Annotated in this window: 57 protein-coding genes, 1 tRNA gene and 1 pseudogene (2 of these 59 only partly in view); 29 read left to right on the forward strand and 30 right to left on the reverse strand. The window is 63.0% G+C overall.

From position 1 onward, the window contains the following. Positions 1-57 carry the start of a histidinol-phosphate transaminase gene (hisC, locus tag EKH55_RS12725; protein WP_069459250.1) on the reverse strand. The gene continues 1050 nt to the left of window position 1, outside the view, so only the first 57 of its 1107 coding nucleotides appear in the window; its start codon is at positions 55-57; its stop codon lies beyond the left edge, outside the window. A 78-nt stretch (positions 58-135) separates the two neighbouring features. Beyond that, the gene (locus EKH55_RS12730; protein ID WP_069459249.1) at positions 136-891 is read right to left on the reverse strand and encodes a class I SAM-dependent methyltransferase; all 756 of its coding nucleotides are present in this window, start codon (positions 889-891) and stop codon (positions 136-138) included. A gap of 133 nt (positions 892-1024) precedes the next feature. Here EKH55_RS12730 and gloB point away from each other — a divergent pair, with 133 nt between their 5' ends. Together gloB and EKH55_RS12740 are read left to right on the forward strand one after the other, a co-directional pair. After that, a complete protein-coding gene (gene gloB / locus EKH55_RS12735) occupies positions 1025-1795 on the forward strand; it encodes a hydroxyacylglutathione hydrolase (RefSeq protein ID WP_069459248.1) in 771 nt (256 codons plus the stop codon). Then, the gene (locus EKH55_RS12740) at positions 1795-2229 is read left to right on the forward strand and encodes a cupin domain-containing protein (protein WP_069459247.1); all 435 of its coding nucleotides are present in this window, start codon (positions 1795-1797) and stop codon (positions 2227-2229) included. The genes gloB and EKH55_RS12740 overlap by 1 nt, the downstream gene beginning before the upstream one ends. A gap of 88 nt (positions 2230-2317) precedes the next feature. On the opposite strand, the gene yddG is transcribed toward EKH55_RS12740, so the two are convergent. Together yddG and EKH55_RS12750 are read right to left on the reverse strand one after the other, a co-directional pair. After that, positions 2318-3208 carry an aromatic amino acid exporter YddG gene (gene yddG / locus EKH55_RS12745; protein ID WP_069459246.1) on the reverse strand — a complete coding sequence of 297 codons (891 nt, stop codon included), beginning with the start codon at positions 3206-3208 and terminating at the stop codon, positions 2318-2320. A gap of 175 nt (positions 3209-3383) precedes the next feature. Then, complete coding sequence (locus EKH55_RS12750; RefSeq protein WP_069459245.1) at positions 3384-4160, reverse strand: DUF3108 domain-containing protein; 777 nt, start codon at positions 4158-4160, stop codon at positions 3384-3386. Between the two features lie 366 nt (positions 4161-4526). On the opposite strand from EKH55_RS12750, the gene rpmB reads away from it, so the two are divergent. Together rpmB and EKH55_RS12760 are read left to right on the forward strand one after the other, a co-directional pair. Beyond that, positions 4527-4817, forward strand: a complete 291-nt coding sequence (gene rpmB / locus EKH55_RS12755; RefSeq protein WP_026616330.1) for a 50S ribosomal protein L28 — start codon at positions 4527-4529, stop codon at positions 4815-4817. 148 nt (positions 4818-4965) lie between these two features. Beyond that, positions 4966-5610, forward strand: coding sequence for a VUT family protein (locus tag EKH55_RS12760; RefSeq protein ID WP_069459244.1), 645 nt, complete (start codon positions 4966-4968; stop codon positions 5608-5610). 17 nt (positions 5611-5627) lie between these two features. Here the strand turns inward: EKH55_RS12760 and EKH55_RS12765 are convergent, their stop codons facing one another. From EKH55_RS12765 to EKH55_RS12780, 4 genes are all read right to left on the reverse strand, one after another. Next, positions 5628-6626 carry an esterase-like activity of phytase family protein gene (locus tag EKH55_RS12765; protein WP_069459243.1) on the reverse strand — a complete coding sequence of 333 codons (999 nt, stop codon included), beginning with the start codon at positions 6624-6626 and terminating at the stop codon, positions 5628-5630. Positions 6627-6763: 137 nt separating this feature from the next. Next, positions 6764-8653, reverse strand: a complete 1890-nt coding sequence (gene cobT, locus EKH55_RS12770) for a cobaltochelatase subunit CobT (protein WP_069459242.1) — start codon at positions 8651-8653, stop codon at positions 6764-6766. A gap of 68 nt (positions 8654-8721) precedes the next feature. Then, a complete protein-coding gene (cobS, locus tag EKH55_RS12775; protein WP_069459320.1) occupies positions 8722-9717 on the reverse strand; it encodes a cobaltochelatase subunit CobS in 996 nt (331 codons plus the stop codon). Between the two features lie 76 nt (positions 9718-9793). Next, positions 9794-10429 carry a J domain-containing protein gene (locus tag EKH55_RS12780; protein WP_069459241.1) on the reverse strand — a complete coding sequence of 212 codons (636 nt, stop codon included), beginning with the start codon at positions 10427-10429 and terminating at the stop codon, positions 9794-9796. Between the two features lie 129 nt (positions 10430-10558). Between EKH55_RS12780 and EKH55_RS12785 the strand changes: the two genes are divergently transcribed. After that, positions 10559-10840 (forward strand): BolA family protein, encoded by a 282-nt coding sequence (locus EKH55_RS12785; protein WP_069459240.1) that lies wholly within the window; start codon positions 10559-10561, stop codon positions 10838-10840. Positions 10841-10879: 39 nt separating this feature from the next. On the opposite strand, the gene EKH55_RS12790 is transcribed toward EKH55_RS12785, so the two are convergent. From EKH55_RS12790 to EKH55_RS12800, 3 genes are read right to left on the reverse strand one after another with little or no spacing between them, the layout of a single operon-like run. Beyond that, the gene (locus EKH55_RS12790; RefSeq protein WP_069459239.1) at positions 10880-12184 is read right to left on the reverse strand and encodes an HlyC/CorC family transporter; all 1305 of its coding nucleotides are present in this window, start codon (positions 12182-12184) and stop codon (positions 10880-10882) included. Beyond that, positions 12181-13311: a 3-dehydroquinate synthase gene (aroB, locus tag EKH55_RS12795; protein ID WP_083265350.1), complete on the reverse strand. Its 1131-nt coding sequence runs from the start codon at positions 13309-13311 to the stop codon at positions 12181-12183. Before aroB ends, EKH55_RS12790 begins: the two co-directional genes overlap by 4 nt. Next, positions 13308-13895, reverse strand: a complete 588-nt coding sequence (locus EKH55_RS12800) for a shikimate kinase (protein ID WP_069459237.1) — start codon at positions 13893-13895, stop codon at positions 13308-13310. The genes aroB and EKH55_RS12800 overlap by 4 nt, the downstream gene beginning before the upstream one ends. A 314-nt stretch (positions 13896-14209) precedes the next feature. On the opposite strand from EKH55_RS12800, the gene EKH55_RS12805 reads away from it, so the two are divergent. The 5 genes from EKH55_RS12805 to EKH55_RS12825 all read left to right on the forward strand — a co-directional run bounded on the left by EKH55_RS12805 (position 14210) and on the right by EKH55_RS12825 (position 18205). Then, on the forward strand, positions 14210-14359 hold the full coding sequence (locus EKH55_RS12805; RefSeq protein WP_106407866.1) for a hypothetical protein: 150 nt from the start codon (positions 14210-14212) through the stop codon (positions 14357-14359). Beyond that, complete coding sequence (gene xerD, locus EKH55_RS12810) at positions 14356-15297, forward strand: site-specific tyrosine recombinase XerD (RefSeq protein WP_069459236.1); 942 nt, start codon at positions 14356-14358, stop codon at positions 15295-15297. The genes EKH55_RS12805 and xerD overlap by 4 nt, the downstream gene beginning before the upstream one ends. Positions 15298-15359: 62 nt before the next feature. After that, complete coding sequence (locus EKH55_RS12815) at positions 15360-16313, forward strand: acetyl-CoA carboxylase carboxyltransferase subunit alpha (protein ID WP_069459235.1); 954 nt, start codon at positions 15360-15362, stop codon at positions 16311-16313. 258 nt (positions 16314-16571) lie between these two features. Continuing rightward, positions 16572-17969, forward strand: coding sequence for a L,D-transpeptidase family protein (locus EKH55_RS12820; RefSeq protein WP_069459319.1), 1398 nt, complete (start codon positions 16572-16574; stop codon positions 17967-17969). Beyond that, positions 17969-18205: a sulfurtransferase TusA family protein gene (locus EKH55_RS12825; RefSeq protein ID WP_069459234.1), complete on the forward strand. Its 237-nt coding sequence runs from the start codon at positions 17969-17971 to the stop codon at positions 18203-18205. The genes EKH55_RS12820 and EKH55_RS12825 overlap by 1 nt, the downstream gene beginning before the upstream one ends. Before the next feature lie 38 nt (positions 18206-18243). On the opposite strand, the gene EKH55_RS12830 is transcribed toward EKH55_RS12825, so the two are convergent. Then, positions 18244-19401 (reverse strand): CobW family GTP-binding protein, encoded by a 1158-nt coding sequence (locus EKH55_RS12830; RefSeq protein WP_069459233.1) that lies wholly within the window; start codon positions 19399-19401, stop codon positions 18244-18246. A 23-nt stretch (positions 19402-19424) separates the two neighbouring features. Next, positions 19425-20534 (reverse strand): D-alanyl-D-alanine carboxypeptidase family protein, encoded by a 1110-nt coding sequence (locus EKH55_RS12835; RefSeq protein WP_069459318.1) that lies wholly within the window; start codon positions 20532-20534, stop codon positions 19425-19427. 152 nt (positions 20535-20686) lie between these two features. On the opposite strand from EKH55_RS12835, the gene EKH55_RS12840 reads away from it, so the two are divergent. After that, on the forward strand, positions 20687-21850 hold the full coding sequence (locus EKH55_RS12840) for a M20 aminoacylase family protein (RefSeq protein ID WP_069459232.1): 1164 nt from the start codon (positions 20687-20689) through the stop codon (positions 21848-21850). A gap of 21 nt (positions 21851-21871) precedes the next feature. Further along, on the forward strand, positions 21872-22336 hold the full coding sequence (locus EKH55_RS12845; protein WP_069459231.1) for an Lrp/AsnC ligand binding domain-containing protein: 465 nt from the start codon (positions 21872-21874) through the stop codon (positions 22334-22336). A 25-nt stretch (positions 22337-22361) separates the two neighbouring features. Here the strand turns inward: EKH55_RS12845 and EKH55_RS12850 are convergent. Beyond that, positions 22362-23404, reverse strand: a pseudogene (locus tag EKH55_RS12850) (NAD(P)-dependent alcohol dehydrogenase). Positions 23405-23658: 254 nt separating this feature from the next. Here EKH55_RS12850 and EKH55_RS12855 point away from each other — a divergent pair. Then, the gene (locus tag EKH55_RS12855; protein WP_069459229.1) at positions 23659-24597 is read left to right on the forward strand and encodes an AraC family transcriptional regulator; all 939 of its coding nucleotides are present in this window, start codon (positions 23659-23661) and stop codon (positions 24595-24597) included. A 10-nt stretch (positions 24598-24607) separates the two neighbouring features. Here EKH55_RS12855 and EKH55_RS12860 read toward each other — a convergent pair whose 3' ends face one another. Beyond that, on the reverse strand, positions 24608-25045 hold the full coding sequence (locus tag EKH55_RS12860; protein ID WP_151611580.1) for an Lrp/AsnC family transcriptional regulator: 438 nt from the start codon (positions 25043-25045) through the stop codon (positions 24608-24610). 148 nt (positions 25046-25193) lie between these two features. Between EKH55_RS12860 and EKH55_RS12865 the strand changes: the two genes are divergently transcribed. Beyond that, entirely contained in the window at positions 25194-28247 is a 3054-nt protein-coding gene (locus EKH55_RS12865) for an aminotransferase class III-fold pyridoxal phosphate-dependent enzyme (RefSeq protein WP_069459227.1), read from the forward strand. A gap of 24 nt (positions 28248-28271) precedes the next feature. Here EKH55_RS12865 and EKH55_RS12870 read toward each other — a convergent pair whose 3' ends face one another. Next, positions 28272-31193, reverse strand: a complete 2922-nt coding sequence (locus EKH55_RS12870) for an aminotransferase (RefSeq protein ID WP_069459226.1) — start codon at positions 31191-31193, stop codon at positions 28272-28274. A gap of 26 nt (positions 31194-31219) precedes the next feature. Then, positions 31220-31963 (reverse strand): histidine utilization transcriptional repressor HutC, encoded by a 744-nt coding sequence (hutC, locus tag EKH55_RS12875; protein ID WP_069459317.1) that lies wholly within the window; start codon positions 31961-31963, stop codon positions 31220-31222. 135 nt (positions 31964-32098) lie between these two features. Between hutC and hutF the strand changes: the two genes are divergently transcribed. The 7 genes from hutF to EKH55_RS12910 all read left to right on the forward strand — a co-directional run bounded on the left by hutF (position 32099) and on the right by EKH55_RS12910 (position 39848). Further along, positions 32099-33475, forward strand: a complete 1377-nt coding sequence (hutF, locus tag EKH55_RS12880; protein WP_069459225.1) for a formimidoylglutamate deiminase — start codon at positions 32099-32101, stop codon at positions 33473-33475. Positions 33476-33509: 34 nt separating this feature from the next. Continuing rightward, the gene (locus EKH55_RS12885) at positions 33510-34544 is read left to right on the forward strand and encodes an ABC transporter substrate-binding protein (RefSeq protein ID WP_069459224.1); all 1035 of its coding nucleotides are present in this window, start codon (positions 33510-33512) and stop codon (positions 34542-34544) included. A gap of 192 nt (positions 34545-34736) precedes the next feature. Beyond that, complete coding sequence (locus EKH55_RS12890; RefSeq protein WP_069459223.1) at positions 34737-35594, forward strand: ABC transporter permease; 858 nt, start codon at positions 34737-34739, stop codon at positions 35592-35594. Then, a complete protein-coding gene (locus tag EKH55_RS12895) occupies positions 35587-36414 on the forward strand; it encodes a quaternary amine ABC transporter ATP-binding protein (protein ID WP_069459222.1) in 828 nt (275 codons plus the stop codon). Before EKH55_RS12890 ends, EKH55_RS12895 begins: the two co-directional genes overlap by 8 nt. After that, the gene (locus tag EKH55_RS12900) at positions 36407-37906 is read left to right on the forward strand and encodes an HAL/PAL/TAL family ammonia-lyase (RefSeq protein ID WP_151611581.1); all 1500 of its coding nucleotides are present in this window, start codon (positions 36407-36409) and stop codon (positions 37904-37906) included. Before EKH55_RS12895 ends, EKH55_RS12900 begins: the two co-directional genes overlap by 8 nt. Positions 37907-37942: 36 nt before the next feature. Beyond that, on the forward strand, positions 37943-39268 hold the full coding sequence (locus EKH55_RS12905; protein ID WP_069459220.1) for a YjiH family protein: 1326 nt from the start codon (positions 37943-37945) through the stop codon (positions 39266-39268). 4 nt (positions 39269-39272) lie between these two features. Then, positions 39273-39848, forward strand: a complete 576-nt coding sequence (locus tag EKH55_RS12910; protein ID WP_069459316.1) for a HutD/Ves family protein — start codon at positions 39273-39275, stop codon at positions 39846-39848. Here the strand turns inward: EKH55_RS12910 and EKH55_RS12915 are convergent. Then, complete coding sequence (locus tag EKH55_RS12915) at positions 39840-40091, reverse strand: hypothetical protein (protein WP_083265349.1); 252 nt, start codon at positions 40089-40091, stop codon at positions 39840-39842. The two genes, EKH55_RS12910 and EKH55_RS12915, sit on opposite strands and share 9 nt — an antisense overlap. Before the next feature lie 49 nt (positions 40092-40140). Beyond that, positions 40141-40329 carry a hypothetical protein gene (locus EKH55_RS12920; RefSeq protein ID WP_069459219.1) on the reverse strand — a complete coding sequence of 63 codons (189 nt, stop codon included), beginning with the start codon at positions 40327-40329 and terminating at the stop codon, positions 40141-40143. 268 nt (positions 40330-40597) lie between these two features. Between EKH55_RS12920 and EKH55_RS12925 the strand changes: the two genes are divergently transcribed. After that, on the forward strand, positions 40598-41002 hold the full coding sequence (locus tag EKH55_RS12925; RefSeq protein WP_069459218.1) for a hypothetical protein: 405 nt from the start codon (positions 40598-40600) through the stop codon (positions 41000-41002). A gap of 21 nt (positions 41003-41023) precedes the next feature. On the opposite strand, the gene EKH55_RS12930 is transcribed toward EKH55_RS12925, so the two are convergent. After that, positions 41024-41605: a hypothetical protein gene (locus tag EKH55_RS12930; RefSeq protein WP_069459217.1), complete on the reverse strand. Its 582-nt coding sequence runs from the start codon at positions 41603-41605 to the stop codon at positions 41024-41026. A gap of 416 nt (positions 41606-42021) precedes the next feature. Continuing rightward, positions 42022-42288 (reverse strand): hypothetical protein, encoded by a 267-nt coding sequence (locus EKH55_RS12935; protein WP_069459216.1) that lies wholly within the window; start codon positions 42286-42288, stop codon positions 42022-42024. A gap of 274 nt (positions 42289-42562) precedes the next feature. Here EKH55_RS12935 and EKH55_RS12940 point away from each other — a divergent pair, with 274 nt between their 5' ends. After that, complete coding sequence (locus tag EKH55_RS12940; RefSeq protein ID WP_069459215.1) at positions 42563-42748, forward strand: hypothetical protein; 186 nt, start codon at positions 42563-42565, stop codon at positions 42746-42748. Between the two features lie 280 nt (positions 42749-43028). Here EKH55_RS12940 and EKH55_RS12945 read toward each other — a convergent pair. From EKH55_RS12945 to EKH55_RS12955, 3 genes are all read right to left on the reverse strand, one after another. Continuing rightward, positions 43029-43105: transfer RNA gene (locus EKH55_RS12945), tRNA-Met, on the reverse strand. 133 nt (positions 43106-43238) lie between these two features. Further along, positions 43239-44435: a tRNA 2-thiouridine(34) synthase MnmA gene (gene mnmA / locus EKH55_RS12950; protein WP_069459314.1), complete on the reverse strand. Its 1197-nt coding sequence runs from the start codon at positions 44433-44435 to the stop codon at positions 43239-43241. 144 nt (positions 44436-44579) lie between these two features. After that, a complete protein-coding gene (locus tag EKH55_RS12955) occupies positions 44580-45326 on the reverse strand; it encodes a helix-turn-helix transcriptional regulator (protein WP_069459214.1) in 747 nt (248 codons plus the stop codon). 493 nt (positions 45327-45819) lie between these two features. Here EKH55_RS12955 and sciP point away from each other — a divergent pair, with 493 nt between their 5' ends. Next, on the forward strand, positions 45820-46095 hold the full coding sequence (gene sciP, locus EKH55_RS12960; RefSeq protein WP_003527546.1) for a CtrA inhibitor SciP: 276 nt from the start codon (positions 45820-45822) through the stop codon (positions 46093-46095). Between the two features lie 189 nt (positions 46096-46284). Here sciP and EKH55_RS12965 read toward each other — a convergent pair whose 3' ends face one another. Beyond that, complete coding sequence (locus EKH55_RS12965) at positions 46285-46635, reverse strand: flagellar export protein FliJ (RefSeq protein ID WP_069459213.1); 351 nt, start codon at positions 46633-46635, stop codon at positions 46285-46287. 532 nt (positions 46636-47167) lie between these two features. Here EKH55_RS12965 and ctrA point away from each other — a divergent pair. Then, entirely contained in the window at positions 47168-47869 is a 702-nt protein-coding gene (gene ctrA, locus EKH55_RS12970) for a response regulator transcription factor CtrA (RefSeq protein ID WP_026616417.1), read from the forward strand. 213 nt (positions 47870-48082) lie between these two features. Here ctrA and EKH55_RS12975 read toward each other — a convergent pair whose 3' ends face one another. Then, positions 48083-48445, reverse strand: coding sequence for a response regulator (locus EKH55_RS12975; RefSeq protein WP_069459212.1), 363 nt, complete (start codon positions 48443-48445; stop codon positions 48083-48085). 263 nt (positions 48446-48708) lie between these two features. Further along, positions 48709-49353, reverse strand: a complete 645-nt coding sequence (gene chpT, locus EKH55_RS12980) for a histidine phosphotransferase ChpT (RefSeq protein ID WP_069459211.1) — start codon at positions 49351-49353, stop codon at positions 48709-48711. Positions 49354-49719: 366 nt separating this feature from the next. On the opposite strand from chpT, the gene EKH55_RS12985 reads away from it, so the two are divergent. Both EKH55_RS12985 and EKH55_RS12990 read left to right on the forward strand, forming a co-directional pair. Continuing rightward, entirely contained in the window at positions 49720-50325 is a 606-nt protein-coding gene (locus tag EKH55_RS12985) for a DUF1134 domain-containing protein (protein ID WP_083265358.1), read from the forward strand. Between the two features lie 160 nt (positions 50326-50485). Beyond that, the gene (locus EKH55_RS12990; protein WP_069459210.1) at positions 50486-51643 is read left to right on the forward strand and encodes a coiled-coil domain-containing protein; all 1158 of its coding nucleotides are present in this window, start codon (positions 50486-50488) and stop codon (positions 51641-51643) included. A 41-nt stretch (positions 51644-51684) separates the two neighbouring features. Here the strand turns inward: EKH55_RS12990 and EKH55_RS12995 are convergent, their stop codons facing one another. Both EKH55_RS12995 and EKH55_RS13000 read right to left on the reverse strand, forming a co-directional pair. Beyond that, complete coding sequence (locus EKH55_RS12995) at positions 51685-52515, reverse strand: TrmH family RNA methyltransferase (RefSeq protein ID WP_069459209.1); 831 nt, start codon at positions 52513-52515, stop codon at positions 51685-51687. 4 nt (positions 52516-52519) lie between these two features. Continuing rightward, the gene (locus EKH55_RS13000; RefSeq protein ID WP_151611582.1) at positions 52520-52906 is read right to left on the reverse strand and encodes a hypothetical protein; all 387 of its coding nucleotides are present in this window, start codon (positions 52904-52906) and stop codon (positions 52520-52522) included. A 28-nt stretch (positions 52907-52934) separates the two neighbouring features. Between EKH55_RS13000 and EKH55_RS13005 the strand changes: the two genes are divergently transcribed. Together EKH55_RS13005 and rpoH are read left to right on the forward strand one after the other, a co-directional pair. Beyond that, positions 52935-53963 carry an RluA family pseudouridine synthase gene (locus EKH55_RS13005; protein WP_069459312.1) on the forward strand — a complete coding sequence of 343 codons (1029 nt, stop codon included), beginning with the start codon at positions 52935-52937 and terminating at the stop codon, positions 53961-53963. Positions 53964-54167: 204 nt separating this feature from the next. Continuing rightward, positions 54168-55073, forward strand: coding sequence for an RNA polymerase sigma factor RpoH (rpoH, locus tag EKH55_RS13010; protein WP_069459207.1), 906 nt, complete (start codon positions 54168-54170; stop codon positions 55071-55073). Positions 55074-55267: 194 nt separating this feature from the next. Here the strand turns inward: rpoH and EKH55_RS13015 are convergent, their stop codons facing one another. Continuing rightward, on the reverse strand, positions 55268-55431 hold the 3' portion of the coding sequence (locus EKH55_RS13015; protein ID WP_069459206.1) for a hypothetical protein. 2143 nt of this gene lie beyond the right edge of the window; only the last 164 of its 2307 coding nucleotides appear in the window; its start codon lies beyond the right edge, outside the window — the gene reads right to left on this strand; the stop codon is at positions 55268-55270.

Consider the following 55431-nt stretch of genomic DNA (forward strand, 5'->3'; position numbering starts at 1 on the left):
GGCGGCTATGTCCAGGATACCGGGGCGCGGCCCGGGGTTCTTCAAAGCAAGGTTCATCGGCTCGGCCTTCACGGGAAAGATGAGGTCCAGCCAATAGCCGGAGCGCAGAAATTTGTCGAGTGCGACGTGATTTACCTACAGCGCTCGGTTCCGCGTGCTCGGAACCCCATGCGGCGCCAGAACTGGAACGAAGACGCGGCGCGAGGCGCGGGCAGCGACCGGCAGGCCCTGGTAGAGTCGCTTCTGGGCCTCGACGATAATCACCCCGGAAAACACCGGCCATAACGACCGGCCGAAGCGCTCGAGTCCGTGGCGCAGGCGGAGAACCAGCTTGCGTTTGGACGGCGGGAAGAACAGCGCCTCGGAGCTGGCGCCGGGCGTGAAATTCGTTTCCCGCAAAAGCGCAGTCAGTTGCCCACGGGAATAGGGCCGGCCGGAGCCAAAGGGTGTATGCTCCATCCGGGCCCAGACGCCGCGGCGATTGGGCACGACGATGACAAGTCGCCCGCCGGGTGCGAGAATCCGCCAGATCTCTTTCATGGTCTCGCGCGGGCTTTCGGCGAATTCCAAGGCGTGGACCATCAGCACGCGGTCGATCGAGGCGTCGGGCAACGGCAATTCCTCATCGAACACCAGTGCCGTCGAGGACAATTCGGCCGCCGGCCAGTTCACCGCCCCCTGGCCCGCCGGCATGAAGGCAAAGGTCCGTTCGGTGTCTGGACGGAACCGTTCGAGATAGGGGACCGCATAACCGAGACCGACGAGACGCTCCTCCGGCAGCCGAGCCCAAATGGACGAGAGCGCCATGGTGACGGCCTGTTCCGCCATCCGGCCGAGTTCGGAATGGTAGAATTGGCGGAGATCGACGATATCGGTGTGCATGGACGACATGTTAGCCTTGGGGCGGTAGACTTCAAGGCGAGCCTCGCTACATTCGGTGCATGAAACGACGGGCGGGAAGAAGGATCATCTGCCGTCCCCACCCGCCATCAGCATCGATCACATCCGATCGGAGGAACACGCCATGGCCGCCCTTGAAATCGATCTCTTCCTCTGCCGCTCCGACAATTTCGGCGTGCTTGTCCATGATCCGGCAAGCGGTGCGACCGCATCGATAGACGCCCCCGAAGAGCTGCCGATCCTGGAGGCTGTCGACCGGCGCGGCTGGAACCTGACGCATATCCTCACCACGCACCATCATGGTGACCACGTCGCCGCGAATGTCAGCCTCAAGGAACGCTTCGGCGTGACGATCATCGGCCCCAAGGGCGAGGCACAGAAGATTCCCGGCTTGGACAAGGCGGTTGGCGACGGCGAGCGCTTCGACTTCGCTGGCCACCCCATCGAGGTGATCGAAACACCCGGCCATACCGCCGGCCACATCTGCTATTACTTTCCCAAGGATAAGTTGCTATTTGCGGCCGACACGCTCTTTGCGCTTGGCTGCGGCCGCCTGTTCGAAGGCACGGCGGAAACCATGTGGCAATCACTCGGTCGGTTGATGGCGCTGCCCGACGATACCGCTGTCTACTTCGGGCACGAGTACACGCTCTCCAATGCCCACTTCGCCGTCACCGTCGACCCCGACAACACCGCACTCAGGGAACGCGCCGCCGAGATTGAGGAAACCCGCTCGGACGGCGGCTTCACCGCACCGACCACGATCGGGCTGGAGAAGCGGACCAATCCCTTTCTGCGCGCCGCCGATCTGAAAATCCGCGCCAATCTCGGAATGGAGAAGGCAAGTGACGCCGCCGTCTTTGCCGAGATCCGCAAGCGCAAGGACCAGTTCTGATGGCCGACGGAGACCTGAGCGCGGCGGCAATCATCGAGAGGCTCGGCCTTGCGCGCCATCCCGAGGGCGGCTGGTATCGAGAGACCTTCCGCGATCATGAGGGCGGCCTCCGCGGCCATTCGACCGCGATCTACTACTTGCTCGAGGAGGGCGATCGCTCGCATTGGCACCGCGTCCGCGACGCCGCTGAGGTATGGCACCATTACGCCGGCGCGCCGCTCGACCTCAGGGTCGCCGAGCCCGGCGGGCCGGCGGCGCGAGTTCGCCTGGGTCCCGACCTCATCGCTGGCGAAAGACCGCAGCATGTCGTCCCCGCCGATTGGTGGCAATCGGCGACTTCGCTCGGCGACTGGACCCTCGTCGGCTGCACTGTCGCGCCAGGCTTCGATTTTTCCGCCTTCGAGATGGCGCCGCCCGATTGGCAGCCGGATTAGCGCATCGGTCCGAAAATCGTACCCGATTTTCGGTTAAAGGAGTTACAGCGATCTTTGCGCGTCTGGAAAGACGCACGACCCCGAGGGCCTACTCCGCAGGCTGTGCCGCGGTTGTCGCTCTGCGCCAGATCATGTCATGCGCCGCAAGCACGGCTCCGCCGGTGACCAACAGGCAGGCCGCCGCGATCCGCCAGGACGGCTCGGCGAAGCCGAACAGGATCAGAATCAATGTCGAAAGTACCGGTGCCGCATAGCTCGCGACACCGAGCAACTGGATGTCGCCGTTCTTCACGCCGAAATCCCAGGCATAGAAGGCCGCCCCGACCGGCAGGAATCCGAGTCCTACGACCGCGAGCCACTCGAATGCGGTCTCAGGCCAGACCGTGGTCTCGAGGCCGAGATGGCAGAGCAAGGACAGGAGCGAAGTCGCCAGGCAGAAGCCGGTGACGACATCGGTCGACACCCTGCCGAAACGGCGTGTGATCAGCGAATAGCCCGACCATGCGAAGGCACAGAGAAAGGCTGCACCGTAGCCAAGCGTGTAGGCGTCATCGAAGGCGACGCCGTTGCGCCCAACGATGAGCATGGTGCCGGCAAGCCCGGCAAGCGCGCCAGCGATATGGTACCAACGCAGTGTCTCGCCCGGAAGCAGCGCCGAGCCGACGACGATCAGCAATGGCCAGAGATAGGCGATCAGCCCCGCCTCGACGGCCGGCGCGTTGCGCAGTGCGGTGAAGTAGAGAAAGTGGTAGCCGAACAGGCCGGCAATGCCAGTCAACCAGACTCGGAAGGGCTGTTTCAGCAGCACAAGGCGTTGTGGCTTCAGTGCGAGCAGAACGACACCCGGCAGGCTGCCGATCAGGAAGCAGATCGCCGAAAGCTGAAACGGCGGCATTTTGCCGGACGCGGCCGTAAACAGCGCCAGCAACGACCACATGAGGATCGCGGAAAAACCGATCAGGGTTGCCTTGAGCTTCATTGTCGACCCCTCGCGCAGCGCTGGCTCCAGCGGACCCGCATGCCTATACCTACTGCCTGCCTTCTTAGATCGAGCTCGATGTAAGGGCCAGTCTGCTACGGCGACCTTTGCGCGCCTGGTTGGACACGCGGCGCGGTAGACACGCAGCTGATCGCTCTCTCCTTGGATGAGAGCGTCAGCCGCCGAAGCGTGTCGCGGAAACGGTCACCGGACCGAGCTTGGTCGGGATGCGCACATAGACCGGGGCATAGACCTCGACGGCATCTGCCTTTGCGAACCAGATTTCCATCGTGTTCAGGCGGCGCAGATATTCGACGTCCTCCCGCCCCTTCCTGTAGCCCGCCCTGGGCACGAAGCGGACGCCGCAGACGATGGCCTCGCCTTCAAAACCCCGGGTCCTGAAGGGTCTTGTCCCTTTCGGAGACAGCTGAATATCGAGCCGCGATTCGCCGTCGAAGATCGGCAGGGTATTGGGACAGACACGGGCCTTGGCCGGAATGATCAAGCCCGACAGCGGGTCGAGCACGTTACGCAAGTCGCGATGCGTCACCGGCACCCAGTTCTTCGGCAGCGGCGTGCGCTTTGGTTCCATTCTGGCGCGCACGACATTGCCGTTGCGGAAGGTGACGCTGATCGCGCGGGCCTTGCTGCCGCTGCGGTAGGACATGGAATAGGAAGTGGCGCGAAGTTGATCGCGGCCGACGACCCCGGAAACGCGCGTCTGTCCCGAGGTGCGTTTGATGATGTCGACGAGCCCCGCCGAATGCAGCGTTCCCGAAATCGTGTAGCGATTCTTCTCAAGTTCCGTGTGGAAGGAGGCCCGCGCCACGGGCAGGCCCGCAAGGGCAATACTATAATCCGTCTGATGCTCGATTTCCGCAGCGAAGGATGCTGTGGAAAACATCGTCGCGGCCAAAATGGCCGGCGCACGAAAGCAAGTACGCCACGTCATGGCCTCGAGTTCCCCTTCCTATGCCGTTGCATCCCTTGGAATGCAGGCGGTTTGCGGCTTTTCTGCGCCAATCGGTCAAAATCATTAGGAAGCGGCCCCGCTTGCATGCTTCCGGAATGCATGCGACAGAAATAGTGCAAGCTCGGCAGTCTTGGAATCGGAAAAGCCTGGCGTTCCGAGGCACGGATCGATGCCCGCCTGTGTCGAACAGCGCCGGTTTTGCAGCAATGCGCAGGTTTGGCTTGACGGGCCGCCCGTCACTGACTATAGAACCGCGACTTTCCAATAATGGCCAGTAGGAACGCGGCCTGGGCTCTGGGCCCGCTATCCGCATTGTCCGGCGGCGATAGAGAAAATAGGTGTACCATGTCCCGTAGTTGCGAATTGACCGGCAAGGGCGTCCAGTCGGGCCACAATGTGAGCCACGCCAACAACAAGACCAAGCGCAAGTTCCTGCCGAACCTGTGCAATGTCACGCTGATCTCCGACGCTCTCGGCCAGCGTTTCCGCCTGCGCGTTTCCGCGGCCGCCCTGCGTTCGGTCGAACATCGCGGTGGTCTCGACGCCTTCCTGCTGAAGGCGGACGAGAACGAACTGAGCATGCGCGCCCGCCTGCTGCGCCGCCAGATCGTCAAGAAAGTTGCCGAAGCCGCCTGATCGGCACCGGCACTGCTGCTACAGTAATATTCGCGCGCCCGTTAAGACGTGCGGCTCTGTAGAAATGAGGGCTTGCGGACTCGTCCGGCAAGCCTTTTTCTCGTGCCTTGCACCCTTTCCCTCACTGGTGGCATCACCCAGGATAAAAATGCTTATTGGCCGTAGGTTCCCTATCTATGTTGCGCTGATGACCCTGGTGGTCGTCGCCTCGAATTTCCTCGTCCAGTATCCGCTGCCGGGCTCCATCGCCGGGATGCAGCTTGGTGACCTGCTGACCTGGGGTGCCTTCAGCTATCCCTTCGCCTTCCTCGTAACGGATCTGACGAACAGGCAACTCGGACCGCATATCGCGCGCCGCGTGGTGGTTGCCGGCTTTGCCGTCGCCGTTGCGCTCTCCTTCGTTGCCGCAACACCGCGCATCGCGATTGCCTCCGGCACAGCCTTTTTGCTCGGCCAGCTTCTCGACATTGCCGTGTTCAACAGGCTGCGGCGCCAGACTTGGTGGCGCGCCCCGCTCGCCGGCTCGCTGGTCGGGTCGAGCCTCGACACGGCGATGTTCTTCTCTTTCGCCTTTGCACCGCTCTTCGTCTTTCTCGGACCGAATGACGCATTCGCGCTCGAGGCGGCTCCCCTGCTCGGCCTGGCTTCAGCCGGCACGCCGCGCTGGATTTCCTGGGCGTTCGGCGATCTTCTGGTGAAGTTCCTCTGTGGAATCGCGCTCCTGCTTCCCTATGGCGCGCTGATGAGCGTCATCAAACCCATGCCGACGACGGCGGCCAAAGCGGCTTCCTGACGATCTCGGCCGATGGGCTAGTTGGAATAACTGCCGAGGCGGAACTCGAGCATGAGGTTGCGCTCGAGGATAGAGTGATTGTCGTCGGAAACGAGAATCAGCCGGGTCTCGCCGTCGGGAGTCGTAACGACGTCGAGCGCTTCCATATTGTCGATCTGGTAACCCATGTCGGCTTCGATCAGCACCTCGCCGTCGACAACCGCGCCCGGCCGGATGTCGCCGCCGGCAATTCGGCGAATGCGCATGCCGAGCCCCGAGGCGAAGTTGAACCGACGCTCGAGCAGCAGCAGGTCCCCATTTGGCAGGAAGGCACCGTCGGTCACGGCATAGGGATTGTGGCGGACCACCGTGAAGGCGCCCCGCATCGGCCCCTCCAGAATACCCGCCAGCAGATTGTCGGACGTGTCGACGCTGCGCTCGGAGACGACGACCGCGGAGCCGACAAGCGGCCCATGCTTCGGTGCAATCGCAACCGTTTCAAGGCCGCCATTGTTGCGCAATTCCTCGACCGGAAAGGGCAGGCTCAACTGCCTGACCGGGCGCGACGAGGAAAAACCGGGGTTGGGATAGACGTCGACCCGATGAGACTGCTCGAAGCTTACAACCGCTTCGCCGTCTCTGAGCGCCAGCCCTTCGGCATCCACCCTCCATTTTTCGCGTTGAGCCGCGCCGCTGCCATCGGTCATCGAAGTGATCCTAAGATCGGTCAGCCCCGAAAGACGCCCGGCATCGTCCCGTATAACGGCGCCCTCGACCCAGTGGCCGGTGTCGAGAACGGCGACGAAGGACCGGCCGTCCGGCCGGAACCGGATTGACGAAAGCGCACCGAAGAGCGAATTGGGCGAGGTCATCTCGATGCCGCCGATGAACTCGAGCGCACCGAACACGGCCGTGCCCGACCCGACCTTGAACTCGGTGATCTGCCGGCTTCGCACCAAGGCGATTCCGCCAGGCGCTTCGGCCTGTACGCCGGTCGATGCGAGCATGAGCAGGACTGCAAGGGACCGGCGGAACATCTACAATAAACCCTCCTGGAGAGGTGAAATCCGCCGCGCCGCCGCAAATCGCGCCGGTAACGCAATGGGCGCTACTTTGAATTGCCGTCCGTCCGGGCAAAGGCAAGCGGGGCGCGGGCGAAATTGGGGCACGCGGCTCACCCGGCGCGACGCAGGCGTCCGGTACGACCGCTCTCCTCTTCGAAAAGGGCCGCCAACTGTTCCGTCATCGCCCCTGCCAGTTCGTCGGCGTCGACGATCGTCACTGCACGGCGATAATAGCGCGTCACGTCGTGGCCGATGCCGATCGCCAGCAGCTCGACCGGCGAGCGGTTCTCGATCTGCTCGATAACCGCTCGCAGGTGGCGCTCGAGATAGTTGCCCGGATTCACCGACAGCGTCGAATCATCGACCGGCGCGCCATCCGATATCATCATCAGGATGCGCCGCTGCTCGGGTCGGCCGATCAGCCTGTCATGCGCCCACATCAGCGCTTCGCCGTCGATATTCTCCTTGAGCAGGCCTTCGCGCATCATCAGGCCGAGATTGCGGCGGGCCCGGCGCCAGGGTGCGTCGGCCGATTTGTAGATGATGTGGCGCAGGTCGTTGAGGCGGCCGGGCGACTGCGGCTTGCCGCCCATCAGCCATTTCTCGCGCGATTGCCCACCCTTCCACGCCTTCGTGGTGAAGCCGAGGATCTCGGCCTTGACGCCGCAGCGCTCGAGCGTGCGGGCGAGAATGTCCGCGCAGATCGCCGCCACGGTGATCGGCCGTCCACGCATCGAGCCCGAATTGTCGATCAGCAGCGTCACGACCGTATCGCGAAAATTCGTATCCTTCTCCCGCTTGAAAGACAGGGGCTGCATCGGATCGATGATCACGCGCTGCAGCCGGGCCGTGTCGAGATAGCCCTCCTCCAGATCGAATTCCCAGGACCGGTTCTGCTGTGCCATCAGTCGGCGCTGCAGGCGATTGGCGAGGCGGCCGACGGCCCCTTGGAGATGGGCAAGCTGTTTGTCGAGGAAGGCGCGCAAGCGGTCGAGCTCGGCCTCGTCGCAGAGTTCCTCGGCGGTGATCGTCTCGTCGAATTCCCGCGTGAAGACGGTGTAATCGACCTTCTCATTAAAATCCGCAAAAGGATGATTCGGCCGCTTGACCTCGCCGGGTGTCTCGCTCTCCTCGTCGCCTTCGTCCTGAAAGTCCTCGTCGGATATCTCGGCGCCGTCCATCTCACCTTCTTCCATCTGCTCCTCGGCAGACTGGTTCTCCTCGGCGGGCGCGGCGTCGGTCCCCTCTTCCTCCTCGCTGGCGTTTTCGTCCTGCTGCTCGCTGCGCGGCTGGTCCTCGTCGGTCTCGCTTTCCTGCTCGTCCGGCTCCAGATCGTCTTCGCCGTATTTTTCGGCTACATCCATGGAGGCAAGCATGTCGCGCACCACGCGGGCAAAAGCCTGCTGGTCGTTGACCGCCGCCGGCAGGTTCCGCACGTCGGGGGCGGCCTTCTGTTCGATGAAGTCGCGCCAGAGGTCGAGCACCTTTCCGGCGGAGCCCGGCGGTTTCTCGCCCGTCAGCTTCTCGCGCACCAGCAATGCCATCGCCTCTTCGAGCGGCGCATCCGACTGGTTCTCGATCGCACCGAAATTCGCCTTGGCGTATTTCTCCTCGAGCATCGAGGAGAGATTCGCGGCTACTCCGGGCATCCTGAGTGCACCGATCGCCTCGACGCGTGCCTGCTCGACGGCATCAAAAATCGCGCGCGCGTCGGCCCCCTGCGGTGACATCGTCGCATGGATGCGGTCGTCATGGCAGGCCTTGCGCAACGCCATCGAGTCGCCGAGGCCACGCGCGACCGCGAGCTCATGGCGGGTGGGACGTTTGGAAAGCTCCGGAAGGCGAATACGCTCGCCGGACATGCCCGGACGCTCATTGGCGAAGGCAATCTCGAGCTCCGCATCGCCGGCGATCGAGCGGACGCAGCCGGAAAGCGCCCGCTTGAAAGGTTCGGCAGCGTTTTCCCTCGCTTGCTGGTTCGCCTTGGAATTCGAGCTCACAACAGTTCCTTCTCCAGCCCGGCCCGGGCCGATCTCCGAGCGATCACCGCACCCGCCGCCTTAAGCAATCAGGCGGAGGCTTCCAGCACGATGTTGGCGGCGCTTTCCTTCAGCTCGACCCCAAAGGCGCGCTGGTAGTGCTCGGCAACCAGCGGCCGCTCCAGCTCGTCGCATTTGTTGAGGAAGGTTACGCGGAAGGCGAAGGCCACGTCGCCAAAGATGTATGCGTTTTCCGCCCAGGTGATCACCGTGCGCGGGCTCATCACCGTCGAGAGATCGCCGTTGATGAAAGCGGCGCGTGTCAGATCCGCGACGCGCACCATCTTCGATACGGTCTCGCGACCCTTGTCGGCCGCGAATCCCTTGACCTTGGCGGCGACGATGTCGACTTCCTTGTCGTGCGGCAAGTAATTGAGCGTGGTTACGATCGACCAGCGGTCCATCTGCGCCTGATTGATCTGCTGCGTGCCGTGGTAGAGACCGGTGGTGTCGCCGAGGCCGATCGTGTTGGCGGTCGCGAACAGGCGGAAGGCCGGGTGCGGGCGAATGACCCGGCTCTGGTCCAGAAGCGTCAGCCGGCCGGAGGATTCGAGTACACGCTGGATGACGAACATGACGTCCGGGCGACCGGCATCATACTCGTCGAAGACGAGCGCGACATTGTGCTGGTAGGCCCAAGGAAGAATGCCGTCCTTGAATTCCGTCACCTGCAGGCCGTCCTTGACGACGATCGCATCCTTGCCGACGAGATCGATACGGCTGACATGGCTGTCGAGATTGATACGCACGCAGGGCCAGTTCAGCCTTGCGGCCACCTGTTCGATATGGGTCGACTTGCCGGTGCCGTGATAGCCCGCAACCATGACTCGGCGATTGTGGGCGAAGCCTGCAAGAATGGCGAGTGTCGTTTCCCGGTCGAAAAGATAATCCGGATCGAGATCGGGCACATAGGCATCGCCCTTGGAATAGGCGGGAACGCGCAAATCCGTGTCGATGCCAAAAACCTCCCGGACTGAAATCGTCGTGTCGGGGAGGTTTGAAATGTCGAGGTCAATCTTGCTCATCATGTCTCCAGAGCGGCCGCCGAACGGCACCCGCGCATTCGCCTGCGAAATGTGCTTTCTGTAATAATCCGCGTTGTTAGCAGAAACCAGCCTGTTTTAACAATTGGTAGGCCTGAATGACGGCTCGGAAACGGTCTTCCGAGCCTCTGTCTCCGCCGTTCGCGTCGGGGTGATGCTTCTTGACGAGTTCCTTATAGGCCGCCTTGATATCGGCCGTTGTTGCCGAGGCTGCAAGTCCGAGCGTTTCGAAGGCCTTTGCCTCGAGCGTCTTCAGCTTGCGCAGCCGCGGTTCGTGCCGGCTCGAGCGGGCGCGCGCTTCGTTGAAGAAGCCGAACGGGTCGCGCATGCGCGCCTGCGAACCCGCACTGCCGGAGCGCGTCTGCGATTGCGTGGGACCTTTCCCGGCATTCTTGTTGACACCGACTGTCCAGGTGGGTCGATGCCCGGTCACGGCCTCCTTCTGGTAGCGCGCGATCTCGGAATCGGAGAGGCCCGAGAAATAATTGTAACCCTTGTTGTATTCCTTCACATGCTCGAAACAGAAGAGGAAATACTCGCCTTCGGCATTGCGACCGACGGGCGCCCGATGCACTCCATTCTTGTCGCAACCGTCCCACTGGCACACGTGCACGGTCGACTCGACGCGCGCTTCGCGCTTTGGGCGCGTGCGGATGCGGTCGAAGTATTTTGAATCGAGTTTCATGGCGCACATTATGGGGTTTGCGACAGGTCACAACAAGAATTGACAAAGCGGAATGTTGCTGGCTTTGTGCGGGTATTTTGCACCATCAAGGCATCGCACGGCTGGTTGGCGCAGCAAACAGGGAAATGGGACGGAAGCATGTCGCTGCAAAGCCGGATCGAGCAGAAGCTTGTGGAAGCGTTTCATCCCGAACGGCTCGCGGTCATCAATGAGAGCCATCTTCATGCCGGCCATCAGCCGGGCTTTGACGGCGGCGGCGAGACCCATATGCGCGTCCGCATCGTCGCAAGCTCGTTTTCAGGCATGAGCCGCGTAGCGCGCCACCGCGCCATCAATGATCTTTTGAAGCCGGAACTCGATGCCGGCCTGCACGCGCTCGCGGTCGAGCCCGCCGCCCCCGGTGAACCGACGCGCTGGTGATCCACTTCGCCGGTAATGTTGGGAAAAGCAACGCGCCGGTTAAGCCGTCGGCGCGTCGTCGGCGGCACGGATGCGCAGCTTGGTGATCCGATTCTTGACTCGCTTCATGACGGTGAAGCGCTTGCCGTAAAATGTGAAAGCCTGCCGCTCCTCCGGGATGCTCTTCGATTCATGAATGACGAGGCCGGCGACCGTCGTCGCCTCTTCGTCCGGCAGCGACCAATCGAGCGCGCGGTTCAGGTCGCGGATCGGAACCGACCCATCGACGACGATCGAGCCGTCAGCCTCCTGCCGGACGCCCTGAATGTCGAGGTCGTGTTCGTCGGCTATGTCGCCGACGATCTCCTCGAGAATGTCCTCGAGCGTGACCAGCCCCTGCACCTGCCCATATTCGTCGACGACGATGGCCAGATGGAGCTTGCGGCGGAGGAAGGCGTTGAGCTGGTCCTTGAGGTTGGTCGTGTCCGGAACGAACCAGGGCTTCTGCGCAATCTTGACGATGTCCAGCGTCTGCGGCTCCACATTTGGCTCGGCCAATGCCCGCAGCAGGTCCTTTGAGTGGACGACGCCGACAATGTTGTCGGTCGAACCACGCCACAGCGGCAGTCGCGTGAACGGACTTTCGAGGATTTCCCGCACGCAAACATCAGGCGGATCGTCGGCATTGATCGCGCGCATGGCCGTGCGGTGGATCATGACGTCCGACACTTCGAGCTCGCCGAGATCAAGCACGCCGCCCAGTCGGTCGCGGTCGGCCTTGATGACCGCTCCCTCGCGATGCAGCAGGTCGACCGCGCCCCGCAATTCCTCATGGGCCGAAAGCATGGGCATGTCGGAGGCGAGATTGACGCCGAAAAGGTTCAGGATGCGCCGGACGATTGCGTTGACGAGAGACGAAGCCGGGCCGACGACCGCGACGAAGGGCCGGACCACCGGCGCCACGGTGAGGGCGAAGCGATCGGGCGAGGCGATCGCCCAGCTCTTCGGCAACACTTCGGAAAAGATGACGAGCAGCACCGTCATGGCGAACGTCGCTATCGCCACGCCGGAATCGCCGACGAGGCCGATCAGCAAGCTCGTCGTCAGCGATGATGCGAGAATATTGACGAGGTTGTTGCCGATGAGCAGGGTGCCGATCAGGCGATCGCGCCGCTCGATCAGCCGGTTGACGATCCCCGCCCGCTCGTCGCCATTGCTTTCGAGCGTGTGCATGCGCGACCGGGAGGCGGCGGTCAAGGCGGTCTCGGACCCGGAGAAGAATGCCGAGAGCACGAGAAGAGCGGTGACGGAAACCAGGGATAGCCAATAGTCCGCCACGAAGGTCAATAAAGTGTCGCTGCTCATTGCGGGTGCTTTTCCTTAAGAAAGCTCAAGACTTCGGAGGCCGGCACGTCGTCGGCCACGAAGGAATGCCCGATGCCGCGCGTAAGAATGAAGGTGAGCTTGCCGCCCTTCACTTTCTTGTCCTGGGCGATCGCCTCCATCAACCGCTCCGCCGGCGGCAGCATCCCGGGGATATCTGCCATCCGCGTCGGCAGTCCGACTGCCCTGAGATGGGCTTCTACCCGACGCGCATCGTCCGGGCTCGCGAGATTCATCCGCGCGGAGAATTCGTACGCCAGTACCATGCCGACCGCGACGCCCTCTCCGTGCACCAGACGGTGGCTATCATATTCAGTGGCTGCTTCGAGCGCATGTCCGAAAGTATGGCCGAGATTGAGGAGCGCCCGCAGGCCGTTCTCGCGCTCGTCCGCCGCCACGACATCGGCCTTTGCCTGGCAGCTTACGGCAATCGCCTCAATCCGCGCGCCCCCCCCGGCGAAGACCGCCTGCCAATTCTGTTCCAGCCAATGGAAGAATTCAGGCTTGTCGATCAAACCGTATTTCGCAACCTCCGCATAACCGGCACGGAATTCACGCTGGCTCAGCGTGTCGAGCACGCCCGTGTCGGCCAGGACGAGGTCCGGCTGATGGAAGACGCCGATCAGGTTCTTTCCGTGCGGCGAGTTGATGCCGGTCTTGCCGCCGACGGAGGAATCCACCTGGGCCAGTAGCGAGGTCGGGATCTGGATGAAGCGCGAACCGCGGCGCACAATGCCGGCGGCAAAGCCCGTGAGATCGCCGATCACGCCGCCACCGAGCGCGATCACCGCGTCATTGCGCTCGATCCTGGCGCCGAGAATGGCGTCGCAAACCGGTATGAGGCAATCGAAGCTCTTGGTCTTCTCACCCGCGGGCAGCACCAGCGAGACGGCCTCGATGCCGCTTTGCGCTAGACTCGCCATCAGCGTTTCGAGGTAACGCGGCGCGACATTCTCATCGGTGATGACGGCCACCCTGCGGCCCTTGAGGCGTGCGGCGATCTCCCGACCCGCCTCCGCGATCAGCCCGGGGCCGATGAGGATGTCATAGGACCGGTCTCCGAGATTCACGCGGACCGAGCGTTCGGCGGGGATCATCTGGCTCATCATGGGGTCTCGGCTTTCTTGCAATCGGCGATGGCGGCGAGGACCTCCTCGACCATCGTTTCCTTCTTCACGTCGCGCGAGAGGACGACGAGGTCCGCCTCGGCATAGATCGGATAGCGCGCCCGCATCAGGTTTTCGAGCGTCTGTTTGGGATTTTCCGTTTTCAGAAGCGGTCGGGTGTCGCGCTTGTTCACCCGCTCCCAGAGCACCTCGAGTTCGGCATTGAGCCAGACCGTCAGCCCGCCCTTCTTGATCTGCCGCCGCGAGCGCTCGTTGACATAGGCTCCGCCGCCAGTCGAGACGACACGTGGCCCCGACCGCAACAGACGTTTCAGCACACGCGCCTCGAGCGCCCGGAACTCTTCCTCGCCATAGGCGGTGAAAAGTTCGCTGATCGTCATGCGCGAAACCCGCTCGATCTCGTGGTCGGAGTCGACGAAGGGAACGCCGAGCGCCTGGGCCGTCATCCGGCCGATCGCCGATTTACCCGCTCCCATCAGGCCGATGAAGATGAGATTGCGCCTACCGAGGGCGCGCTTCGCCCGCTCGGCAAGCGTCGCGGAAACCGGTTCGGTAACGTCGTTCATTGCGCTTCATATTCCCCATTCCATTCCGGTATCGACAAATCGGCGAAGGGCGTCAAGTCGTCGCCAAGGGCCGCCGGGCGCTTCGTGGACGCGCTGTCGGGGGGTATTCATATTGTCGTCCTGGCCCTTTCAATGCGCAAATGTCGCAAGCGCATCTTGAGCGGTAGCGCAGCATCTGGCACGGATGAAAGGGTCTCGGCTGCATGACTCCCTGCTCAACTTCGCTTTGGGGACAAGGACATGCAGCGTTTCAACATGCTACAGCGACCTTTGCGCATCGGAAAAGGAGTCGCGGCGCTGTAGAGGAGATCGAAATGCCGACCCTGTTCCGATTCCTGTTCTTCTGCGCCGTCGTCGCCGGCATGGTCTATGCTACGATGCTGGCGCTCGTCACCTTCGTCGAGCCGGTGGAGCGGGACGTTACCGTGCGCATCCCCTCCGAGCGGATCAACGAGCCGCAATGATGGATCTCTCAGAAGCGCACCTCGAAGCCTTTCTCGAGATGATGAGCGCCGAACGCGGCGCCGCAGTGAACACGCTTCAATCCTATGAGCGCGACCTCAAGGACGCTCTTTCTTTCCTACGCTCGCGCGGCGCGCGGCTGGGCGAGGCCTCCCCCGATGACCTGCGGCATTATCTTGCCCACCTCGCCAAAGAGGGCTTCAAGTCCTCATCGCAGGCACGCCGCCTCTCCTCACTCAGGCAATTTTACAAGTTCCTCTATGCCGAAGGCCTGCGTAGCGACGATCCGACGGGCATTCTCGACGCGCCGAAAAAGGCGCGCGCGCTGCCGAAGACGCTGAGCGTCGACGACGTCACCCGGCTCATCGGCCAGGCGGAGGCAGAGGCGGCGGCCGGCGGCGAGGATGCGCTCGCGAAACTGCGCATGCACGCGCTGATCGAGCTTCTCTACGCCACCGGCATGCGCGTCAGCGAATTGGTATCGCTGCCGGCGAGTGTGCTTTCGCAAAACGGCCGCTTTCTGGTGATCCGCGGCAAGGGCAACAAGGAAAGGCTGGTGCCGCTCTCGCAGGCAGCGATGCGCGCCATGCGCAGCTATGGCGATGCCCTGCGGCAAGGAGGGAGCACGGAGGAGAGCCCCTGGCTGTTTCCCTCCTATGGCAAATCCGGCCACCTGCCGCGCCAGGTCTTTGCCCGCGACTTGAAGAGCCTCGCCGCACGCGCCGGCATTCGGGTGGCAGCGATCTCTCCGCACGTGCTCCGCCATGCTTTCGCCAGTCATCTTCTCGCAAACGGTGCCGACCTTCGCGCCGTGCAGGAACTGCTCGGCCACTCAGACATCTCGACGACACAAATCTACACGCATGTGCTGGAAGAACGGTTGCACGAGCTCGTCCAAAACCATCACCCCCTTGCCAAACAGGCGAAAAAACAGGATTAGGTCCGCCGGACAGTTGGCGAGGCCGGGCAGTCCTCGTCGCAAAACGATCGGAAACGCATCTCATGCACAACTATCTCGACTTCGAAAAGCCCATCTCTGATCTCGAGGGCAAGATTCTCGAACTGAAGAAACTCGCCAGCGAAGATGAGAGCGTCAACACGTCCGACGAGATCGCAAGACTCGAGGGTCGCGTCCGCGACGCGATGGTCGAGATCTATTCCAGGCTGTCGCCGTGGCAGAAGACCCAGGTCGCGCGCCATCCTTCGCGCCCGCATTTTCTCGATTATGCCAACGAGCTCTTCAGCGAATTCACGCCGCTGGCCGGCGACCGCAACTTCGCCAACGACGATGCCATTCAGGCCGGCCTTGCGCGATTTCACGGCACGCCGGTGGCGGTGATCGGCCAGGAGAAGGGCAACGACACCAAGTCGCGCATCAAGCACAATTTCGGCAGCCCGCGCCCGGAAGGCTACCGAAAGGCGATCCGCGTCATGGAAATGGCCGACCGTTTCGGACTGCCGCTGATCACGCTGATCGACACCGCCGGCGCCTATCCCGGCGTCGGCGCCGAGGAGCGCGGCCAGGCCGAGGCGATCGCCCGCTCGACCGAAATGTGCCTGAACGTCAAGGTGCCGATCGTGACGGTGGTGATCGGCGAAGGCGGATCGGGCGGTGCGATCGCCATCGCCACGGGTAACCGCGTCTATATGCTCGAGCACGCGATCTACAGCGTCATCTCGCCCGAAGGCGCCGCTTCGATCCTCTGGCGCGATTCCACCCGCGCAAAGGAGGCGGCAAGCAACATGAAGATCACCGCCGAGGACCTGAAGGCGCTCGGCGTTATCGACGGCATCATCCCCGAGCCGATAGGCGGGGCGCATCGAGATCCGCAGGCCGTGATCGAACGCACCGGCACCGTGATTGCCGACGCGCTCAAGGAGCTTTCCGCGCGCAACGGCGACGAATTACGCGCCGATCGCCGCCAGAAGTATCTGAATATCGGCCGCAATCTCTGAACCGCGACGCCTTGCGCGTTCTGAAAGCTCCGCTTTCCGCTCTGAACCATTGCGATCAGAGCCTCGCGTACGGCAACCGGAAATCGATCATGGCCAAATCTTGGCCATATTCATCGGGTCATGAAAAGCGGCATTCGCAGGCGGTCCCTGCAGGGTTAAGATTTCGTGAAGAGTAATGACGTAGTGATTCGTTGAAGAGCCCTTCCCGGATGGATGCGGCGCTCAAGGATGGATTGTGGCAAGAACGGGCTTTCGCTGATGCGTTTTAGAAATCTTGTTGTCACCGCCGCTGTCGTAGCCGCGCTTGCCGGTTGCACCAACGAGACGCTCGACTCGGTCAACATTTCCAACGTCAAGAACAAGACCGAGTACCAGCTTTCCAGCAAGCTGGTCAGCAAGATGCGCGAGCTTGGGATGCAGAAGTCGTCCCCGATACTCTTGCGCATCTTCAAGGAAGAGGGAACCCTCGAAGTCTGGAAAGCGAATACGGCGAACCGCTTCCAGCTTCTGAAGAGCTATAAGATCTGCGCCTGGTCGGGCAAGCTCGGCCCGAAGGTCAAGGAAGGCGACCGACAGGCACCGGAGGGATTCTACCCGCTTTATCCGCACCAGATGAATCCCAATTCGAGCTATTATCTAGCGATCAATACCGGCTTTCCGAACGCCTATGACAAGGCGAACAACCGCAGCGGCACGCATCTGATGATCCATGGCGCCTGCTCCTCCTCTGGCTGCTATTCCATGACCGACGAGCAGGTCATCGAGATTTTCGCGCTGGCGCGCGACGCCTTCCGGGGGGGACAGGAAAACATCCAGCTGCAGGCCTTTCCCTTTCGCATGACGGCGGAGAACATGGCGCGTCACCGCAACAATTCGAATATCGAGTTCTGGAAGATGCTGAAGGAAGGCTACGACCAGTTCGAAGTGACGAAGCGGCCGCCGCAAGTGAACGTCTGTGAGCGGAAATACGTCTTCAACCAGCAGAGCGACGGCACGTTCAATCCGGCCGGGCAATGCCCCCCGATGTCCACGCCGCCGGAACTGCATGTGGCGATGGCGAATTTCGAGAAGGACTATAAGCGCGACTACGACAAGGCGCTGAAGAAATTCGAAGGCATGGTCTGGTATGAACCGACCGAGGCGGAGCGCAAGGCGGTGGTCGCCGAACAGCGCAAGGGCCGCGAACTCGCCTATGCGCCGACCGGCACCTCGCTTGACGCCGGCAAGCTGATGAAGGTGAGCGACCTCGAAAAGAGGATCGCCGCACAGCAGGAGGCCGAGGAGGCCAGGCAGGCCACGCTTATCCAGAAGGAAGCATTGGAGAAGGCGGGCCGCGAGGGAAGGACGGTACCGGTTCCGGAGCCGAACCCGATTGTGCGGCCGGTGGAACAGGCGACGCTGCAGCCGACGCCCACCAGGAAGTCGTTCTGGAACTTGTTCTCCAACGGCGAGTCCGTAACGCCAGGCCCGGCTGCCCCGTCACCGGAACAGGCTGCCAGTCAGCCCGCACCCGTTCAGCAGCCAGCGGCAGGTGCTCCGGCGGTGCCCGAAAACCCGCGTGTGGCCACAGCGCCCGCCGGCGAAGCCGCCCCTGCCGAACAGCCTCTCATCGAACAACCGAAAAAGCGCCCCTTCTGGAAGATCTGGGGCAATTGATGCCGGTCGAGCAGAAGATCGTCTATGATCTGAGGGGGCTGAAATGCCCCCTTCCGGTTTTGAAGGCGCGTAAACGCATGGAATCGCTCGCGCCGGGCGCGCTGATCGAGATCGAGACGACCGATCCCCTCGCCGTCGTCGATATTCCGCACTTCTGCAACGAAGACGGACACCGGCTCGAAGAGGCGACCCCTGTTGCGGGCGGCCATCGCTTTCTCATTCGGAAGAAAGGCTAGCGCATCGCCCTGCGCATGCCCGAGGATGCGGAACCGGCTTAGAACCGAATACCGGGCACCGCTAGCGGATTGTCGGCGAGTGCCTGGGCATCTGCCTGGTCGATACGCGGCTTGCCGGTGAAGGCGTCGAAAAGGTCGCAGACGAAGACCTCCTCCAGCCCCTTGGTGATCAGCACCATGCGGGTGCGCCGGTCGGCGGGATCGGGCCAGGCCGGCAAGCGTTCCGGCGTGTGGAACACCGTCTGGACGCCGTGCAGCACTACCGGCTGCTCCGGATTGTCTGCAACCGCCACGATCGCCTTCATCCGCAAGAGTTTCTCACCATGGGCCGAGCGCAGGAGATCGATGAACATCTCCAGCGCCATCGGCTCGATCGGCCGGTCGTGAATGATGCTGAAGGAGCGGATGTCGGAGCCATGGCTGTTGACGTCATGGTGACGATAGGGGTGCCCATGCCCATCATGATGATGGTGATGGTCATGTTCGTGATGATGCTCATGCAAGTGGCCGCAACTTGCTTCGGCTTCGTCCTGCAGCCAGCGGCCGACATCGGCGGCCTTGGTCGAGGGGTCATAGAGGCCGCAGGCGAACAAATCTGCCCGGCCGGCCGCCTCCGTATCGCCGTCGATGACGGGCGCGCGCGGATTGAGTTCTCTGAGGATGACCGAAAGCGCGCTGACCTGCTCGCTTTTCGCAAGCCCCGTCTTGGCAATGACGAGGCGATCGGCGACGGCAACCTGCTTCATGGCTTCCATATGGCCGGCAATCGTCGACTCGCCATTGATCGCGTCGACGACGGTCACCACGCCGTCGAGACGGTAATTTTGCGCGAGCACCGGATTGCCGATAATGGACTGAAGCACGGGTGCCGGGTCGGCGAGCCCCGTAGTTTCGATGACGACGCGCTTCAGCGGCGTGATGCGCCCCGTCTGCATCCGGTCCATGAGATCGGCGAGCGTATCGACGAGTTCGCCACGCACGGTGCAGCAGAGGCAGCCGTCGGAAAGCTCGATCACGCCGTCGCTCGATGCCTCGACCAGAAGATGGTCGATCGCCACATCCCCGAACTCGTTGATGATCACGGCGGTGTCGGTGAGTTCCGGATCCTTCAGCAGACGATTGAGAAGGGTCGTCTTGCCGGCACCAAGGAAGCCGGTCAGGATGGAGACCGGAACAACCGGCAATGGACCGTTCATGGCGGAGCTCCTTCGGACAATCGTCACAGGTTCGGGCGCGGCACGGGAATCGGCACATTGGCTATTTCGGCGGTGTCGCCCTGCCCTGCGACGTCGCTGCCGGCCTTTACAGTCTTTTCGCCGCTGCCCGGAACAAGCCCGGCGTAGACCAGTTTCAGCGGACGGTTGATCTCATGGATATAGGGTGAGAGCAGCTTCTGCCGCCCGGCCTCGTCACGCCCTTCGCTGCGGATTTTCGCCGCCTCCTTCGAGCAGATTTCCTTGCTGACATCGGCAGTCACATCGCGGCTTTCGCCGTAGGGCGCGATTTGCGTGAGCGATGGTTTTCCCACACTCCCGCTTGTCAAAGCCATCTGCAGCAGACGGGCCGACTCGTCGGCGCGGGCGCCGAGGCTATCTTCGCCCAGCACGACCGAAACGACGCTGCGGCCGCCCCTGGTCGCCGACGATACCTGATTGAAGCCCGACGCGCAGATGAACCCGGTCTTCATGCCGTCCGCACCGTCGAAGCGCCCGATCAGCATGTTGTAATTCGCATAGTCCTTCTTGCCCGTGGTGATGCCTTCCAGGGCGAAATAGGGAGCGTATTCTGGGAATTCGCGCTTCAGCGTGATCGCCAGTACCGCAAGGTCGCGGGCGGTCGTGTACTGACCCTGTCCGGGCAGGCCGTTGGGATTGACGAAATGCGACGATGTCATGCCGATTCGGCGCGCCTCGGCATTCATGCGATCGATGAAGGCCTGTTCCGATCCGCCGACCGTCTCGGCGATCGCCACGGCAACATCGTTCGCCGATTTCACGAGCATCATCTTCAACGCGCTGTCGAGCGTCATCGTCTGGCCGGGCTTGTAGAACATCTTGCTCGGCGGTTCGGACGCTGCGTTCTTCGACATGACCACCGCACTTTCCAGCGCCAGTTGCCCCGCCTTGATCGCACGAAAGGTCGTATAGGCCGTCATCAGTTTGGTGAGCGACGCCGGGTACCATCTCTGGAAGATGTCCTCATGCTCGTAGACCTTCAGTGTGTTGACGTCGACGACGAGTCGCGGATTGGCATGGGACGGCAGGGCCGCAACCATGATGGCCGCACAGGTGACCGCAAGAGCGGCCAGGGCCCTAATGCTGTTGCACATCATGAATCGAGCAGTCGTCGTCACGATCTCAAACCTCGAAATTCCGCAGTTGCCTCGTATTGTCCCGCTATTTAGCCTATATGGCCAGGACATGGCAAAGGCCAGTGATTTGGCTGGCGCGTCCATCCACCGAAGACCGACAGGGATACATCATGCCGATTTTGAACCGCGCCGCCGAACTCCAGAACGAAGTGACCGAATGGCGGCGCCACCTGCACATGAACCCGGAGCTTCTGTTCGCGGTGGAAAATACGTCAGCCTTCGTCGAAAGGAAACTCAAGGAGTTCGGTGTTGACGAGATCGTGACCGGACTCGGCCGCACCGGAGTCGTCGGCCTCATTCGCGGCAATCTCGGCACCGGCCGCACCATTGGTCTGAGGGCCGACATGGATGCCCTGCCGATCACCGAGACGACTGGCAAGCCCTGGGCCTCGACGACGCCCGGCAAGATGCATGCCTGCGGTCATGATGGTCACACGGCCATGCTGCTCGGTGCGGCGAAATACCTCGCCGAGACGCGGAATTTCGCTGGCAATGTCGCCGTCATCTTCCAGCCGGCGGAGGAAGGCGGCGGCGGCGGCAACGAGATGGTCAAGGATGGCCTCATGGAACGCTTCGGCATCGAGGAGGTCTATGGCATGCACAACATGCCGGGCATGCCGGTCGGCCAGTTCGGCAGCCGCGTCGGCCCGATCATGGCCTCCACCGACGAGTTCTCGATCACCGTCAAGGGCCGCGGCGGCCATGCGGCTCAGCCGCACAAGACGGTCGACCCGATCACGGTCGGCGCGCAGATCGTCAACGCGCTGCAGACGATCGCCTCGCGGACTGTCGATCCACTCGCCTCGATCGTCGTCTCTGTCACCAAGTTCAATGCCGGCTTCGCTCACAACGTCATTCCCGAACAGGCCGTGCTTGCCGGGACAGTCCGGGCGCTGACGCCGGAGGTGCGCGACACGGGCGAGGCGCGAATTCGCCAGATCGCCGAAAGCCTCGCCGGCGCCTATGGGGCGACAGCCGAGATCTGGTACGGTCGCAACTATCCGGTCACGGTCAATCATGCGGACGAGACCGCCCATGCGCTTGCAGTCGCAGCGACGATCGCCGGCGACGGCAAGGTGGATGCCGCACTCGACCCGATGATGGGCGGCGAGGACTTCTCCTACATGCTGCTTGCCCGTCCGGGCGCCTTCATCTTCATCGGCAACGGCGATACGGCCGGCCTTCATCATCCCGCCTATGATTTCAACGATGAGGTTATTCCGCACGGCATCTCCTACTGGGTGAAGCTCGCCGAAGCGCGACTTGCCGCCTGACGAACGCGGGGAGGCGGCAACATGCATCAGATCGACAAGACCGACCGCAGAATTCTGCAGATCCTGCAGGCGGACGGCCGCATCACCAATCTCGAGCTGGCTGACCGCATAGGCCTGTCTCCGACCGCCACCAGTGAGCGCCTGCGGCGGCTCCTGAAGGAAGGTTATGTCTGCGGTTTTGGGGCGCGTCTCGATCCGCACAAGCTCGGCTTCGGGCTCCTGGTCTTCATCGAGGTCATGCTCGACAAGACGACGCCGGAGGTCTTCGACCAGTTCACCGCCGCCATCAAGCAGGCGCCCGCAGTGCTTGAGTGCCACATGGTGGCCGGAGGTTTCGACTATCTCGTCAAGACCCGTTTCGAGGACATGGCCGCCTACCGCAACTTCCTCGGCCAGGTGCTGTGGACGCTGCCCGGCGTCAAGGAGACCCGCACCTATGCGGTAATGGAAGAAATCAAGAATGACGGTCCGCTGCCGCTGATCTGAGTAGCGGACCGTTTCGCGTTGTCGATTATGCCTTAAGTGAGGTCATGTCGATGACGAAGCGATAGCGCACGTCGCTCCTGATCACCCGCTCATAGGCCGCGTTGATTTCATCGATCTTGATCCTCTCGATCTCCGAGACGATGCCGTGCTCGCCACAGAAGTCGAGCATCTCCTGCGTTCCTTGATCGAGCCGATCATCGAGCCGGAAATGCTGCGCCGGCCCGGCACCAGCGAGAAGGCATGGACCGGCACCGGATTTTCCGGAATGCCGACCAGCACGAAATCACCGTCGACCTTCAGGAGATTGAGATAGGCGTTCCAGTCGATCTCGGCCGCTACAGTGCATATGATCAGATCGAAGCTGCCGGCAAGCGCCTGGAAAGTCTCCGGATCGTTCGTCGCGTAATAGTGGTCGGCGCCGAGCTTCAGCCCGTCCTCCTTTTTCGATAGACTCTGGCTGAAGACCGTCACTTCCGCCCCCATCGCATGGGCGAGCTTCACGCCCATATGGCCAAGTCCGCCCATGCCAACGATCGCCACCTTCCTGCCGGGCCCCGCCTTCCAATGGCGCAGCGGCGAATAGAGCGTGATGCCGGCGCAGAGAAGCGGCGCGGCCGCGTCGAGCGGCAGATTCTCCGGAATGGAGAGCACATAGCCTTCCTTGACGACGATGTGATCGGAATAGCCGCCCTGGGTCGGCGTTCCGTCCGCTTCGACGCCGTTATAGGTCGGCACGAGGCCGGGCAGATACTGTTCGCGGTCGAGGTCGCGGGCCGCACAGGTGGTGCAGGAATCGACGAAGCAACCGACGCCGACGCGGTCGCCGATCCGGAATCTGGTCACCTTGGGACCGACTGCCCGCACGATGCCGACGATTTCATGGCCGGGCACCATGGGGAAGATCGAATTGCCCCATTCGTTGCGGGCCTGGTGGATGTCGGAATGGCAGACGCCGCAAAATTTGATATCGATAACCACGTCGTCTTCGCGCGGTTCGCGGCGCTCGAAGGTGAAGGGCGCGAGCGGCTTCGACGCATCGGTCGCGGCATATCCTCTAGCAATGGCCATGGGTCTATCCTTGATGTTTTGGAGTGGGCGCCGGCTCGGGAGCGCGCGGCGCCTGTGGGGGCCCGCGCGTGGCGACGATGGACGCGGGCGGCAGGTCGCACTATGCTGTCTCTGCCGTGGATTGCGGTAGCTTGATCCTGCAAGATTCTTGCACGATCCTGCAAGAACGGTCGTGGAGCGCTGACGGAATTGGCTCGAACGGCTATCTGTTATCGAGCCCGCCACCACCCAAGCCACTGGAAAGACCGCAGAACATGTCAGTCACGCATAAATCGCCACGCCAGGAGATGATCGACATCATTGCCCGAACGGCCGTGACGGATGGCCATTTTTCGACATTCGTTCCGGGTCTCGCCGTGCATCGGTCGTCCAATTTCGCCGAGGTCAGTTGCGGTTCCTACGGGCCAGGTCTCGCCATCATCGTACAAGGCGCCAAGCGCCTGATGCTCGGCGAGGAAACGCTGACCTATGGGGCCTCCGACTATCTCGTGACCTCGATCGATCTGCCTGTATCCTGGCAGATCGTCGCGACGCCGGACGAACCCTATCTCAGCATGAGTTTTCAAATCGACGTGCGCAAGATCGCGGAGCTCGTCGACAGGATAGGCGACGCACCGGCACCGTTGCCAGCCTCGCCGCGCGGGATGACCGTCAACAAGCTGACAAGCGACCTGGAGGACGCGGCACTGCGCCTGATGCGACTGCTCGATCGCCCCGAGGACTCGGCCGTCCTGCTGCCCCTCCTCGAACAGGAAGTCCTATACCGGCTGCTGATCGGACCCCATGGTGCCAAGCTGCGGCAGATGGCGACGGCTGAGAGCTATCCGCACCAGGTCGGCCGCGCCGTCGCCTGGTTGACGGAAAATTATGCCACCCCCCTGCGCATCGAGGAACTCGCAGGCCGCGTGAACATGAGCGTCTCCTCGCTGCATCATCATTTCAAGGCGATCACGGCCATGAGCCCGCTGCAATATCAAAAGCAGCTTCGCCTGCAGGAGGCGCGGCGGCTGATGCTGCAGGAACGCCTCGACGCCGGCGCCGCCGGTCATCGAGTCGGCTACGAGAGCCCGTCGCAATTCAGCCGCGAATATGCGCGCCACTTCGGCGACCCGCCGGCCCGCGACATAGGCCGCGTCCGCCGCAATCTGTTCGGTCGCTCGAGCGGCGAGCCGGAGATGCTGAGCGAAGGATAGAGCATGCCGGTCATCCGCTTCGCTCGATTTCGCGCCGCAGGACGATCGATGTCGTCAGATCATCGACCTCGTCGAGCCCCGCCACCTCATTGCGCAACTCGTTCAAGGCATTGATCGACGCCACCTTGACCTCGACCACCAGATCGAGCTGACCGCTGACGGAGGACACGCGGCGGACCGGGGGAAAGCCGGCGAGCCTGTCGAGCACGCCGACAGAGGGCGTGCGTTTGAGCGTCACCAGCAGGAAGGCCTCGATCTGGCCCTCCTCCAACTGCCCGATATCAGCGCGATAGCCGCGAATGACGCCGGCTCTTTCCAGCCGTGCAACGCGCTCCGCCGTGGCGCTGCGCGACAGACCGATACGGCCGGCAAGCGATTTCATCGGGAGGCGCGCCTCACGGCTGAGAATGCTGAGGATCGACCGGTCGGTCGCATCGATATTCTGCAATGGTGCCTCCCACCCTCCGTGCTCCGCCCCTGCTCATCAGAGCGCCGACAAAAGGACGGTTAGAATAAACAGAGTGCCGGCACAACCAGCGAAATGCCGGATGCGGTGCGTCGTTGGGCATGTCACTCTCGCCGCAAAACGAGGGCTTTTGGACGAGATGCTGAATACCACGCCGAATTTTTCCCCTGCCGAAGCGAAAGCGCTCCTTGCACAACATTTCAGCCTGGAGGGAACGCTCGCGCCGCTCGACAGCGAACGGGACCAGAACTTCAAGGTCACCGCCGATAGCGCGACCTACGTTCTGAAGATCATCAATGCGGCCGAGCCGGAGATCGAAAGCGATTTCCAGTCGGTACTACTGAATCATCTCGGCGGAATTGCCGGCGACCTTCCCGTGCCGCACCCGCATCCGACGCTGTTCGGGCAGAGCTTTGCCGAGGCCAAAGGCGCGTCTGGTCTCACCCACAGGCTGCGGGTTGTCAGCTGGCTTCCCGGCATGCCGCTCGCCCGGTCCCGACGAAGCGACGCGGCACTTCACTCGCTGGGCCGCATGCTCGGCCGCTTCGACGCCGCCCTTAAGGGCTTCATGCACCCGGGTGCGCTGCGCGACATCGACTGGGACATTCGCAATGCCGGACGCTCCGCCGACCGGCTGCAACATGTGGCCGATGAGGGCGACCGCGCGCTTCTTCAACGCTTCCTCGCCCGCTTCGAAGTCCGGGTCGCGCCGCAGCTTTCGATGCTGCGCGCGGGGATCATCCATAACGACGCCAATGATTGGAACGTGCTGGTCGAAGAGCAGGATCACGATCGCATCGCCGGCATCATCGACTTCGGTGACGCCCTCTACGCGCCCGTCATTGCCGAAGTGGCGATTGCCGCCGCCTATGCAGGGCTCGACCATGCCGACCCGATCGGGGCCGCTGCGGCGATCGCCCGCGGTTTTCACACCGAGTACCCGCTTCTGGAAGAGGAAATCGATCTCCTCTTCGACCTGATTGCCATGCGGCTGGTGGCGTCGGTCACGATGTCCGCCTCGCGCCGGGCCGAGACAGAGGGAAACCCCTATCTCGGCGTCAGCGAGAAACCGGCCTGGGCGCTTTTGCGCAAGCTCGACGCCATGAACCCGCGTTTCGCCACCGCCATCTTGCGCAGCGCCTGCGGTTTCGAGGCGGTTGCCGGCGCCCGGGCTGTTGCCGTGTGGATCCAGCAGAACCGCAAAAGCCTGTCCCCGATCTTCGAGCGCCCGGCAGCAGCCTATCCCGCCGACGTCGTGCCCTATGGCAATCCCGCCCATCCGATGACCATCGCTTCGGCAGGTGAGCGGCCGCATGAGGCGCAGTCGATTTGGGAGGCGCATTGCGGGACGGCGGGCGTTGAACTCGGCATCGGCCCCTGGGGCGAAGCACGCACCGTCTATTCGGGCGAGATGTTCGTTTCCCATCTCATCGAAGCCACGCGCCGCACCCGTCATCTCGGCCTCGACCTCTTCATGGCCGCCGGTACCAGGCTCCACGCACCACTCGCCGCCACCGTCGTCAGCATCGAGATCGAAAAGGATCCGCTCGGCTACGGCTGCCTCGTCGCGCTCCGCCACGAGCCGGAGCACTGCCCGCCCTTCGTGACGCTCTGGGGGCATCTTGCCCACGAAGCTCTCGGTCGCCTGAAGCCGGGCGACCGGCTCGAAGCCGGCGCGCTCGTCGGCGAAATCGGTACGCCGGAGGAAAACGGCGGCTGGGCGCCGCATCTGCATCTGCAGATCTCGACCGACACGAGCCTGGCGGCGACGGAGATCCTCGGCGTGGGCGAGGAGCACTACCTGGATGTCTGGGCGGAACTATTCCCCGATGCCGCCACGTTCGCCGGTATTGCACCGGAATTCTACGCGCGGACCGGCCGCCCGCATGAGGAAATCGTCCGGCTCCGCAGGGAATTGCTGCTACCAAACCTCGCGATCTCCTACGACAAGCCTATCAAGTTCGTGCGCGGCGAAGGCGTCTGGCTGATCGACGACCGCGGCCGTGCCTATCTCGACTGTTTCAACAATGTCTGCCACGTCGGCCACGCCCATCCGGCGGTCGTCGAGGCGATGGCACGCCAGGCGGCGATGCTCAACACCAACACGCGCTACCTGCACGACAATATCGTCGCCTATGCGGAGCGGCTGACCGCGACAATGCCAAGGGCACTGACCGTCGCCGGTTTCGTCAACAGCGGCTCCGAAGCCAACAGCCTAGCGCTGCGCCTTGCACGCACCCATACGGCCCGCGAAAACGCGATCGTGCTCGATTGGGCCTATCACGGCACGACGCAGGAACTGATCGATCTCAGCGCCTACAAGTTCCGTCGCAAGGGCGGCCAAGGACAGAAGCCACATGTCCATGTCGCAAGCATACCGGATGGTTATCACGCGCCGCCGGACTGGCCGGCCGAAGAGCATGGCAAGCGTTTTGCCGAAAGCGTTGCCGAATTGATCGACGCGATGAAGGCCAGAGGCGATGGACCCGGGTTCTTCATGGCCGAGTCGGTCCCGAGCGTCGCCGGCCAGGTGTTCCTGCCGAAGGGCTATCTGAAGGAGGTCTACCGGATCGTGCGCGAGGCCGGCGGCGTTACGATCGCCGACGAAGTGCAGGTCGGCTTCGGCCGGGTCGGCAGTTACTGGTGGGCCTTCGAGACGCAAGACGTGGTTCCGGACATCGTCACCATGGGCAAGCCGATCGGCGACGGGCATCCGCTGGCGGCGGTCGTCACAACCCGCGAGATCGCCCAATCCTTCAACAACGGCATGGAGTACTTCAACACTTTCGGCGGCAACCCGGTCTCCTGCTCGGTCGGCCTCGCCGTCCTCGACATAATCGAGGCCGAGGACCTGCGCCGCAATGCACTCACGATCGGCAATTATCTTCTCGCTGAGTTCCGGGCAATGCAGGAGCGTTACGAGGTGATCGGCGACGTGCGCGGCCTGGGTCTCTTTCTTGGCATCGAGTTGGTTGCGGATCGGAACACGAAAGCGCCCGCGACCGAGATCGCCCGGGCTGTTTCGAACGGAGCGCGACGACGGGGCGTGCTGCTAGGCACCGAGGGACCGCACGATAGTGTTCTGAAGATGCGGCCGCCGATGATTTTCTCAAGACGCGACGCCGATCACCTGATCAACGTGCTCGACGAAACCTTCGCGGCAGTGCTGACCGGAACGGACTGAGCGAATGACGCCGCGGCGTACGCGCTACCAGCCGTCCCGGAGCGCTTTCGCCAGCATGTCGGCGAAGAAATCGGCGCTCTCGTGGCTGAGGCAGAGCGGCGGCTTGATCTTGAGCACGTTCAGATGGTCGCCGGTCGGCTGCATGATGACGCCGAGCTCCAGCAGGCGGTCGCAGATCGCTGCCGTCTCTTCGGTCGCGGGCTCGAGGGTCTCCCGGTCGCGGACGAATTCGACGCCGAGATAGAGTCCCATGCCGTGAACGGCGCCAACGAGTGGGAAACGATCCATAAGTGCCTGCAGCCGCGCCTTGAGATGGCTGCCGACCGTGCGGGCGTTGTCCTGCAGCGCCTCGTCGTGAAGGATGTCGAGCACGGTCGTGCCCACGACGCAGCTGACCGGACTTCCGCCGGAGGAGGAGAAGAAATAGCCTTCCTTCTCCAGCGCCTCCGCGATTTCGCGGCGCGCGAGGACGGCGCCGAGCGGATGGCCGTTGCCCATCCCCTTGGCGACGGTGATGATGTCCGGGACCACGCCCTGTTCCTCGAAGCCCCAGAAATAGTGCCCGAGCCGTCCATAACCGACCTGCACTTCGTCGGCGATCGTGACACCGCCGTGCGACCGGACCATGGCATAGACCGCCTCCAGATAGCCGGGCGGCAGCGGAATGCCGCCGGCATTGCCGTATACGGTTTCGGAGATGAAGCCGGCGAGCTTTTGCCCTTTCTCTTCCAGTTCACTGAGCTTGGCCGAGACTGTCGCGACATAGTCACCAGTCGAGCCAGCGCCGCGAAACGGACCGCGGTAGGTGTTCGGCGAGACGACCGGATGCACCCAGCCGGGTCTTGTGGTCAGCGCCTCCGGATTGTCCGCGACCGAGGTCGAGACCGCGTCGCTGGCGACCGTCCAGCCATGATAGGCCTCGAGCAGCGAAATCATGTTGCGAGCGCCGGAAGCGGCCCAGGCCAGACGAATGGCGAGATCGTTCGCCTCCGAGCCGCTGTTGACGAGGAAGACCGTGTCGAGACCTTCCGGTGCCAGCCCCGCAAGCCGCTCGCAAAACTCTGTGACCGCCGCATAGTGGAAGCGGGAATTGGTGTTGAGCAGCGACCATTGCCGCCCGACGGCGGCCGAGAGGCGCGGATGTCCGTGGCCGACGATGGTGACGTTGTTGAGCATATCGAGATAGGCGCGCCCCTCGATGTCGAAGAGATGCTCCTTCCAGCCGCGCTCGATCTCGGGCGGATTGCGGTAATAGTTCTTCTGCGGGCGTGCGAAATGGCGCCGGCGCCGTTGCAGGAGCCCGGCCGCATCCGGCAAGGGCGCGTCGCAATCGAAACCGAGAAGCGCGGCGGGCGACGGGCAGAGCCGCCGCCAGGCTTTCGCCTGATGCGCCGCAGCGAAGGCCGGCGGGTCGAGATCCGGCACCGTTGAGAGCTGGACGCGCATGAAGCCGAGTGCCCCGGGATCGCCAAAGGTCGTGCCGATGCGGGCACCAGCCTCGACCGTATCGCTGCCAGTATCCGTCGGATCGACGCCGAGAAGGTGGAGATGCAGCCGCTCGTCCGAAAGCACAAGCCTGCCCTGACGCTCCACGATCCGACCGGAAAAGGGCGCGTGGACCGCCGTCTGCCCGGGCAGGCAAAGGTCGACGCCGAGCGCCGAGGTCCGCGGCGCCTGAGCCTGAAGCAGTCGCGTCTCCGTCAGCCGGAATTCGCCGTAGCGCGTGGCGGCAGCGCCCGCCGCTCGCGCCGCCGACTGCAGGAGCAGCGCCTCGGTGTCCTCGTATTGCCAGCGGTCTGAGGGTAGATGCGAACCGAGCAGCGAGAGATCGACGATGCCGACATGATCCGGATCGATATCCGGCAGCAGGCGGGCCTCCATGGCCGGGACTGTCTTCGCCGCTTCCTTGCCGACGGCCTGGCGGATCGCCTCATCCATGAGGTCGGAGGGGACGGAGACGGCCACCTCGAAGATTTCTCGCTCATGGGAGGCATTGTGCTGGACATAAGCATTGTCCGGATCGATCCCGAGCTGCTGCGCCGAGCTTGCGACCAGCACGCCGGCCCTCGCGACCACCAGTGGCCAGAGCGCCTCGAGTTCGGTATCGGTCAGCGGGTAAGCTGTATGGAAGGCTTTCACCGCCGGGAGAATTACGAAGGGGTCGCCGTCCGCGTGATGCAGCAGCGAGGCGCAGGCGACCGCGAGCTCCGCAACCACCCAGCCCCTCATGACGTCGCCGAAATCGATGACGCCTTCAGGCACGAGGCGGCCGCTGCCGTCGGCGCGGCCGACGACGTTGTCGTCGGTCACGTCCTGGTGGATCGCTTGCACGCGCAGCTCCGGCATCAGCGGCTGCAGCCGCCGCATGGCGCCGACCATCGCTTCGGCGATGCGGTTGCGCAATTCCCCGTCCGTCATGGCCGAAAGCAGGTGCAACGCCACCGGCCCTGCCTTTCTCAGGTCCCATTGCAGTTCGCGATCGAGGCCCCGATGATCGAAATCCTGCATCGCAACCGCCAGCCGTCCGGCGATATCGCCAAGCGCGGCCACGCTCTCCATGGCCAGGTGCTTGCGGCCCGTCAGCGGCTTGCCGTCGAGAAATGTGAGGAGTCGGATCTGATAGGCCTCGCCGCTGAGGGTGACGGGGACGATCTCCTCGCCGCCATGCGACGGCACCACCCGCGGCACTTTCGGCGCACCAGCCTTTCCGGCCACATGAGCCAAGGCCGCATTCTGCGCCTCCAGCTCGACGCGCGCCGCCCTCGCTATCTTCAGGACGTAGCGGTCTTCCGGCGCGTCTACACGATAGTTCTGGTCCTGCTGGCTGCCGAGCTCGACGAGTTCGCCGGAGACAGCGTAATGCTCCGACAGGATCGCGCTCGCCTCTTCGGCGGACAGTTGCGGCCGTTTAAGCTCGGTGCGGCGCTTCAGCGGTTGCTCTTCCATCGTTCGTTTCCCGTATTTGCGCGATTCTACTGGGACATGCCCTCGAGCCGATAGCGGGTGCCGGGGTAAAGAAGCCGCGCCACGGTGACATTGGCGGTATCGGACCAGGTCCGGCGGCGAATCATCAGGCAGGGCTCGTTGCGGCCGATCGCAAGCAACTTGCACTCCCAGGGTTTCGGCAGCACCGCCTCGACGATCTGCTCGGTGCGGGTGATCGGTGCCACCAATGTCAGGTAGGCGTTCGGCGTCGTGCTCTCGAAATCCTGCTTCAGATAGTTGGGGCAGACGGACGGGTTGACGAAGCGGTCCTCGATCTGGATCGGCACGTCGTCCTCCAGATGGACGATGATCGAGTGGAAAACCCGGCCGCCCGTCGCGAGCCCCAGAGCGTCCGCCACCTCGGAGCTCGCCGGCACCGCCTGCATCAGGTTGATCCGCGACCTGTGCAGATGGCCGCGCGCATGGATCTCGTCGGCAATGTTGCGGACCTCCAGAAGCGCACTGCTGCCCTTGCTCGCCGCGACGAAGGAGCCGACACCTTGCACGCGGGTGATCGCGCCCTCGCTCGCAAGCTCCCTGAGCGCCCGGTTCGCCGTCATCCGGCTGACGCGCAGTTCCGCCACGATCTCATTTTCGGAGGGGATGCGGTGGTGCGCCGGCCATTCGCCGCTTTCGATGCGGCTGCGGATGAACTGCTTCACCGCCTCGTAGCGCGGTACCGGTCCCTCATCGAAGGCGGCAGGCTCCCTCTTGCGCTCCATTGGCGTCATATGTTGCTCCGTCTCGCCGGCACCCGGCCGGCCTGCCATCGGCAAATCAGCCATTCTTTTGCTCGATTTTACGCTTGCGCGCCACCACAAAATACCTATAGTTCCATATACAACCACGCACAGGGGGAACGGCGCATGGCGAGGCATCCCGCGCAACGGCTCTTTGCCGAACGGGCACTCCTGCCGACGGGCTGGGCTGAAAACGTCGCCGTGTCGATCGGCGATGACGGCCGCCTCGCCGCGATCGAGCCGAACCAGGCATCGGACGCAGCGGACGAGCGCGTCGTCGGCCCCCTTCTCCCGGCAATGGCCAACCTGCATTCCCATGCCTTCCAGCGCGCCATGGCCGGCCTTGCCGAGGTCGCGGGCGCTGGGGACGACAGCTTCTGGACCTGGCGCGAGGAAATGTACCGCACCGTCGGCCTCGTCAATCCAGACGATGTCGAGGCGATCGCCGCCAAGCTCTATGTCGAGATGCTGAAAGGCGGCTTCGGCCGTGTGGTCGAGTTCCACTATCTTCATCACGGCGCCGACGGCACGCCCTATGCCAACCCGGCGGAAATGTCGTTGCGCATCCTGACCGCCGCACAGGCGACCGGCATCGGCCTCACCCACCTGCCCGTCTTCTACGCCCACGCCAATTTCGGCGGCGCGGCACCCAATCCGGGGCAGCGCCCCTTCCTGCACGATCCGGATCGCTTCCTCGCCCTCATCGACCGTCTCGTTCCCGCCGCCCGGCAGGACGGTGCCGAGCTCGGCTACGCCATCCACTCGCTGCGCGCCGCAACGCCGGCAGAGATGCGCGCGATCCTGGACGCGGCCCCGGTTTCCGGCCCGATCCACATCCATGTGGCCGAGCAGATCCGCGAGGTCGAGGACTGCCTCGCCTGGAGCGGGCGGCGTCCGGTCGAATGGCTGCTCGACGAGATGCCCGTCGACGAGCGCTGGTGCGCCATTCACGCGACGCACATGACGGTGGAGGAAACCGGGCGACTGGCGAAGTCCGGGGCGGTTGCCGGCCTCTGCCCGGCAACCGAGGCCAATCTCGGCGACGGGATTTTTCCCGCCGTCGATTACCTCGCCGCGGGCGGTCGGCTCGGCATCGGCACGGACAGCCATGTCGCAACCAGTGTGTCGGACGAACTGCGGCTCCTCGAATACGGCCAGCGGCTGCGCGACCGCCGCCGAAACCGCCTCGCCGCCGGCCCCGGCGCCTCGGTCGGGAGAACGATCTTCGATGCGGCACTTGCCGGCGGCGCGCAAGCGGCCGGCATTGATCCGCGAGGCCTCACCGTCGGCGCGCGCGCGGACCTCGTCGTTCTCGACGGCGCCAATCCTTACATCGCCGCGGCAAGCGGCAACCAGATTCTCGACCGCTGGTTCTTTGCACTCGGCGGCGAGGCGGTCCGCGACGTCATGGTCGGGGGCCAATGGAAGATCCGTAACGGACGCCACGACCGGGAGGAACACATCGACCGCGCCTTCGCGCGGGTCCTCAACAAGCTGAAATAGCAGTCGAACCATCGATCAAAAAAGGGGAATACGCATGCCGATCAGCACAACGAAACTCACCTTCACCGCCGCGGTTCTGATGCTCGCGGCTTCCGCCGGCACGGCCAATGCTTCCTATTGCGGCGACGGCAAGACCGTGACCTTCGCCGGCATAGACTGGGAAAGCGGCGCCTTCATTACCGAGGTCATGAAGACGATCCTCTCCAAGGGCTATGATTGCCAGGTCGATTCCATCCCCGGCAATTCCGTGACGCTGGAGCAGGCGACTGCCAACAACGACGTTCAGATTTTCGCCGAGGAATGGCTGGGCCGTTCGGATATCTGGAACAAGGCGGTGGAGGAAAAGAAGGTCGTCGCCATCGGCAAGACATTCGTTGGCGCCAGCGAAGGCTGGTTCGTGCCGGATTATGTGGTCCACGGCGATCCTGCGCGCAATATCGAAGCCAAGACGCCGGATCTCAAAAGCGTCTCCCAACTTTCCGATCCGAAGATCGTCGAGGTCTTCGCGGACCCGGAGGAGCCCTCAAAGGGCCGTTTCCTGAACTGCCCATCCGGCTGGACCTGCGAAGGTGTCAGTTCCGCCAAGCTCGAAGCCTATAAGCTCGACCAGTCCTATGTGAACTTCCGGCCGGGCACCGGCACGGCGCTCGACTCGGCGATCACCTCCGCCTATCTCCAGGGTGAGCCGATCCTCTTCTACTACTGGTCGCCGACCGCAATCATGGGCAAATTCAAGCTCGTCCAACTGGAAGAGCCCGCCTACAACGAAGCCTGCTGGAAGGAATTGAGCAGCGCCAACGGCAAGCGCGATCAGGGCTGCGCCTTTCCCACGGTCGACGTCGCCTATGGCGTGAACAGCACCTTCGCTTCGGAAGCTCCGGAAATCGTAGAGATCCTCGAAAAAGCGACCTTCCCGCTGGAGGAGGTCAACGGCAGCCTCGCCTATATGGCCGATAACCAGGTCGATGCGGCCGAAGCTGCAGCGGAGTTCCTCAAGACCAAGGCCGATATCTGGGGCACTTGGGTCAGCGACGAAGCGCGCAGCAAGATCGAGGCAAGCCTCAAGTAGCGTCACGGGTAACCGCAGGCGCGCACCGCGTCTTTCCGGCTGGAGAGACGCAGTGGCCGCAGCCTGCTGCCACTGCATGCTTCCTTGATCCTGGCCGGTTCAAGGAAGGACCGTGCAGCGATTCAAAGTCCTACAGCGACCTTTGCACGTCTGAAGGGACGCGCGGGCGCCGTAGAGCAAGGAACGGTTCCGATGTTTCCTGACTCTCTCAATCTCTCTATCCGAGCCCCCGTGAATGAGTTCATCCAGGCGCTCGTCACCAATTACGGCTGGGTCTTCAAAGCAATCAGCGGCGTCATTCTGAAGGCGGTTCTGTTCATCGAATGGATTCTGCGCGGGCTGCCCTGGTGGCTCGTCATTTTCGCCTTCATGGCGCTCGCCTGGCAAAGTTCGCGGCGGTGGTCGCTGACGCTTGCGGTGGGAACGCTGCTCCTTGCCGTCGGCGTGCTCGGGCTCTGGGACCTGACGATGCAGACGCTGGCCTTGATGCTGATGGCAACTCTCGTTTCGGTGGTGATCGGCGTACCGACCGGCATTCTCGTCGCCAAGAGCCGCGCCGTCCGCCACATTACCCTGCCGATCCTCGATGTCATGCAGACCATGCCGAGCTTCGTCTACCTGATTCCGGCGCTGATGCTCTTCGGTCTTGGCAAGGTGCCGGCGATCCTCGCCACGATCATCTATGCCGTTCCACCGCTGATCCGTCTCACCGACCTCGGCATCCGTCAGGTCGACGGCGAGGTGGTCGAAGCGGCTACCGCCTTTGGCGGCAGCCCGACGCAGATACTTTTCGGGGTCGAACTGCCGCTCGCGACACCGACGATCATGGCCGGCCTCAACCAGACGATCATGATGGCCCTGTCGATGGTCGTCGTCGCCTCGATGATCGGCGCACGCGGCCTCGGCGAACAGGTGCTGAACGGCATCCAGACCCTGGATGTCGGCAAGGGCCTGGAAGCTGGCATCGGCATCGTCATTCTCGCGATCGTGCTCGACCGCATCACCCAAGGCTTTGGCAAGCCCGGCACGGAGGACGCCCGCGATGGCTGATATCGAGATTCGCAACGTCTACAAAATCTTCGGCCGCAATACGAAGGCGGCGCTCGACATGGCAAAGGAAGGCCTCGACAAGGCCGACATCCTTGCCCGCTCCGGCTGTAGTGTCGGCCTCAACAATGTCAGCCTCAAGATCGGTGCCGGCAAGATCTTCGTCATCATGGGCCTTTCGGGCTCCGGCAAGTCGACGCTGGTGCGCCACATCAACCGGCTGATCGAACCGACGAGCGGCGAGGTCCTCTTCGACGGCAGCAACATCCTCGAGCTTGACGCGAGGGCGCTGCGCGCTTTCCGAATGCGACGTGTCAGCATGGTCTTCCAGAGCTTCGCACTGATGCCGCATCGCACCGTCCTGCAGAACGTCGTCTACGGCCAGCGCGTGCGCGGCGTGTCCAAAGGCGACGCCCGCGACATCGGGATGAAATGGATCGAGACGGTCGGCCTCTCAGGCTACGACGCCAAATTCCCGCATCAGCTCTCCGGCGGCATGAAGCAGCGCGTAGGCCTCGCCCGGGCGCTCACGGCGGACACCGATGTGATCCTGATGGACGAAGCCTTCAGCGCTCTCGATCCGCTGATCCGTGCCGACATGCAGGACCAGCTTCTACAGCTTCAGCAGAACCTCGCAAAGACGATCGTCTTCATCACCCACGACCTCGACGAGGCTTTGCGCATCGGCTCCGAAATCGCGATCCTCAAGGACGGGCGTGTCGTTCAGGTTGGCACGCCGGACGATATCCTCGACAACCCGGCCAACGACTATGTCGCCCGCTTCGTCCAGCGCCGGATGGGAAGGCCCGAAGCTAATGGCTGAGACCATCGAAATCGACGGACCGTTGACCTGGCGAGAGATCGCTGCCGTTTCCGAAGGTGGTCATCTGAACCTGTCGGAGACTACACGCCAACGGATCGTCCATGCCCGCCGCATCGTCGATGGCCTTGTCGAGCGCGGCGTCCGCGGCTACGGTATCAACACCGGCGTCGGGGCGCTGTGCGACGTCGTGATCGGCCGCGAACACCAGCAGTCGCTCTCACGCAATATCATTCTCAGTCACGCTTGCGGCGTCGGCGCTCCTCTTCGCCGAGTCGAAGCTCGCGCCGTAATGGCGGCACAAATCGCCAACTTCGCCCACGGCTATTCCGGCGTCCGGCTTGAAACCGTCCAGACACTTCTTGCCCTCCTCAATGCCGGCATCGTTCCGTTGATCCCGTCGCGCGGTTCGGTGGGCTATCTCACCCATGCCGCCGCCATCGGCCTCGTCCTGATCGGCCATGGCTCAGCCATGCAGGGGGCGGAAATGCTGAACGGCACGCAAGCCCTTGCCCGCATCGGGTTCGAGCCGATACGGCTCGAAGCGAAGGAGGGCCTCAGCCTCGTTAACGGCACCCCCTGTGCCACGGGTCTGACGGCGGTGGCGCTCGCGCGCATGGAGAGGCTTTTCGCTTGGGCGGATGCGGCCGCAGCGATGACCTATGAAAATCTCGGCGGCCAGGCCGATGCCTTTGCCGAAGCATCGTTGGCTCTCCGACAATCTCCCGGTCTTCAGACCGTCGGCCAGAGCTTGCGCGACTGGCTCGCGGGAAGCCCGATGCTCGCGGCGACGGCCGGCAGCCGCACACAGGATCCCTTAAGTCTCAGAGCGGTGCCACAGGTGCATGGCGCCGCCCGCGATGTCTTCGAGCAGGTCGCCGCGATCGTTGACCGGGAACTTTCGAGCGTGACCGACAATCCCGTCGTCTCCGGTTCGCCGGAGGCCCCGGAGGTGCATTCGCAGGCGCATGCCGTTGGCGCAGCACTCGGACTCGCCATGGACAGCCTCGCCGTCGCCGCGGCGGAGATGGCGGCCATTTCGGAACGTCGCATCGACCGGTTGGTGAATCCGCTGGTGAGCGGTCTTCCCGCCTTCCTTGCCGAAGACAGCGGCGTGTCTTCGGGTTACATGATCGCGCAATATACGGCAGCCGCGCTGGTGGCGGAGAACCGCCGCCTGGCGGCGCCGGCAAGCCTCGACGGCGGGATCACTTCCGCGCTGCAGGAAGACATACTCACTCACGCGACACCTGCGGCGTGGAAGGTCCTCTCAATCCTCGACAATCTCGAAAGGATCCTGGCCATTGAGCTGCTTGCCGCCGCCCAGGCTTACGATCTGCACCCACGGGCGCGAGGCAGGGCGAAACGCACCGACGCACTTCACGGCTGCATTCGCGCGGCGATCCCGATCTATCGCGATGATCGTCCGATGAACGAAGATTTCGACCGGATGCAACGTCTGATGCAGGGCGATGCAGACGCGATCGGACCGTGAGACGCAGCACTTCAATCGCATAAGGGAGGAAACCACATGACGCATATCACCACGGCGGCAAGGGGCACGCGCGGCATGGCCGCGCTGCGGCTCGTCCTCTGCAGCCTTTTGGGCATTGTCCTGTTCTTCGTGCCGGTCGAGTTGAGCGGCAAATCGACGATCCTGCTCGACCATGCGGCAAGCGCCATATCCACCGGCGCCCGCCCGGTGGCGATCGCGTTCGTCTGCCTGCTGATGGCCTATGGCGCCTTTGCTCCCTTCGTGCAAAAGACCTGGCGGAAGTCGGCGACGGATGCGGTCTTCTCGGTGCTGCGCGTTATCGGTCTGGCGCTCGCCCTTTTCTACCTCGCCGGCATCGGCCCCGCGGCGATCTTTGCGCCCGACATGCTGCCCTTCCTCTTCGACAAGCTTGTGCTCTCTGTCGGCCTGATAGTGCCGATCGGCGCGCTCGCGCTAGCCTTTCTGGTCGGCTACGGCCTTCTCGAATTCACCGGCGTGCTGGTGCAGCCGATCATGCGGCCGATCTGGCGCACGCCGGGCTGGTCCGCGATCGACGCGGTCGCCTCCTTCGTCGGCAGCTACTCGCTGGCGCTGCTTATCACCGACCGGGTGTTCCGCGAGGGAAAGTATACGGTGCGCGAGGCGGCAATCATCGCCACCGGGTTCTCCACCGTTTCGGCCACCTTCATGATCATCATCGCCAAGACGCTCGGGCTGATGCACGTCTGGAACTTCTATTTCTGGTCGACGCTCGCGGTCACCTTCCTCGTATCGGCGATCTCCGCGCGCGTCTGGCCAATAGCAGGGCTTCCGCATGCAGGCGATCGCGACCAGCCGCTGCCGGCTGGGCGCAACCGCCTGAGCGTTGCCATCGAGACGGGACTTGAGCAGGCGGCCTCCGCCAAGCGCCTGCCGGGGCTCCTGCGCGAAAGCTTCCTCGACGGGCTGCGCATGGCCGCGTTGATCCTGCCGAGCATCATGGCCGTCGGGCTGATCGGCCTCCTTGCCGCCAAATACACGCCGATCTTCGACATTCTCGGCCTGACGCTCTACCCCTTCGCCTGGGTCGCCCAGGTCGGCGAGCCGATGCAGGCGGCCAGGGCGCTCGCCTCGGGGCTGGCGGAAATGTTCCTGCCCGCCATCCTTCTCAAGGAGGCGGCGCCGCAACTGAAGTTCCTCGCCGCCGTGGTTTCGGTGAGCCAGGTGCTTTTCCTCTCGGCCTCCATCCCCTGCATGCTGGCGACGTCGATCCCGCTCAGTCTCCGGAATCTCCTGGTGATCTGGTATATTCGCGTCGCTTTGAGCATACTGGTTGCTGCTCCGATCGTTTGGATCGGTGCGGCGATGGGATGGCTCGGTTGAGATGATGCGAATCCTGCGCGCGATCGAATACAGGCGCATGCCGTGGAAGAACGGCGGCGGCGAGACGGTGGAGATCGCCGTCTCCCCGGACCGGGCGACGCTCGCGGATTTCGATTGGCGCGTCAGCATGGCGACCGTCGCGGCCGACGGCGCCTTTTCCAGCTTCCCGGGGATCGACCGCACGCTGTCGGTCCTCGAGGGCCACGGCCTGACGCTTGTCATAGAGGGACGGCCGCCGAAGCTGCTGACGGTCGCGGATCCGCCGCTTTCATTCCCCGCCGACGTGCCGACATCATCGAGGCTGGCGGACGGCCCCGTCACCGACCTCAACGTCATGACGCGGCGGCATGCGCTCAAGCACCGGGTGCGCAAGTTGCATGTCGAGGGTTCGCTACCGATCTCCACCAATGCCCGGGAAATCCTGCTCTTCTGCCATAAAGGCAGCGTCGCGCTTCGCACCGAAGGCGTTTCCGCGACCCTGCATGCGCTGGACACCGCCATCCTACAGCAACCGATAGCCCTGACCCTCTCGGCTGATATCGCGTCAGAGGTGTTCCTGATCGAGATGATGTCAGGCTAGTTCCGGGAGGAAGGCGCCGTAAAGTAAAAGCAGCGCCCCGATAAACATCAGCACCACGCCGGGCCAGTTGCGCCCGACACCGAGGAAACGCAGGCCCTGCCGCCGCGGCTCCAGGCTCTGCCTCGGCTCCACTGCCGGATCAGGCTCCTTGCTCAGCCGTCGTCGGCTGAGCGCCTCTGCCATCATGTAGAGGAGCCCGCAGATTACCAGAAATGCGCCGGTCAGAATTGCCCACACGCGCATTCTCCACTTGTTAGCGGCTTGCGGCATGCGACCGAAATTGACGAAAAGTTCAGCGCACGCGCGTCTGAGGCCGGATCACGTTCATCTGAAGCTCATGACTGGAGGCGAACTTGCCGAGCACCCGGATCAGCCGGCGTTCCTCGGTCTTGTGGAGGCCGCTTCGCCGGCAATACTCCGCGACATCCCAGACATGTCTGGTCTGGATTTGGTCGAGCTTCTTGATGTCGGTGTGCTTCATGTTCCGCCTCCCGGGACTTGCGGTGATTCAACGCGGGCAATGTGGGCTTTGTTCCGCGGCGGCGGCGGGGTTTTGTTGAAGGCGGGCTCGGGAGGAACGCCGACAACGCGCCGCCCGCGCCCGAACCGGTTTGCGAACGTTCGAGGGCGTCCCTTCGGCCGGACCGGAACAAGATCGTCGCTCGCTCCGTTGATCTAGGATCGCTGCCCCGGCGGGGCCGCAGAGAAGAAAGATCGAAAGATCGAAAAAAGAAGGGAAGGCGTTTTCGATGCCGCAGAAGGTCACACCCGAAAAACTCCAGAAGTTGACGCTTATGCTCGGTCAAACCATCGCGGCGTTGCGCGTGAACGAAATCCTGACATGCCGGCTGCTCCGATGGGCGGCCGCCCAGAGCGACGATCCACAGCGCTTCATCGAAGCGTTCCTGGAGGCGACGAGAAGCGAACTGCAAGCCGTCGGCAGAGCCGACGGCAGCGCGGTGACGGGCAAGGCCGTCGACGAGGCGCTCGAATATGTCGACGAACTGGGGGCCAGGATCGGACCCCGCAGGCCGCGCGAAAGACCGGCGCGCGAATCGAAGAGCCTCACGCCTCTCGAAGGCTACCATTTCCCGTCCTTCACCTCCGCGCCCGCCCGTGATCTCAACGACGCGGCAGGCGAGCGCAGAAGCTAGGCGGGCAATTCGCCCGCAGTCCTACTGGTGCGCGGCTGGATGCGGCAGCATTTTCGCCGGCGCTTCCAGGAAGGTGTAGGGCCCCTCGGGGCACTTGACGTCCGGGTTCACCGGGTGAAACACCCCACGCGGGTTCGGCTTGAAGATCCAAGCATGCAGGTCGTAGTGATGAAGCGCCGCCGGCAGAAGCGGTTCATGACCCTCCATCGGTCCGTCGAAGGGATGCCCGAACAACTCCGGCTTCGGCTTGACGCCGGTCGCGAGCGGGATCAGCCATTCGACGGCAACGAGTTCCAGCCGGTCGCCGACAGGCTCATAGACGAGTAAGGTCGGCTTCATCGGATCGGGCTCGGGACCGATGAGGGCGGGGTTCAGGAAATGAACCCCCATCGTTCCTTCCGCGAAGGTGACGCATCCGAGCGTCGAGAAATAGCCCTCGCGCACGGCAACCACCGGATCCTTGTATTTCTCCAGCGAAACCTTCAGCTTTTCGAGCTCGGGCGGAAGCGCCTCTGCTGCATTCACCAGCTGTACGGACATGAAAAAAGCACCGGCTGCGAGACAGACCATCCGCAGCAGGCGCAGCACCGAAGACATTGGCATGACTCGGTCCTCCTTTGCTCACTTCGCCTCCCGCGAGGAGCACGGCGGGCATGATACTGCCAAGGCGGCTTGGAGGCTACTCTCGCGATTGGGCAGAGCAGAAATGCGGGCGGGTGAATCGATCTCGCCTCGAACTTTGCGCCCGGTGACAGCGCCGCGCGTCTTTGCACGCAAATGGTCGCTGTAACACTTGGTATCTGCGCATCGGCCAATAATCGCTTGACCTCCGCTTGAAATCTCTCGCAGACGCTCCGGTCTGCAGCTCGGCCTGCTGCGGCACGCCAATATTGCACTTTTCCGGCGCTTCGGCCTTAAGGGCGTGCGAAGAGATCGTCTAAATCACGGCTCTTGACCGAGAGCCGTTGCTGTCGAAACTGCGGCAGAGCCATCACCAGACAAGCTCTGCCAGCTCGACACTAAGGGCATTTCCTTGTTTGCCCGAAAATTATTCTCAGCCGGGCTTCGTTGGGGCGAGTCCCGGCGGGCTCGGCGGTCCGTGAATTGTCCGTCGGCGGTCGGTAGTCAAAATCCTCACCCAGCGCATCCTTAGCCTGAGGTCCATCGAGCCGATAAAGCAGCGCGATGACGATCTCCCTGTCACTGATTCCGCTTTCGGGCGACAGATATTCCGACAGGTCGCGTCGACAGTCTTCAACGAGCTTCCGAATTTTCTGGGCATTCATGGCGGACCTCGAGGGAAAGACCGGAAGTGAGGTCCCAGGGCATTGCAGAAGGGACGGAAGCACCGCCCCGGGACCGAGCACTCACGGCTGCTAGCAGGGGCTCACCCCCTTTTTCGCGGGGTGCTCATTCCTCCATTATGGAGCGGGAAAGCCACTTCGCAATGGTGCTAAGACCTTTGACCACACAGCCTCGGACTTAAGTCCCCGACGTCGCGCGAGCGGGAACCGGTCGACGCCATTTTCGTTCTTCCTGCACCTTTTGTGGGAGTGCGATATGTATAGCGATGGCGATCACAACAAGCCCGAACAGAACGCTTCAACGGCCTTCCCTGTCGGCCTGCTCTTGCTCTCCATAAGCGCTATCCTCGTCTACCTGGCGATCGGTGGGGCTTTTTCGGAGAAAAGGACCGATATAGTCGTCTACACGCCGCAGGCCACGGACGCCCTCACACCTCGCTGAGAATGCCGCCTACGCATAGGTCCGAAAGTCGCGGCAAGTGCGCGTGCTGAACCGAGCGTGCGGGCAGGGAAATTACCAGCAATCGCAGCGACATTGGGAGCCTGCCGCCAAGCAAGCTTGAGGAAGCTTCCCGCGCAATTCTTGAAAGGCCGTTCGAAATATCCGGTTTCCCGCTTTCGCGGCAATACTCCGGCAATTCACGGCGATCTGCAACGAGGTTGTCGCCCATGTCTTAGGTACAGTCTGTTACCTATGTCTTCGGGTCGGACAACTGTTCTAATGGTAGCGGAGGAGGGATTCGAACCCCCGACACAAGGATTATGATTCCTCTGCTCTAACCTACTGAGCTACTCCGCCGCCGGTGCCTGAAGCTTCTTGGCGAAGCCCGTTTCGGCTGGTCGGGCGGCTTATAAGGTGCTGTTCCGGCTAGTGTCAAGCAATGTCTTCGGGAAAAACGCGAAGTTTTCCCGAAGAGCCCGATCGGCCTGTCTCAGGCGGCCGTCGGCGCCCCGAGGAGCGCCTGCAGGGCCGCCTCGGCGGCGGGCTCGCGCTCCGATTTGCGGATGAAGCCGCCGCCATAGACGCGGGCGTCTTCGCCGGTGCCCGAATAGAGCGCACAGGCCTGGCCTGGCGCCACCCCCGCCTCGCCCTCGACGAGTTCGACATAGAGTCCGTCGGTGTCGCACTTCAGCACCGCCGGCGCCGGCTGGCGGGTGGAGCGCACTTTGGCGAAGCACGCAAAGCCGCGGGCTGCCGCTTCGTCGAGTTCGTCGTCGCCGAGCCAGTTGACATCGCGCAAATAGACGCGGCGCGTCTCCAACGCCTCCTTCGGGCCGACGATGACGCGGCGCGAGCGCGCGTCGAGATAGACGACATAGAGCGGCTCGCCGGTGGCGACCCCAATGCCTCGGCGCTGGCCGATCGTATAGCGCAGGATGCCCTCGTGCGTGCCGAGCACGCGGCCGTCGAGATGCACGATCTCGCCGGCAAGCGCGGCATTCGGCTTCAGCTTCGAGACGATGTCGCTGTATTTCCCCTGGGGCACGAAGCAGATGTCCTGGCTGTCGGCCTTCCTGGCGACGACGAGGCCCATCTCCTCCGCGAGGCGGCGCGTCTCGGTTTTGGGGAGGCTGCCGAGCGGAAAGCGCAAATAGTCTATCTGCTCCTGCGTCGTGGCAAAGAGAAAATAGCTCTGGTCGCGCTCCGCATCCGCCGGCCGGTACAGCGCCCGCTGACCGGCATGGCGAGGTCTGGGGCTCGGCCGCGAGCGGATGTAATGGCCGGTCGCCAGTGCATCGGCGCCAAGCTCTTTGGCGGTCGCGAGCAGGTCAGCGAATTTAACCGTCTGGTTACAAGCGACGCAGGGGATCGGCGTTTCACCGGCAATATAGCTCTCGGCGAAGGGATTGATCACGGTTTCGCGGAAGCGCGCCTCGTAGTCGAGCACGTAATGCGGAATGCCGAGCGTTTCGCAGACGCGGCGGGCATCGTCGATGTCTTGGCCGGCGCAGCAGGAGCCGGCGCGGTGCACCGCCGCACCATGGTCGTAGAGCTGAAGCGTGATGCCGAGCACGTCATAGCCCTCGCGTTTCAGGAGCCCTGCCACGACGGAGGAATCGACGCCGCCGGACATGGCGACGACGACGCGCGTCTCTTCGGGCTTGCGGTCAAAATCGAGACTGTTCACGGGATCCAATCCGGCATCCGGGCGCGGCCGTCCGACACCCTCTTTTTCGCTTTCGGGCCGCAAGGCGTCTGCCACGCCAACGGCTTTTTCCCACGGCTTTCGTGCCGCGACATATAGAAACTTGTGCTTCGCCGGGCAAGTGCATCAGATCAGCTTCAGCCTGAGCGCCCGGGCGATCGCCTGCACGCGATTGACCGCATCGAGCTTGCGGGTGGCGCTCTTGAAATAGCTCGCCACCGTATAGGCGGAGATGCCGAGGATGATGGCGATCTCGTCACCGCTCTTGCCGGCGGCCGCCCAGCGCAGGCATTCGATCTCCCGGCTCGACAATCGCTCGCGCGCGGGTTGGCCGGCATCGAACGTGCGCTCGAGGCATTCGAAGAGCTGGACGAGCGCGAGATAGATCATCGCCCGCTCCCCACCGATGGGCTCCTCCCGACTGCCCGAAAGCACCGCCAGGAACGGCTCGCCGGAGGTCGCGTGCAGAAGCAAGGCGAAATGACGCGCCATCTCCGGATAGCGCTGGAGTTGGCGGGTCACGCCCCTCTCCATGCCCCTCCCTGCCTCCTGCAGCAGTTCCGGGCCGCCGATCACGGGCAGCTTCGTGCGGCGCAGGCGCTCGACGAGCGCGCTCGCCGGGAAAACCTGCTCGGCGTCGTATTGACGCACCAAGTCGGCCGGCCAGTTACTGAGAACCAGGCGCTCGGAAAAGCGCTGCTCCTCTCCCATCGGCAGCCGCGCGATCAGGAAATGCGCGTAGCCATAGCGGGCGACCAGCCGCCGCATCAGTTGGAGGACTTCGTACTCCGTCTGCACGGACGCCGGGTCGACGTCGAATAACAAATCTGCGTCGGCCCCGCGCTGCAGGGCCGGTTCATTCGTTTCCTTCATTCAAGCTCACCCTGCTGCCGGCGCCGTCGCCAGGCCCTGTTCTACGCTTCACACGTCCCGGCGATCGGCAGCCGCGGCGAATGAAACCCGTCGCGGCGCGGCCAGTCAAAGGGAGTGGTGATGCGCGGGCGGAAAATCCGGGAGCGCCGCTTCGACGCTCGCTCCTTTGCATGCCGTTGCCGCGAACCCGCTGCACGTTTTCGCGCGGTATGCATCATGGGGCGTTCCGTTATCAGGAAATCTCCCTCGAAGGGAAATGTGGTGATTGCATGGCTTCTGGCGCGAAGGGTCGCAAAATCCCCGGCAAATCAGCCCCGTCGCGGCATGCCGAGGGGATGGGCAGGAGCGTCGCGATCCCGGCCATGCCACGGGATTCCTGCCGGCCGGAAGTGTCTAAAATTATAAGCAAATCGTTACCGGCCGCTTAGGTAAATGTTAAATGTGGCACGCTAGGGTCGTGTGCATATGGTCTTGAGTTTGTGTAGAGAGTCCCATGACCGAAATGATGCGTCCACGCGTAAAATATGTTATCGGCCCCGATGGCAGCCCTCTGACGATTGCGGACCTGCCGCCGGCCAATACCCGGCGCTGGGTAATCCGCAGGAAGGCCGAAGTCGTCGCCGCCGTGCGTGGCGGCCTCCTGAGCCTGGAAGAGGCATGCGAGCGTTACACCCTCACCGTCGAGGAGTTCCTCTCCTGGCAGTCCTCTATCAACGATCACGGGCTGGCGGGCCTGCGCACGACGCGCATCCAGCAATATCGCCACTGATCACCCCTGAAACAGGGCCATAATTCGAACCGGCGGCTCGGGACCCTCCTGAGCCGCCGGTGTCGTTTCGGGCGCTTCCGGCAGGATGCGCGCTCCAGCTCCCATCTCAACGTCAATAACGAAAACCCGCCCCCGGGGGACGGGAGGCGGGTTCGGTCAACTTCTCTGCTGCTTGCGCCTCAGGCGATCTCAGGCGCGTAGCCGGGTGCCCGCGTCCCGCTCTTCGAGCGCAGCCGCCTTCTCATATTCGGCCTGAACTTCCGCAAGGGCGAGCTCGGCCGCATCCTGCTGCATTTTCAATTCCCGGATCGACACCTGGAGGTTGTCGGCGCGCTGGCGGGCAGCCTTTGCGAAGGTGGGATAGGCGAAATGCGAGGGGTCGGAAATGCCCGACTTCTTTTCCTCGAAGACGATCTGGCTTTCTAGGTCCTTGGTCATCCGCTCGAACTCAGCCATCATCATCTGAAGCTGGTTCAACTGACGCTGCTTCTCCCGAACCTGAAATTCTTTCAGTCGGACAAGGCTCTCACGTGGTTTCATACGCAATACTCCCGTGGATGGCGACACCCCGGCTACCGATTCCGCAGCGCCCCCGCGTTGGGGCAAGGCCGCCGCAGCACTTTGAACTTGCGCATGATCCGCCTCAAATCGACACCGATCCGAACCCCCATGCGCTACCCTCCGGCCCACCTGGAGCCGAAAACGAAAAATCCCCAGCGGTCTTAACAAACACCTACCGCTGGTAACCTTTCGTTTACGGGCATCGTTAATCATAGGGACGATGATTTAAGGCTCCGTAAATGCTGAGATACGAAATGTGGCGCTTGGCCTATTTGCGAGTCTAGAGAGTCGGATAGCGGCATCTCCTCATGTATCGCATGAGAAATGCCGTTTCGGATTCACCTTTGGAATCAGGAGACTGCTAAAAATATTTAACACGCTCGATACACCTTGCCAGAGTGAATCAGAATTTGTTAACCATTTGATGGCAGCCTCCAAATCAGGCAACGACTGGATCCGTCACGCGTAAGGGGGGCCACGACGACCTTGGGCGGCGGAAAAGGGGAAGACTATGCGGGTTCTACTGATCGAAGACGATAGCGCGACGGCTCAAAGCATTGAGCTGATGCTCAAGTCAGAGAGTTTCAACGTCTACACCACCGATCTCGGGGAGGAAGGCGTCGATCTCGGCAAGCTTTACGATTACGATATTATCCTACTCGATCTGAATTTGCCGGACATGTCCGGCTACGAGGTCCTGAGAACGCTGCGTCTGTCGAAGGTGAAGACCCCGATTCTCATTCTCTCCGGTATGGCAGGCATCGAAGACAAGGTCCGGGGACTCGGCTTTGGCGCCGACGACTATATGACCAAGCCCTTCCACAAGGACGAGCTGGTGGCGCGCATCCATGCGATCGTGCGCCGCTCCAAGGGCCACGCCCAGTCGGTGATCGCAACCGGCGAACTGATCGTCAATCTCGACGCCAAGACGGTGGAAGTCGGCGGCCAGCGAGTCCATCTGACCGGCAAGGAATATCAGATGCTGGAGCTGCTCTCGCTGCGCAAGGGCACGACCCTCACCAAGGAAATGTTCCTGAACCACCTCTACGGCGGCATGGACGAGCCGGAACTGAAGATCATCGACGTCTTCATCTGCAAGCTGCGTAAGAAGCTCGCAAACGCCGCCGGCGGCGCCAACTATATCGAAACTGTCTGGGGCCGCGGCTACGTGCTGCGCGAGCCCGAAGGCAACGACTACCTGGAAACCGCCTGATTTACCAATGGCTGGCGCCGGGCAAAAGGTCCGCGCCAACCCGCCCCCGAACACGAAGACCCGCCCCTTGGCGGGTTTTTTGCCGTTTGGCGCCGCCTTCAGGCTCCGTGACCCTGTCCTTCTACACGTCGAATAAAAAAGAGCCGCGGCGAGCCGCGGCCAATTTCTCCGGGAGGATCTGCAACGTAAAAGTGCGTCGCGGAAATACGCGCCTCAGGCGGCCATCGACTGGTTGGCAAAGACATTCGTCAGGATCTTGCGGTCGAAGGGCTTCAGGAGGAAATCATCGGCGCCGGCCCGCTTGCCGGCCATCATCTTGCGAAGGTCCGCCTCGACGACGCAATAATAGATCTTGACCGAGGCGCCCTCGGGCAGCCTGCGGATATTGCCGATGAGATCGAGTGCCCCTTCGAGCGCGGCGTCGACGATCAGGATGTTCGGCAGCTCGGCCTCGCAACGCACCAGCGCCTCCAGGCTGCTCGGCGCTTCGGACACGAGAAAACCCATGCCCGAGAGGATACGTTTGCCGACCTTTCTTACAACATCCGAACCATCAGCGATCATCAAGCGCCGCATGCTTCACTCCCTATAGGCCTCACAGGCGAAAACGCATCCATGAAACAATCTTATATGGATTTGGCAAAGAAACCGTTACCGCGCACGCTTACGTTCTTTTTTTGCTTCGCGGCAAAGTTGTCGGGCTCGTTAACGCTTCCGAGTCCGATCATCGAGAGCCAGGAAATTTAGAGCGTTCCGCTGTGGGAAAAAACGCAAGAGCCCGCCGGACCGACCGGCGGGGACCCAATATTCCTGTCATGGTCAATGAGCGGCTCTGCCGATCAGACGCCAACGCGTGCCGTGAAGACGATCTCTTCGCCAGTCGAAGCGACGTCGATCGTCATGCCCGCCTCATCGGCAAGCAGCACCGTGTAATAGGGTTGGATCGAGTGCGCGTCGACTGCCTCCTCCGGGGTGCCGGAGAGAATTTCCATGAGTTTCGGCGGCACGCGCATCATCCGCCCCTTGGCCACGAGGCTGAAGGCGGCGGCGAATTCCGGATCCTCCAGCGTGATGTCGATCGAGCCGCCGCGCGGGATCGCGCCATAGGCGATGAGGAACAGGTTCAGGAGCAGCTTGACGCGATTCTTGGCGATGATCGCGCGCGGGCCGTTCCACGTGACTTCAGTCTTCTTTTCCGCAGCGGCGAAATCCTTGGCCGCCTTCTCCGCTTCTCCGGTGTCGATCGATGCGCCGACCGAACCTGAGGCGCCGAAAGCGAGACGGGCGAATTTCAGCCGGACCGAGGCATTGAGGGCGCTGGTGCGGATCAGGTCCATGGCATCGGCATCGGCGCCGCCCTCGTCGAGCAGTTCGAGGCCGTTGTTGATGGCGCCGACCGGCGAGATGATGTCGTGGCACACCCGACTGCACAGCAGCGCGGCGAGGTCGGGTCCCGTCAGCGTCAGGTTCGGATTCTTTGCCATTCTCGTTCCTCGTCCGGTTCTTCCATCCGGGGCTTGCGCAGGGCGCAAACGGCTCCGCGGCCATGCCCGACTTCGGCCAGCCCCATGCGGCCGGCGAGCACTCTTATTTTTCGATCAGCCATAATGACATCACATTTGGTAAACCGATTGTTAAGATCATCGGTTCAAATTGTCAGAGCACCCCGGTTTCGGATAGCCCAGCTCGTGGAAGCACTGGAAGCAGAGAGGGTGCGCTCGATCAAGCCGGTAGTGCCATTCACGCGCAGCCGCTTGAAAATGGACCAGACCCGCGGGTGGCGCGCGACCGATCGAAACGCTGGCCATAGCCGCCCGCGCGCGCCGCATTCGCGCCCGACGGAGGAAACGATGCAGCCGACGATGAAGGCTACTGCAATGGCTGTCCGCGCCATCCTGACGACAATCATGCTGATAGGCGTCGCTCTGACAACCGGCGCCAATTCCGCCGCCCACGCCCAAGCCGCCAACGGAAGCCAGTATACGATGCAGGAGATCGTCGATGCGGGCCACACTTTCTTCGGCGAGACTTCCGGCGGCCTTGCCAAGGTGGTGGAGCGCGCCTTCGAAAGTTACGGCCTGCCGAACGGCTACATTCTCGGGCAGGAAGGCTCAGGCGCCTTCATCGCCGGCCTCACCTATGGTGAGGGTGAGCTCTACACCAAGAATGTCGGCCAGCATCCGGTCTTCTGGCAGGGCCCATCGCTCGGGCTCGATTGGGGCGGACAAGGCAGCCGGGCAATGATGCTCGTCTACAACCTGCCGAGCGTGCCGGCGCTCTACAAGCGCTTCGGTGGTGTCTCCGGCTCCGCCTATGTCGTCGCCGGTGTCGGCATGACGGTGCTGACGGACGAGCACGTCGTGGTCGTGCCGATCCGCACCGGTATCGGCGCAAGGCTCGGCGTTAATGTCGGCTATTTGAAGCTGACGCAGCAACCGACCTGGAACCCCTTCTGACAGCGGTGACGTCGCGCGCGCCGGGTCGACCGTTGCGGATATGGAAAGGCGTCAAAGCTTGCGGTAAATGTCATTTCAGGCGTCATGCTTTATTGCGAAGAACGAAGGGCTGCCAGACCGTCCCGCATGGGCGGTCCGGTCCAGATGAAACGGCCGGCACGTGATCGAATATGCACTCCTCTTTGCCCTCGGCTTCCTGACGGCGGTCCTCTTCGGCCTCATGATCGCGCCCGCAATCCAGAAGCGCATCGTGCGCTTCGCCGAGGATCGGCTGAAGGCAACCATGCCACTGAGCCCCCAGGAAGTGCGCGCACAGAGGGATGCCGCCCGCGCGACCTACGCCGCCGAAAACGCCAAAACCATGCAGGCCCTGCGCCGGGAACGCGACAAGGGCGTCGCCCTGATGCTGCAGAGCGAACGGACGCACCAGGAGGTGCGCCGACTGGCCGGCGAAAACACCGAACTGCAGGCGCAGGCGGCGGAGATGGACATCGAGGTCACCACTATGCGCTCGACCATCCGGGAACTCGAGCAGCGGCTTGCGGACGTGCGCGCGTCGTTCGAAAGCCTGCAGCGCGCCGATGGCGACAAGAGCGAAACCATTCGCCGGCTTAGGAAGGATCTGGACAGGCACACCGCCGAGATCGACAGTCTTCGCATCGACGTCGTGGCGCGGGAGACCGAGGTCGAGCATTTGAAGAGCCGTGTCGCTGGGCTGCGCGACGAGCGCGAGGCACTGCGGGCGGACCTCAAGGCGGAGAATGCGCGTACACGCGAAATGGAGTTGCGCCTGGAGCGGGACGGCAGCCGCATGCGTCAGCTGGAAACGAAGCTTGCCCGCGAAGCCGCCGCGAAGGCGGACCGCGAGAGCACGCTCGAGCGCGGCGCCGAGGAAATTGAGAAACTGAAGGTGCGATTGAAGTCGGCGAAGCAGGAGATCCGCGAGGCGACGAGGGCGCTCCGCACCGCCGGCGTAAAGCTGCCGAAACAGCCGACGCCAAGCTGGAAAGCGGCAAGCGACGCCGGGGAGAAAGAGAAGGCCATGTCGCAGGGGAGCGATGCCGACACGCTTTCCGAAGATATGCGCATGCGCGCAACGGCGCTCTCGGAACGTCTGACCAATTCGAAATCCGCCGCCCATGACGAGGCGCTGCGCGAGGAAATGGCGGCGATTGCCGCCGGCATGATCGCGCTTACCGCGATGCGCGAGGGCGACACCTCGCCGATCCACGGTCTCCTTACCGGCGAAGAGGCAGAGAAGCACGAAAATGGAAACAGTCTGGCGGAGCGCGCCAAGGAATTGTTGTCGCCGAAATAATGCCGCGGCTTCGGTGGAACGTTTTCGGCCGCGCGCCCCGGTCAGATCCGGCCGTTGACGCGCGCAACCTGATGGAGCGCAATGCCTGCCGCCATTGCGACATTGAGGCTGTCGAGGCCCGGCCGCTGGCGGATGCGCGCGGTCCGAACGGCTGACAGAATGGTCTGCGGCAGGCCCTCGCCTTCGGTGCCGACCAGGAGCGCCGTGCGCGGCGCCGGCGCAATCTCACCTACATCGGTCTCGCCGCGCGGCGACAGTCCCCAAATCGCAAAGCCGCCTGCCTGCAGCCTTTCAATCAGATCGGCCGCGGTCCCCTCACGCGCGAAAGGCAGCGTCAGCACGGAGCCGACCGACACGCGGATCGCCTTGCGATACATCGGATCGCAGGTGGTCTGATCCATCAGCACCGCATCGACACCGAAGGCCGCCGCGTTTCGAAACAGCGACCCCATATTGTCATGGTTGGAGATGCCGCAGGCGGCGAGAACCAGGCTGCACGTGGGAAGGTTGGCAATCAGCGCGTCCCTGCCCGGCATCTGATCGAATCGGCCGAGCGCCAGCACGCCGCGATGCATGTTGAAACCGGCGATCGCATCGAAGACGCGGGCATCGGCCATGTAGACCGGTACCTCGGGCGGGAACTCGGCAAGCAAACTCGCAAGACCGGCAACGCGGCTTTCCAGGAGCAGGATCGCTTCGGCGGCAATGCCGCGGCCGGAGCGATGCGCCGCCGCCAGCATGCGCAGCACGACGGTGCCTTCGGCGATGAAGCGGCCCTCGCGCCCCGTGAGATCACGCTCCCTTATCGAGACGAATCCCGCAATGCGGGAGTCCGCCGAGTCTTCAATCCGGATCGGACCGGCCACGCCCATCGCGTCAATTCGTCCTGACGGTGACGTCCGCGACGATGCGTCCTGCCCGGATGTCGAAGACAATCGCGCGTGGCTCGGCACCAGGCAAGCTGCCGTAGAAGAGCAATTGCGATCCGGACAGCGCCACGTCGCTCACCGAAAAGCCGGCCGGCAGCGCCGCGATCGCGTTCACCGGCGCGTCCGCCGGCGCGCTGGCTGCCGCTTGCGCCGTCGCCGCGCCGCCGTCGGCCCGCGTCAGCTTGTAGACAATCGTCCCGAGGACGGCCATAAGCATGATCAGCATCACGCCGGCCGAGACGAGCTGCAGGCGCACCATCTTACGGCGGACATTCTCCATCGCCGGATCAAGGGGCTTCTCTTCCAGTTCATCATCGGGCTCGATTGCAGTCATGGCTGGCTTTCTATCGGAATTGGAACGCATGAACGATCCCTTTAAACAAGCGTCCGGCAATAGGAAAGTCCTGACGGCGAATGAGAGCGCCTCGGGACGGCTCGACGCCTTTCTGACTGAGGCGCTTTCGGGCGAGTTCTCGCGAAATCGCATCAAGGGACTGATCGAACAGGGTGCCGTTTCGCTGAACGGCACGCCCGTTCTCGAGCCGAAGAAAAAGGTGTGTCCGGGCGATGCGTTCGAAATAGTCCTGCCTGCACCGGAAGATCCGGAACCGAAGGGCGAGGCGATCCCGCTTGATGTCGTCTATGAGGACGATGATCTGATCGTGCTGGTCAAGCCGGCCGGCCTCGTGGTGCATCCCGGTGCCGGCAACTGGACAGGAACGCTCGTAAACGCCCTCATTCACCATTGCGGCGAGAGCCTCTCCGGCATCGGCGGCGTCCGACGACCGGGAATCGTCCACCGGCTGGACAAGGACACGAGCGGCGTCATGGTCGCAGCAAAGAACGATGCCGCCCATCGCCATCTGTCCGGCCAGTTTGCCGATCATGGCCGCACGGGACCGCTCGAGCGAGCCTATCGGGCAATCGTCTGGGGCCGGCCGCGTCAGCTGAAAGGCATGGTCGACGCCCCGCTCGGACGGGCGGGAGACCGGACGAAGCGGTCGGTCAAGCGCGAGGAGAGCGACGACGCGCGCGAGGCGATCACCCATTACCAGGTCGTCGAGCGCTATTGCGAAAAGCCGGACGGCACAGCACTCGCCTCGGCCGTCGAATGCCATCTGGAAACCGGCCGAACCCATCAGATCCGTGTGCATATGGCCCATATCGGGCATCCGCTGATCGGCGATCCCGATTACGGCGCCGCCTTCCGGACGAAGGCCAACCTTTTGCCCGAGCCGGCGAAAAGCGTGGTCAATCGCTTCCCTCGACAAGCGCTTCACGCCTTCATGCTGCAGTTCGAACATCCCTCGAGCGGCGAGACGATGCATTTCGAAGCACCGATGCCGGCGGACATGGAGGGACTGATCGCCGCGCTGCGGACCGCGAGCTGATCACCCTTGAAATCGCTGCGAATAGTTCCGATCTTATGATGGTCTCGCATCGCCATATCTCTTCTCCCGGTCTCACGACAGCGTGAAACCGGACTCCTTGAATCATGCTTTTGCCGCACTTATCTTCTAGCCTGTGGGGTCTGGACGAAGACCCACGCCGGCTTGCCGTCCTGGAGGCCGGAGGCTACAAAGAGGGGGTGCTTCATGGCCCGCAATACTTTGCCGACCATTGCCGCCGGAGAGGGCGGTCTAAATCGATATCTCGATGAAATCCGCAAATTTCCGATGCTGGAGCCGCAGGAAGAGTACATGCTCGCCAAGCGGTACCAGGAGCATGAGGACCGCGGTGCCGCGCACAAGCTCGTGACGAGCCATTTGCGCCTGGTCGCCAAGATCGCGATGGGCTATCGCGGCTATGGGCTGCCGATCGGCGAAGTCATATCCGAAGGCAATGTCGGCCTGATGCAGGCGGTCAAAAAGTTCGAGCCCGACCGTGGCTTCCGCCTTGCAACCTATGCGATGTGGTGGATCAAGGCGGCCATCCAGGAATACATCCTGCGCTCCTGGTCGCTCGTCAAAATGGGCACCACCGCCAACCAGAAGCGGCTGTTCTTCAATCTGCGCCGGCTGAAGGGCCGGATTCAGGCTCTCGACGAGGGCGATCTCAAGCCGGAACAGGTGAAGGAAATCGCCACGACGCTCAAAGTGAGCGAGGACGAAGTCGTTTCGATGAACCGCCGTCTGTCCGGCGACGCGTCGCTGAACGCGCCGATCAAGGCGAGCGAAGGCGACTCCGGCCAGTGGCAGGACTGGCTCGTCGACGAACACGACAATCAGGAAGAAATCCTGATCGAACAGGATGAGCTCGACAGCCGCCGCGCTTTGCTCGCCGACGCCCTGAAGGTCTTGAACGACCGTGAGCGCCGCATCTTCCAAGCCCGTCGGCTTACCGAAGACCCGGTGACGCTGGAAGATCTTTCGAGCGAGTTTGACATCAGCCGCGAACGCGTCCGCCAGATCGAAGTCCGCGCCTTCGAGAAGGTGCAGGATGCCGTCCGCAAGGCCGCGCTGGACCGCGCCAATGCGCTCCGCGTCGTCGAGGGCGCGTAAACAAGCCACACAGCGAATCCTGCATATAGCCCCGAAGATCGGAACCAATTTTCCGGAATGCTCGATGGGCACTCAACCTCGATGAGCTGAGTCACAGCGATCTTTGCGCGTCTAAAAAAGACGCGCGGCGCTACAAAACCCCGGCAGGATGACGATCTTGCCGGGTTCGCTTTTCGCCGTCGCGGCTCTTTCCGCTATTGGCCGCTGGCAGCGGCACTGCCGAGAGCGCTCCAGGCCTGCAGGGCCTCGTTGAAGACGTCGGTGCCGGTGGCGCCCTTCTCAAGCGTCAGTAGCGCCCGGCGCCCGTTCCGATAGGTTATGGGAATGTCCATCCAGCTGCGGCTGCGCAGTAGTTCGG

The organism is Sinorhizobium alkalisoli, from assembly GCF_008932245.1.
In the GTDB taxonomy this organism is placed as follows: domain Bacteria; phylum Pseudomonadota; class Alphaproteobacteria; order Rhizobiales; family Rhizobiaceae; genus Sinorhizobium; species Sinorhizobium alkalisoli.

Bases quoted from the DNA above. Each gene is read 5' to 3' on its own strand.
- ctrA (WP_026616417.1), top strand. From the start codon at position 47,168: ATGCGGGTTCTACTGATCGAAGACGATAGCGCGACGGCTCAAAGCATT.
- chpT (WP_069459211.1), bottom strand. From the start codon at position 49,353: ATGGCAAAGAATCCGAACCTGACGCTGACGGGACCCGACCTCGCCGCG.
- hutF (WP_069459225.1), top strand. From the start codon at position 32,099: ATGGCGAGGCATCCCGCGCAACGGCTCTTTGCCGAACGGGCACTCCTG.
- rpmB (WP_026616330.1), top strand. From the start codon at position 4,527: ATGTCCCGTAGTTGCGAATTGACCGGCAAGGGCGTCCAGTCGGGCCAC.
- rpoH (WP_069459207.1), top strand. From the start codon at position 54,168: ATGGCCCGCAATACTTTGCCGACCATTGCCGCCGGAGAGGGCGGTCTA.
- EKH55_RS12750 (WP_069459245.1), bottom strand. From the start codon at position 4,160: ATGACGTGGCGTACTTGCTTTCGTGCGCCGGCCATTTTGGCCGCGACG.
- cobS (WP_069459320.1), bottom strand. From the start codon at position 9,717: ATGAGCAAGATTGACCTCGACATTTCAAACCTCCCCGACACGACGATT.
- EKH55_RS12800 (WP_069459237.1), bottom strand. From the start codon at position 13,895: ATGAACGACGTTACCGAACCGGTTTCCGCGACGCTTGCCGAGCGGGCG.
- EKH55_RS12730 (WP_069459249.1), bottom strand. From the start codon at position 891: ATGTCGTCCATGCACACCGATATCGTCGATCTCCGCCAATTCTACCAT.
- EKH55_RS12935 (WP_069459216.1), bottom strand. From the start codon at position 42,288: ATGAATGCCCAGAAAATTCGGAAGCTCGTTGAAGACTGTCGACGCGAC.
- EKH55_RS12805 (WP_106407866.1), top strand. From the start codon at position 14,210: ATGCCGACCCTGTTCCGATTCCTGTTCTTCTGCGCCGTCGTCGCCGGC.
- EKH55_RS12910 (WP_069459316.1), top strand. From the start codon at position 39,273: ATGCGAATCCTGCGCGCGATCGAATACAGGCGCATGCCGTGGAAGAAC.
- EKH55_RS12870 (WP_069459226.1), bottom strand. From the start codon at position 31,193: ATGGAAGAGCAACCGCTGAAGCGCCGCACCGAGCTTAAACGGCCGCAA.
- EKH55_RS12955 (WP_069459214.1), bottom strand. From the start codon at position 45,326: ATGAAGGAAACGAATGAACCGGCCCTGCAGCGCGGGGCCGACGCAGAT.
- EKH55_RS12900 (WP_151611581.1), top strand. From the start codon at position 36,407: ATGGCTGAGACCATCGAAATCGACGGACCGTTGACCTGGCGAGAGATC.
- aroB (WP_083265350.1), bottom strand. From the start codon at position 13,311: ATGATGAGCCAGATGATCCCCGCCGAACGCTCGGTCCGCGTGAATCTC.
- EKH55_RS12830 (WP_069459233.1), bottom strand. From the start codon at position 19,401: ATGAACGGTCCATTGCCGGTTGTTCCGGTCTCCATCCTGACCGGCTTC.
- EKH55_RS12855 (WP_069459229.1), top strand. From the start codon at position 23,659: ATGTCAGTCACGCATAAATCGCCACGCCAGGAGATGATCGACATCATT.
- EKH55_RS12890 (WP_069459223.1), top strand. From the start codon at position 34,737: ATGTTTCCTGACTCTCTCAATCTCTCTATCCGAGCCCCCGTGAATGAG.
- EKH55_RS12905 (WP_069459220.1), top strand. From the start codon at position 37,943: ATGACGCATATCACCACGGCGGCAAGGGGCACGCGCGGCATGGCCGCG.
- EKH55_RS12920 (WP_069459219.1), bottom strand. From the start codon at position 40,329: ATGAAGCACACCGACATCAAGAAGCTCGACCAAATCCAGACCAGACAT.
- EKH55_RS13000 (WP_151611582.1), bottom strand. From the start codon at position 52,906: ATGACTGCAATCGAGCCCGATGATGAACTGGAAGAGAAGCCCCTTGAT.
- EKH55_RS12840 (WP_069459232.1), top strand. From the start codon at position 20,687: ATGCCGATTTTGAACCGCGCCGCCGAACTCCAGAACGAAGTGACCGAA.
- yddG (WP_069459246.1), bottom strand. From the start codon at position 3,208: ATGAAGCTCAAGGCAACCCTGATCGGTTTTTCCGCGATCCTCATGTGG.
- EKH55_RS12790 (WP_069459239.1), bottom strand. From the start codon at position 12,184: ATGAGCAGCGACACTTTATTGACCTTCGTGGCGGACTATTGGCTATCC.
- EKH55_RS12825 (WP_069459234.1), top strand. From the start codon at position 17,969: ATGCCGGTCGAGCAGAAGATCGTCTATGATCTGAGGGGGCTGAAATGC.
- EKH55_RS12930 (WP_069459217.1), bottom strand. From the start codon at position 41,605: ATGCCAATGTCTTCGGTGCTGCGCCTGCTGCGGATGGTCTGTCTCGCA.
- EKH55_RS12820 (WP_069459319.1), top strand. From the start codon at position 16,572: ATGCGTTTTAGAAATCTTGTTGTCACCGCCGCTGTCGTAGCCGCGCTT.
- EKH55_RS12915 (WP_083265349.1), bottom strand. From the start codon at position 40,091: ATGCGCGTGTGGGCAATTCTGACCGGCGCATTTCTGGTAATCTGCGGG.
- EKH55_RS12940 (WP_069459215.1), top strand. From the start codon at position 42,563: ATGTATAGCGATGGCGATCACAACAAGCCCGAACAGAACGCTTCAACG.
- EKH55_RS12895 (WP_069459222.1), top strand. From the start codon at position 35,587: ATGGCTGATATCGAGATTCGCAACGTCTACAAAATCTTCGGCCGCAAT.
- EKH55_RS12780 (WP_069459241.1), bottom strand. From the start codon at position 10,429: ATGTGCGCCATGAAACTCGATTCAAAATACTTCGACCGCATCCGCACG.
- EKH55_RS13005 (WP_069459312.1), top strand. From the start codon at position 52,935: ATGAACGATCCCTTTAAACAAGCGTCCGGCAATAGGAAAGTCCTGACG.
- EKH55_RS12885 (WP_069459224.1), top strand. From the start codon at position 33,510: ATGCCGATCAGCACAACGAAACTCACCTTCACCGCCGCGGTTCTGATG.
- xerD (WP_069459236.1), top strand. From the start codon at position 14,356: ATGATGGATCTCTCAGAAGCGCACCTCGAAGCCTTTCTCGAGATGATG.
- EKH55_RS12760 (WP_069459244.1), top strand. From the start codon at position 4,966: ATGCTTATTGGCCGTAGGTTCCCTATCTATGTTGCGCTGATGACCCTG.
- EKH55_RS12985 (WP_083265358.1), top strand. From the start codon at position 49,720: ATGCAGCCGACGATGAAGGCTACTGCAATGGCTGTCCGCGCCATCCTG.
- EKH55_RS12815 (WP_069459235.1), top strand. From the start codon at position 15,360: ATGCACAACTATCTCGACTTCGAAAAGCCCATCTCTGATCTCGAGGGC.
- EKH55_RS12995 (WP_069459209.1), bottom strand. From the start codon at position 52,515: ATGGGCGTGGCCGGTCCGATCCGGATTGAAGACTCGGCGGACTCCCGC.
- hutC (WP_069459317.1), bottom strand. From the start codon at position 31,963: ATGACGCCAATGGAGCGCAAGAGGGAGCCTGCCGCCTTCGATGAGGGA.
- EKH55_RS12965 (WP_069459213.1), bottom strand. From the start codon at position 46,635: ATGAAACCACGTGAGAGCCTTGTCCGACTGAAAGAATTTCAGGTTCGG.
- EKH55_RS12975 (WP_069459212.1), bottom strand. From the start codon at position 48,445: ATGCGGCGCTTGATGATCGCTGATGGTTCGGATGTTGTAAGAAAGGTC.
- gloB (WP_069459248.1), top strand. From the start codon at position 1,025: ATGGCCGCCCTTGAAATCGATCTCTTCCTCTGCCGCTCCGACAATTTC.
- sciP (WP_003527546.1), top strand. From the start codon at position 45,820: ATGACCGAAATGATGCGTCCACGCGTAAAATATGTTATCGGCCCCGAT.
- EKH55_RS12740 (WP_069459247.1), top strand. From the start codon at position 1,795: ATGGCCGACGGAGACCTGAGCGCGGCGGCAATCATCGAGAGGCTCGGC.
- EKH55_RS12785 (WP_069459240.1), top strand. From the start codon at position 10,559: ATGTCGCTGCAAAGCCGGATCGAGCAGAAGCTTGTGGAAGCGTTTCAT.
- EKH55_RS12835 (WP_069459318.1), bottom strand. From the start codon at position 20,534: ATGTGCAACAGCATTAGGGCCCTGGCCGCTCTTGCGGTCACCTGTGCG.
- EKH55_RS12765 (WP_069459243.1), bottom strand. From the start codon at position 6,626: ATGTTCCGCCGGTCCCTTGCAGTCCTGCTCATGCTCGCATCGACCGGC.
- EKH55_RS12925 (WP_069459218.1), top strand. From the start codon at position 40,598: ATGCCGCAGAAGGTCACACCCGAAAAACTCCAGAAGTTGACGCTTATG.
- EKH55_RS12845 (WP_069459231.1), top strand. From the start codon at position 21,872: ATGCATCAGATCGACAAGACCGACCGCAGAATTCTGCAGATCCTGCAG.